The sequence below is a fragment of the Manganibacter manganicus genome (genome assembly GCF_002075885.1).
GTDB classification, from domain to species: domain Bacteria; phylum Pseudomonadota; class Alphaproteobacteria; order Rhizobiales; family Rhizobiaceae; genus Mesorhizobium; species Mesorhizobium manganicum.
In genome coordinates this window covers 115,343-173,013 of record NZ_MDET01000034.1, presented here as the reverse complement: position 1 = coordinate 173,013, position 57,671 = coordinate 115,343, and the positions used below count along the sequence as shown (strand labels likewise).

General features: G+C 61.1%; 49 protein-coding genes (2 of these 49 running past the window's edge). 18 read left to right on the top strand and 31 right to left on the bottom strand.

Going from position 1 to position 57,671, the window contains the following annotated elements:
* Positions 1 to 52 carry the end of an ABC transporter ATP-binding protein gene (locus BFN67_RS18155; RefSeq protein ID WP_080920927.1) on the top strand. It extends 1,022 nt beyond the left edge of the window, so the window shows 52 of its 1,074 coding nt (coding positions 1,023–1,074); the start codon falls outside the window, past its left edge; it ends in the stop codon at positions 50 to 52.
* Positions 53 to 281: 229 nt separating this feature from the next.
* Here the strand turns inward: BFN67_RS18155 and BFN67_RS18150 are convergent, their stop codons facing one another.
* Both BFN67_RS18150 and betI read right to left on the bottom strand, forming a co-directional pair.
* On the bottom strand, positions 282 to 1,364 hold the full coding sequence (locus BFN67_RS18150) for an ABC transporter substrate-binding protein (RefSeq protein WP_080920926.1): 1,083 nt from the start codon (positions 1,362 to 1,364) through the stop codon (positions 282 to 284).
* A gap of 25 nt (positions 1,365 to 1,389) precedes the next feature.
* Positions 1,390 to 2,061 carry a transcriptional regulator BetI gene (gene betI, locus BFN67_RS18145; protein ID WP_080920925.1) on the bottom strand — a complete coding sequence of 224 codons (672 nt, stop codon included), beginning with the start codon at positions 2,059 to 2,061 and terminating at the stop codon, positions 1,390 to 1,392.
* A gap of 325 nt (positions 2,062 to 2,386) precedes the next feature.
* On the opposite strand from betI, the gene BFN67_RS18140 reads away from it, so the two are divergent.
* The 6 genes from BFN67_RS18140 to BFN67_RS18115 all read left to right on the top strand — a co-directional run bounded on the left by BFN67_RS18140 (position 2,387) and on the right by BFN67_RS18115 (position 8,088).
* Positions 2,387 to 4,006, top strand: a complete 1,620-nt coding sequence (locus BFN67_RS18140; RefSeq protein WP_080920924.1) for a phytoene desaturase family protein — start codon at positions 2,387 to 2,389, stop codon at positions 4,004 to 4,006.
* Entirely contained in the window at positions 3,993 to 5,588 is a 1,596-nt protein-coding gene (locus tag BFN67_RS18135; protein WP_080920923.1) for a phytoene desaturase family protein, read from the top strand. The genes BFN67_RS18140 and BFN67_RS18135 overlap by 14 nt, the downstream gene beginning before the upstream one ends.
* Positions 5,585 to 6,823 (top strand): aminomethyl transferase family protein, encoded by a 1,239-nt coding sequence (locus tag BFN67_RS18130; RefSeq protein ID WP_080920922.1) that lies wholly within the window; start codon positions 5,585 to 5,587, stop codon positions 6,821 to 6,823. The genes BFN67_RS18135 and BFN67_RS18130 overlap by 4 nt, the downstream gene beginning before the upstream one ends.
* Positions 6,824 to 6,830: 7 nt before the next feature.
* Positions 6,831 to 7,076: a hypothetical protein gene (locus BFN67_RS18125; protein WP_139789245.1), complete on the top strand. Its 246-nt coding sequence runs from the start codon at positions 6,831 to 6,833 to the stop codon at positions 7,074 to 7,076.
* 155 nt (positions 7,077 to 7,231) lie between these two features.
* Positions 7,232 to 7,582, top strand: a complete 351-nt coding sequence (locus BFN67_RS18120; protein ID WP_080920920.1) for an MbcA/ParS/Xre antitoxin family protein — start codon at positions 7,232 to 7,234, stop codon at positions 7,580 to 7,582.
* An 8-nt stretch (positions 7,583 to 7,590) separates the two neighbouring features.
* The gene (locus BFN67_RS18115; RefSeq protein WP_080920919.1) at positions 7,591 to 8,088 is read left to right on the top strand and encodes an RES family NAD+ phosphorylase; all 498 of its coding nucleotides are present in this window, start codon (positions 7,591 to 7,593) and stop codon (positions 8,086 to 8,088) included.
* A 34-nt stretch (positions 8,089 to 8,122) separates the two neighbouring features.
* Here the strand turns inward: BFN67_RS18115 and BFN67_RS18110 are convergent, their stop codons facing one another.
* The 5 genes from BFN67_RS18110 to BFN67_RS18090 are packed head-to-tail and all read right to left on the bottom strand — an operon-like array spanning position 8,123 to position 13,360.
* Positions 8,123 to 8,872 carry an ABC transporter ATP-binding protein gene (locus tag BFN67_RS18110; RefSeq protein ID WP_080921007.1) on the bottom strand — a complete coding sequence of 250 codons (750 nt, stop codon included), beginning with the start codon at positions 8,870 to 8,872 and terminating at the stop codon, positions 8,123 to 8,125.
* Positions 8,869 to 9,714, bottom strand: a complete 846-nt coding sequence (locus tag BFN67_RS18105; protein ID WP_080920918.1) for an ABC transporter ATP-binding protein — start codon at positions 9,712 to 9,714, stop codon at positions 8,869 to 8,871. The genes BFN67_RS18110 and BFN67_RS18105 overlap by 4 nt, the downstream gene beginning before the upstream one ends.
* Positions 9,711 to 10,628 (bottom strand): nickel transporter permease, encoded by a 918-nt coding sequence (gene nikC / locus BFN67_RS18100; RefSeq protein WP_080920917.1) that lies wholly within the window; start codon positions 10,626 to 10,628, stop codon positions 9,711 to 9,713. The genes BFN67_RS18105 and nikC overlap by 4 nt, the downstream gene beginning before the upstream one ends.
* Positions 10,625 to 11,692: an ABC transporter permease gene (locus BFN67_RS18095; RefSeq protein WP_080920916.1), complete on the bottom strand. Its 1,068-nt coding sequence runs from the start codon at positions 11,690 to 11,692 to the stop codon at positions 10,625 to 10,627. Before BFN67_RS18095 ends, nikC begins: the two co-directional genes overlap by 4 nt.
* Positions 11,693 to 11,710: 18 nt before the next feature.
* On the bottom strand, positions 11,711 to 13,360 hold the full coding sequence (locus tag BFN67_RS18090; protein WP_080920915.1) for an ABC transporter substrate-binding protein: 1,650 nt from the start codon (positions 13,358 to 13,360) through the stop codon (positions 11,711 to 11,713).
* A 392-nt stretch (positions 13,361 to 13,752) separates the two neighbouring features.
* Between BFN67_RS18090 and BFN67_RS18085 the strand changes: the two genes are divergently transcribed.
* The 3 genes from BFN67_RS18085 to BFN67_RS18075 all read left to right on the top strand — a co-directional run bounded on the left by BFN67_RS18085 (position 13,753) and on the right by BFN67_RS18075 (position 18,243).
* A complete protein-coding gene (locus tag BFN67_RS18085) occupies positions 13,753 to 15,216 on the top strand; it encodes a GH39 family glycosyl hydrolase (protein WP_080920914.1) in 1,464 nt (487 codons plus the stop codon).
* A 3-nt stretch (positions 15,217 to 15,219) separates the two neighbouring features.
* Positions 15,220 to 16,527 carry a glucoamylase family protein gene (locus tag BFN67_RS18080; protein ID WP_080920913.1) on the top strand — a complete coding sequence of 436 codons (1,308 nt, stop codon included), beginning with the start codon at positions 15,220 to 15,222 and terminating at the stop codon, positions 16,525 to 16,527.
* Positions 16,528 to 17,298: 771 nt separating this feature from the next.
* Complete coding sequence (locus tag BFN67_RS18075) at positions 17,299 to 18,243, top strand: cation diffusion facilitator family transporter (RefSeq protein ID WP_080920912.1); 945 nt, start codon at positions 17,299 to 17,301, stop codon at positions 18,241 to 18,243.
* Between the two features lie 10 nt (positions 18,244 to 18,253).
* Here the strand turns inward: BFN67_RS18075 and BFN67_RS18070 are convergent, their stop codons facing one another.
* On the bottom strand, positions 18,254 to 19,192 hold the full coding sequence (locus BFN67_RS18070) for a LysR family transcriptional regulator (protein ID WP_080920911.1): 939 nt from the start codon (positions 19,190 to 19,192) through the stop codon (positions 18,254 to 18,256).
* 171 nt (positions 19,193 to 19,363) lie between these two features.
* On the opposite strand from BFN67_RS18070, the gene BFN67_RS18065 reads away from it, so the two are divergent.
* From BFN67_RS18065 to cydB, 4 genes are all read left to right on the top strand, one after another.
* Positions 19,364 to 20,236: a D-amino-acid transaminase gene (locus BFN67_RS18065; RefSeq protein WP_080920910.1), complete on the top strand. Its 873-nt coding sequence runs from the start codon at positions 19,364 to 19,366 to the stop codon at positions 20,234 to 20,236.
* Between the two features lie 163 nt (positions 20,237 to 20,399).
* Positions 20,400 to 21,446 carry a DmpA family aminopeptidase gene (locus BFN67_RS18060; RefSeq protein ID WP_080920909.1) on the top strand — a complete coding sequence of 349 codons (1,047 nt, stop codon included), beginning with the start codon at positions 20,400 to 20,402 and terminating at the stop codon, positions 21,444 to 21,446.
* 296 nt (positions 21,447 to 21,742) lie between these two features.
* Complete coding sequence (locus BFN67_RS18055; protein WP_080920908.1) at positions 21,743 to 23,140, top strand: cytochrome ubiquinol oxidase subunit I; 1,398 nt, start codon at positions 21,743 to 21,745, stop codon at positions 23,138 to 23,140.
* A complete protein-coding gene (gene cydB, locus BFN67_RS18050) occupies positions 23,140 to 24,153 on the top strand; it encodes a cytochrome d ubiquinol oxidase subunit II (protein WP_080920907.1) in 1,014 nt (337 codons plus the stop codon). The genes BFN67_RS18055 and cydB overlap by 1 nt, the downstream gene beginning before the upstream one ends.
* A gap of 20 nt (positions 24,154 to 24,173) precedes the next feature.
* Here cydB and BFN67_RS18045 read toward each other — a convergent pair whose 3' ends face one another.
* A complete protein-coding gene (locus BFN67_RS18045; RefSeq protein ID WP_080920906.1) occupies positions 24,174 to 24,380 on the bottom strand; it encodes a DUF6494 family protein in 207 nt (68 codons plus the stop codon).
* A 265-nt stretch (positions 24,381 to 24,645) separates the two neighbouring features.
* Complete coding sequence (locus BFN67_RS18040) at positions 24,646 to 26,145, bottom strand: catalase (protein WP_080920905.1); 1,500 nt, start codon at positions 26,143 to 26,145, stop codon at positions 24,646 to 24,648.
* A gap of 234 nt (positions 26,146 to 26,379) precedes the next feature.
* Here BFN67_RS18040 and BFN67_RS18035 point away from each other — a divergent pair, with 234 nt between their 5' ends.
* Both BFN67_RS18035 and BFN67_RS18030 read left to right on the top strand, forming a co-directional pair.
* Positions 26,380 to 27,300, top strand: a complete 921-nt coding sequence (locus BFN67_RS18035; RefSeq protein ID WP_080920904.1) for a LysR substrate-binding domain-containing protein — start codon at positions 26,380 to 26,382, stop codon at positions 27,298 to 27,300.
* Positions 27,301 to 27,404: 104 nt separating this feature from the next.
* Entirely contained in the window at positions 27,405 to 28,418 is a 1,014-nt protein-coding gene (locus tag BFN67_RS18030; protein WP_080920903.1) for an aldo/keto reductase, read from the top strand.
* 52 nt (positions 28,419 to 28,470) lie between these two features.
* Here the strand turns inward: BFN67_RS18030 and BFN67_RS18025 are convergent, their stop codons facing one another.
* The 15 genes from BFN67_RS18025 to BFN67_RS17955 all read right to left on the bottom strand — a co-directional run bounded on the left by BFN67_RS18025 (position 28,471) and on the right by BFN67_RS17955 (position 48,001).
* Complete coding sequence (locus tag BFN67_RS18025) at positions 28,471 to 30,270, bottom strand: ABC transporter ATP-binding protein (RefSeq protein WP_139789240.1); 1,800 nt, start codon at positions 30,268 to 30,270, stop codon at positions 28,471 to 28,473.
* Between the two features lie 14 nt (positions 30,271 to 30,284).
* Positions 30,285 to 31,229, bottom strand: a complete 945-nt coding sequence (locus tag BFN67_RS18020) for an acetamidase/formamidase family protein (RefSeq protein WP_080920901.1) — start codon at positions 31,227 to 31,229, stop codon at positions 30,285 to 30,287.
* Positions 31,219 to 32,862 (bottom strand): ABC transporter substrate-binding protein, encoded by a 1,644-nt coding sequence (locus tag BFN67_RS18015; protein WP_080921006.1) that lies wholly within the window; start codon positions 32,860 to 32,862, stop codon positions 31,219 to 31,221. The genes BFN67_RS18020 and BFN67_RS18015 overlap by 11 nt, the downstream gene beginning before the upstream one ends.
* Before the next feature lie 26 nt (positions 32,863 to 32,888).
* Complete coding sequence (locus BFN67_RS18010) at positions 32,889 to 33,809, bottom strand: ABC transporter permease (protein WP_080920900.1); 921 nt, start codon at positions 33,807 to 33,809, stop codon at positions 32,889 to 32,891.
* 13 nt (positions 33,810 to 33,822) lie between these two features.
* Positions 33,823 to 34,728, bottom strand: a complete 906-nt coding sequence (locus BFN67_RS18005; RefSeq protein WP_080920899.1) for an ABC transporter permease — start codon at positions 34,726 to 34,728, stop codon at positions 33,823 to 33,825.
* Entirely contained in the window at positions 34,706 to 35,311 is a 606-nt protein-coding gene (locus tag BFN67_RS18000; protein WP_080920898.1) for an ANTAR domain-containing response regulator, read from the bottom strand. The genes BFN67_RS18005 and BFN67_RS18000 overlap by 23 nt, the downstream gene beginning before the upstream one ends.
* Positions 35,308 to 36,432 carry a transporter substrate-binding protein gene (locus tag BFN67_RS17995; RefSeq protein ID WP_080920897.1) on the bottom strand — a complete coding sequence of 375 codons (1,125 nt, stop codon included), beginning with the start codon at positions 36,430 to 36,432 and terminating at the stop codon, positions 35,308 to 35,310. Before BFN67_RS17995 ends, BFN67_RS18000 begins: the two co-directional genes overlap by 4 nt.
* A 180-nt stretch (positions 36,433 to 36,612) precedes the next feature.
* Positions 36,613 to 38,394 (bottom strand): N-acetylglutaminylglutamine synthetase, encoded by a 1,782-nt coding sequence (gene ngg / locus BFN67_RS17990; RefSeq protein WP_080920896.1) that lies wholly within the window; start codon positions 38,392 to 38,394, stop codon positions 36,613 to 36,615.
* Between the two features lies 1 nt (position 38,395).
* Entirely contained in the window at positions 38,396 to 40,171 is a 1,776-nt protein-coding gene (locus BFN67_RS17985; RefSeq protein WP_080921005.1) for an N-acetylglutaminylglutamine amidotransferase, read from the bottom strand.
* A 255-nt stretch (positions 40,172 to 40,426) separates the two neighbouring features.
* Entirely contained in the window at positions 40,427 to 41,554 is a 1,128-nt protein-coding gene (locus tag BFN67_RS17980; protein ID WP_080920895.1) for an osmoprotectant NAGGN system M42 family peptidase, read from the bottom strand.
* A 31-nt stretch (positions 41,555 to 41,585) separates the two neighbouring features.
* Positions 41,586 to 42,311: a FadR/GntR family transcriptional regulator gene (locus tag BFN67_RS17975; protein ID WP_280951340.1), complete on the bottom strand. Its 726-nt coding sequence runs from the start codon at positions 42,309 to 42,311 to the stop codon at positions 41,586 to 41,588.
* Between the two features lie 253 nt (positions 42,312 to 42,564).
* On the bottom strand, positions 42,565 to 43,521 hold the full coding sequence (locus tag BFN67_RS17970; protein WP_192856869.1) for an ABC transporter ATP-binding protein: 957 nt from the start codon (positions 43,519 to 43,521) through the stop codon (positions 42,565 to 42,567).
* 16 nt (positions 43,522 to 43,537) lie between these two features.
* Complete coding sequence (locus BFN67_RS17965) at positions 43,538 to 45,484, bottom strand: dipeptide/oligopeptide/nickel ABC transporter permease/ATP-binding protein (protein WP_080920892.1); 1,947 nt, start codon at positions 45,482 to 45,484, stop codon at positions 43,538 to 43,540.
* Entirely contained in the window at positions 45,481 to 46,428 is a 948-nt protein-coding gene (locus BFN67_RS17960; RefSeq protein ID WP_080920891.1) for an ABC transporter permease, read from the bottom strand. Before BFN67_RS17960 ends, BFN67_RS17965 begins: the two co-directional genes overlap by 4 nt.
* Before the next feature lie 52 nt (positions 46,429 to 46,480).
* Entirely contained in the window at positions 46,481 to 48,001 is a 1,521-nt protein-coding gene (locus tag BFN67_RS17955) for an ABC transporter substrate-binding protein (RefSeq protein ID WP_245295327.1), read from the bottom strand.
* A 215-nt stretch (positions 48,002 to 48,216) separates the two neighbouring features.
* Here BFN67_RS17955 and BFN67_RS17950 point away from each other — a divergent pair, with 215 nt between their 5' ends.
* On the top strand, positions 48,217 to 49,476 hold the full coding sequence (locus tag BFN67_RS17950) for a Zn-dependent hydrolase (RefSeq protein ID WP_139789239.1): 1,260 nt from the start codon (positions 48,217 to 48,219) through the stop codon (positions 49,474 to 49,476).
* A gap of 48 nt (positions 49,477 to 49,524) precedes the next feature.
* On the opposite strand, the gene BFN67_RS17945 is transcribed toward BFN67_RS17950, so the two are convergent.
* Positions 49,525 to 50,646 carry an acyltransferase family protein gene (locus tag BFN67_RS17945; RefSeq protein ID WP_280951338.1) on the bottom strand — a complete coding sequence of 374 codons (1,122 nt, stop codon included), beginning with the start codon at positions 50,644 to 50,646 and terminating at the stop codon, positions 49,525 to 49,527.
* Between the two features lie 280 nt (positions 50,647 to 50,926).
* Here BFN67_RS17945 and BFN67_RS17940 point away from each other — a divergent pair, with 280 nt between their 5' ends.
* Positions 50,927 to 51,700 carry a metallophosphoesterase gene (locus BFN67_RS17940; RefSeq protein WP_139789238.1) on the top strand — a complete coding sequence of 258 codons (774 nt, stop codon included), beginning with the start codon at positions 50,927 to 50,929 and terminating at the stop codon, positions 51,698 to 51,700.
* Between the two features lie 15 nt (positions 51,701 to 51,715).
* On the opposite strand, the gene BFN67_RS17935 is transcribed toward BFN67_RS17940, so the two are convergent.
* The 5 genes from BFN67_RS17935 to BFN67_RS17915 all read right to left on the bottom strand — a co-directional run.
* Positions 51,716 to 54,040 (bottom strand): polysaccharide biosynthesis tyrosine autokinase, encoded by a 2,325-nt coding sequence (locus BFN67_RS17935; RefSeq protein WP_080921003.1) that lies wholly within the window; start codon positions 54,038 to 54,040, stop codon positions 51,716 to 51,718.
* A gap of 112 nt (positions 54,041 to 54,152) precedes the next feature.
* A complete protein-coding gene (locus tag BFN67_RS17930) occupies positions 54,153 to 55,049 on the bottom strand; it encodes a UTP--glucose-1-phosphate uridylyltransferase (RefSeq protein ID WP_080921002.1) in 897 nt (298 codons plus the stop codon).
* A 49-nt stretch (positions 55,050 to 55,098) separates the two neighbouring features.
* On the bottom strand, positions 55,099 to 56,061 hold the full coding sequence (locus BFN67_RS17925) for a glycosyltransferase family 2 protein (RefSeq protein ID WP_080920887.1): 963 nt from the start codon (positions 56,059 to 56,061) through the stop codon (positions 55,099 to 55,101).
* A complete protein-coding gene (locus BFN67_RS17920; protein ID WP_080920886.1) occupies positions 56,051 to 57,001 on the bottom strand; it encodes a glycosyltransferase family 2 protein in 951 nt (316 codons plus the stop codon). The genes BFN67_RS17925 and BFN67_RS17920 overlap by 11 nt, the downstream gene beginning before the upstream one ends.
* Positions 56,998 to 57,671, bottom strand: the 3' portion of a protein-coding gene (locus tag BFN67_RS17915) for a glycosyltransferase family 2 protein (RefSeq protein ID WP_080920885.1). The gene runs 361 nt beyond the window's last position; the window shows 674 of its 1,035 coding nt (coding positions 362–1,035); the start codon falls outside the window, past its right edge; it ends in the stop codon at positions 56,998 to 57,000. Before BFN67_RS17915 ends, BFN67_RS17920 begins: the two co-directional genes overlap by 4 nt.

Genomic DNA, 57,671 nt, shown 5'->3' with positions numbered 1-57,671 from the left:
AGCAATCCGCCTTGCCTACGATCCCGAGGCGCTGGTCGCGCTGGCGGATTAAGGGTCGGCGCTCGCCACAGGAACGAGCGACGCGCACTGAATTCGAGGCAGGAGGATCCCGGCTTTGACCGCGCTTCATCCTGATCCTTCCCTCAGGCGAAAGGGAAAATCACTGCGTCTCCTCTTGGTCAACCTCAAGAGATTTGCCGGACATAGCGCTGGATCCCTCCTCCTTGAGAAGGGGCAAATCACATGCAGCGCCTGACAGGAGGTCAGATCGGGCGAAGCTTTCAATATCCAGCCTTGATCTTCTCAAATTCAGCGATCATCTTTTGCTTGAGATTCGGCGGAACCGGCGACTGGAACAGCGTTTTGTCGACGAATTTGCCGATATCGTCATAGCCCTTGGCTTTCAAGACCGCCGGATCGACCCCCGCCATGCCTTTGGCATTGGCTTGGCCATAGCCCCAATCGCCAACCAGCACCTTCGCCACCTCCGGATCATTGACTGCATTCAGGTAGTCATAGGCTTTGTCTTTGCTGCCGGGTGCGTCCTTGAACATGACATAGCCGCAAACCCAGGTCGAAATTCCTTCCTTGGTGTCCTTCTTGCCCTTGATCGGGGCACCCGCAAGCGCCGACTGCACAGTGGCGTCATTCCAGGCCCAGGCGAGATCGACCTCACCGCCCGAAAGCGCCTGTACGATGTTGGTGGTATCGGTCCAGTAGAGGCGGACGTTCTTGTGCACCTGGCGCAGGAAATCGGACGCCTGCTTGAACTGATCGTCCGTCATCTGCGTCCAGTCCTTCAGTCCGATCGCCAGGCTCGCCAGCGCATAGGCGTCATCGACATTGTCGCCGATAGACACCCGACCCTTGAACTTCGGGTCGGCGAAAGCTTTCAGCGATTCTACGTCTTTTTCGTCCACCTTTTCCGAATTGTAGGTGAGTTGCGTATCGCCCCAATCCCAAGGCATGAACCAGGCCTTGCCGTCCGGCGTGGTGGCGAGGTCCTTCATAGCCATGATGCCAGGCAGGAGATCGTTCCAGCCAGCAATGCGGGACGTATCGAGCGGCTGCAAAAGCCCGGCTTCGCGCCACTTCACCACGCTTTGCGAGCACGGGTGGCCGAGATCGGCCTTGAAGCCGGAACGCAGTTTTTGAAACGCCTCGTCCTCGTCGCCGAAGAAGGTAAAGGTTGGTGCAGTCTCATGCGTCGCGGCATATTTCGGGTGGAAGCTTGGATCTTCATAGCCTGCCCAGTCGAAAATGGTCAGGTCACTATCCTGAGCAACCGCGATGGTGATTGCCGAAGCAGCCAGCGCACTGGTCAGCGCCAGCGTCAATGTCAGGTGGCGTATAAGTGTCTTCATTGTTCTCCTCCCTTTATGTTTGTTTTCAGCCCGTCCTGTCCGCCTCCTCCGGGCGGAAGTGCCGCGGGAAGACCGATGCCAGGAACGCATTCGCACCGTTCAGCGCACTCTCGCGCGTTACATCCTCGGCGCCCATCATCAGGCGCAACCACAGCCCTTCCAGCATGGCGCTGAGCGCCAGCGCCATCTCGACCGGCTCATAGGCGTAGCCGGCCTCGGCCTTGAGGCGCCCGCACAGCGTCACGATCGTTCCCTGATAGGCCCGGTCGCGCGCGCCCGACAGCGCCTGATAGGTCGGCCGCGACTTGGCCTCGCCCCAGAAGGCGCACCAGGCAGCAAGTTTGCGCTTGTTGCAGATCGAGCGGTCGAAATCGGCGGACACCAACGCTTGTAACTGGCGCGCCGCATCGTCTCCGGCCTTGTGCAGCGCGTTGCGCCAGTGCGCGGCATACTCGTCGTACATATGCTGCAAGGTAGCGACAAGCAGCTTGTCCTTGCTTTCGAAGTGGAAATTGACGATGCCGCGCGACAGGCCGGCGCCGTCGGCGACATCGGCCATGGTGGTGTCGGAATAGCCGCGCTTGGCAAGCGAATCGATCGTCGCCTCAATGAGCTGGAGTTGGCGCGTTTCCTTCGACGCCTTGCGGCCGCGCCTTTCGGGTACCGCTGTCTGCTCCTTGGGAACGGTCGTATTCATTGGCGTGCTTTCATCAATCGTTACGGGGCTTCGATCCGCAGATGAGTGGTGCCGTCCGGTTCCTGTCAAGCTCCCGGTTCGCCTTGCCTTATGCCGGGCCATTCTTCGCTCCAGCCGCAACCCGCATCACCCCAAGATGCGGACAACTGCCGCATCGCATTCCAACTTTGCGCCCAGGGGTCGGTCACGGTCGCCTGCTTCAGGGCAAAGCCTAGCGCATCAAGGGGAAAACGCAACATGATTTGTTGAACATTCATTCAGAATGTCTGGACAAGATTACCTCCGGCATGCCAATCTTACGTCCAACGACGGGAGGCATCGCATAGTGAAGACCTGGGATGTAATCGTCATCGGTGGCGGACATAACGGGCTGGTCAACGCCTGTTATTTGCAGCGCGCCGGCCTCGATGTCCTGGTCGTGGAAAAGAACGATTGGGTTGGCGGAGCCGCTTCCAGCCGCGAATTGACGCCGGGCTTTCTCTATTCGAATTGCTCCTATGTCTGCTCGCTGTTTCGGCCCGAGATCATGCGCGACCTCGAACTGCCGCGCTTCGGCCTGCAGGTCATCGCCTATGAAGGCGGCGCGGTACTGACACAGGACGGCGATTATCTCGGCAATTACCGCGACCATGACGCGCACCGACGCGAATTCGCGCGATTCTCGAAGCGCGATGCCGAAGCCTATGACCGCTATGCCCGCGACGTGACCCGGCAATGCCGTTTCATCCAGCCGCTCCTGATGCGCACCGCGCCCGATCCGACGAGCCTGAAGCCCCGCGATCTCGGCGAACTGCTCTACCTGGGCAAGAAATTCGCCGGGCTGACGGCAGAGGAAATGGCGCTGACGCTGCGCTTCTGGACCATATCGATTTCCGATTTCCTCGATGAATATTTCGAAACCGACGTCATCAAGGCGAATTTTTCCATCTCAGGCATCATCGGCACGGCGCTCGGACCGATGTCGCCCGGCACGGCCTATGTCCTGCTTCATCATTATATGGGCGAGGTTGACGGTTCGGTCGGCGCGTGGGGCTATGCACGCGGCGGTATGGGTGCGGTGACAAGGGCGCTCGCGGCGTCATTCCAGGCCTCCGGCGGCACCATCCGCACCGGGGCCGAGGTGGAGAAGGTTTGCGTCAAATCCGGCAAGGCGAAGGGTGTTGTGTTTGCTGGGGGAGAGGAGATTTACGGCAAGCTCATCGTCTCCAACGCCGACGTGAAGCGCACCTTCCTGAAGCTGGTCGAGGAAAAGGAATTGCCCGACATCTTCCTGCGCCGGGTAAAGAACTTCAAGATCCGCGGCTCCTCCGGCAAGGTCAATATCGCGCTGGATTCGATGCCGGAATTCCCCGCGCTGCCCAAGGATTCGCCATGTCTGCGTGGTGATTTGCATTTTACCGATACGGTCGAACGCATGGAACGTGCCTATGACGACTGGAAGGCCGGGCGCTGGTCGGTCGACCCCTTCCTCGACATGATGATCCCGACCACGATCGATCCCACGATGGCGGCGCCCGGCAAGCACTTCATGAGTTGCTTCGTGCAATATGCTCCTCCGAAAGTGGAGGGGCGCGACTGGACGGATGCCGACCGCGACGCCTTCGCCGAGACGGTTATCTCGCAGATCGCCGATTATTCGCCCGGCTTTCGTGATCGCATCGTGCATATGGAAGTGCGCACGCCGCGTGAACTGGAAGCCGAGGTCGGCCTGACAGAAGGCAACATCTTCCAGGGTGAACTGACGTTCGACCAGCTTCTGTTCAACCGGCCGGTGCCTGGCTTTGCACAATATCGCTCACCGGTGAACGGACTTTATATATGCGGCTCCTCGACCCATCCGGGCGGTGGTGTAATGGGTGCGCCCGGCCGCAACGCGGCCAAGGAAATCCTGCGCGATCTCGCTCGGTCTGATCATCACATGAGCCCGGCCCATGACGTCATCTGATCGCACCGTCTGGGATGCCATCGTCATTGGCGGCGGCCACAACGGCCTTATCTGCGCCACCCTGCTGGCGAAGGGCCGCCGCAACGTGCTGCTGCTGGAGGCGAATGCCGAGATGGGCGGCGCGGCGCGGACGGAAGAATTCTTCCCCGGCTTCCGCGACTCGACCGCGCATGTGCTGAACCGACTGCATCCCGAGGTGGTGAAGGCGCTCGATCTGGAAGAACTCGGGCTGGACCTGTTACGAGGTGCCTCCGGTTCAACATTCGCTCCGTCTGTTGTCTTGTCGAAAGACGGCGCCCCTCTCACCCTACATGGCGCCTATGGCGAGACGCTGACCGGCGCGAGCGCCGCCGAACAAGCCGCCTGGAAAGACCTTCGCGTGCAGCTTCTGCGTTATGCCGGTGTCCTGAAGCCGTTCCTGTCGCGAAGGCCGCCGGAGTTCGGCTCCCGTTCGCCCGGCGGCCTGGCCGCGCTCGGGCAGGCGGCGCTGGCCATGAAGCGGCTGGGCAGGGAAGACATGCGCGATTTCCTGCGCGTGCTCTTGATGAACGTCCACGACCTGCTCGACGAGCAGCTTTCGGACGACCGGCTGAAGGGCCTGCTCGCCTTCGACGCGGTGCTGGGGTCGCATCTCGGGCCGCGCTCGCCGACCTCGCTGCTCGGTCTCTACTACCGCCTGGCCGGCGAGATCGGCGGCGCGCCGGGCGCACAGGTCGTGCCGAAGGGCGGTATGGGCGCGGTGATCGCCACGATCCGCGCCGCTGCCGAACATGCCGGCGTGGCCCTATGCACCGGTGCCTCGGTCGCGAAGATCGTCGTGGAAAGCGGCCGCGCCGTCGGCTTGGCGCTGGCGAGCGGCGAAGAAATCCACGCTGATACAATCGTTTCGGCTGTCAATCCGACGACCACATTGCTCACCCTCGTCGGCGCGCCGTTGCTCGACACCGGCTTGGTTCGCAAGGTGAAGAATATTCGCATGAAGGGCGATGTCGCCAAGCTCAATCTGGCGCTTGACGGCGTGCCGGATTTTCCCGGCGTCGCGGCGCAAGACCTGCACGGCCGTCTTGTCATCGCTCCCTCGCCCGACCATGTCGAGCGCGCCTTCAACCCGGCGAAATACGGTGAATTCTCGCCTGAGCCTGTCATGGAGATCACCTTGCCGTCGCTGACTGATCCGTCGCTGGCGCCTCAAGACGGTTGCATCCTTTCGGCGAATGTACAGTATGCGCCCTACGCGTTGAAGGAAGGCTGGGAGACGGGCAAGCCGAAATTCCTCGCCGCGATCATGGCGCAACTGGAAGCCCACGCGCCGGGCATCGGCAGGCTGGCGCGGCACGCTGAACTACTTACGCCGGCCGACATCGAGGTGCGCTATCTTATGCCGGGCGGCCACTGGCACCATGGCGAATTGCAGGCCGATCAGATGCTGTTCTCCCGGCCCGTTTCCGGCTGGTCGGGCTACGACACGCCGATCGAAAGGCTTTATCTCGCCGGCGCCGGCTCGCATCCCGGCGGCGGCATTTCCGGTTTGCCGGGCCTGAATGCCGCGCGGCGGATCTTAGCGGCGAGGGCTGAGAGATGAATATTTCGACCCTAAAACCCTCTCCGACGCAGGTCTGGCAAATCGCCCAATCGCATTTTCGCACGCTGCGGGCGGACACGCCTTTCCAGCCGCGCATCGATGCCGCCGCCAAAACCAACGAGTGGTACAATTGGTCCGGCTACCGCGCGCCGCATTCGCTATGGGACGAGGAACTGGAATATTTCGCCATCCGTAGCCAGGCAGCGCTGTTCGACATCTCACCGATGACGAAATACCGCATCGAGGGGCCGGAGGCGGAAGCCTTCTGCAACAGGCTCACTTTGCGCGACGTGACCAGACTGAAGCCGGGCCGCGTCCACTACACCGCCTGGTGCGACGACCAAGGTTTTGTCCTTGACGACGGCACGCTGTTTCGTCTCTCGCCCGACCGTTTCCGCCTGTGCTGCCAGGGGCGGCACCTGCCCTGGCTGCTCGATTCCGCAATCGGCTTCACCGTCAGGATCGGGGAAGAAACCGAACAGGTGGCAGGCCTGGCGCTGCAAGGTCCGACTTCGTTTGCCGTGCTGCGCGACGCCGGCTTTGCCGGCATTGAGCGATTGAAGCCGTTCGACCTGGCCGACTTTGCGCATGAGAGCGGGGCCGTCACGATCTCGCGTACCGGCTTTACCGGGGATCTCGGCTATGAATTGTTCGTCGAACGCGAACTTGCACTGCCGCTATGGGACCGGCTGATGGTAGCGGGCCAATTGCATGGTATTCGCCCTATCGGCTATGCCGCGCTCGACCGTGCGCGGATCGAGGCGGGCCTGATCGTCGCCAACGCCGATTTCACCGCTGCTCAACAGGCCGTCCGTGCCGACCGCCAACGCTTGCCCTACGAGATCGGGCTGGGCTTCATGGTCGATGCGGACAAGGGGCATTTCAACGGCCGTCGGGCCATCCTGGACGCACGCGCCGGCAAGAAGCTGCGCTATGTCCTGGTGGGACTGGAAATCGAAGGCAATATTCCCGCCGAGCACGCCATCGTCTATCACAAGAAGAATCGGGAGGTCGGGCTGGTCAGCGCGGCCATCTGGGCCCCGACGGCCAAGAAGAGCGTCGCCATCGCGTCGCTGCGGCGGCCGTTCGGCGATCTGATCCTCGACGACCTCTGGGTCGAAATCTACGCCATGCGCGAATTGCGCTACGAACGGGTGATGAAGCGCGCAAGAATCGTGCCCCGACCGTTCATAAGGCTCGAACGCCGCAGCGCAACCCCGCCGGCGGACTTCTGACATGCCCATGGAAGACGATCCCGAACGCGCCGAACAGTGGGCGCTGGTCAATACGCCTCTTGGCGTGGAGTGGTCGGGCCGCACCCGCTATGCGGCGGCGATGTTCTTCTACCGGCGTGGCGAGATGGACGCCGGAACATTGGAGGTCTATCGCATCTGTGCCCGGCTCGATGCCGAGAACCCCCTGCCGATTGTCCATGAGCGCGGCATCGGCAAGGGCTGGTTGAGCCAGATGGGTTTCGATGGCCTGTGAATATACGATACCGCGTAGGCTCGACGGCAGGCAGAGACGGCAAAACAGCCCAACGAGGTTTTACTGGCCGGGAATCATGGGTTGGACTCAAAATCGTTGAAAGCCATTGGCCTTGACGCTATATTACGTCAGAGTAAGCGGCATGGAGCATTGTAATGGGCTTGGCACAATATTCGGACCACGGCATGTTCGCGCCTCGAAAGATCGCGGACGCCTTTCGCACGACCAGCGAAGAAGTCGCCCGTACGGTCGGACTGGGCAAGGATGCGATCCAGCGCAAGGAAAGGGTTCGCTCCGACAAGACCCAGCGGCGGCTGCGCGAAATGGTGGAAATCATCAATAAGGTCGAGCCTCGTTTCGGCTCTGCGCTGATGGCTTATGCCTGGTACCGCTCCGAGCCGTTGCCTGGCTTTTCCGGCATGACGGCGATGCAACTGGTCCGAGAGGGGCGGGCCGATGACGTGCTCGACTATATCGACGCGATCGATGCCGGCGTCCACGCCTAAGCCGGTCGATGCGTTTCCAGGGAGTTCTCTACCGGGCGCTGAATCCGATTTATGCGCGTGAACCATTGTCCGGCCGCGGCGCGGAGCTTTACGGTGGCCGCTTCAATGCAAAGGGAACACCGGCGCTTTATACATCGCTTTCGGTCATGACGGCGCTTAGGGAAGCCAATCAGATCGGCAATCTGCAGCCGACGACGCTCGTCTCCTATGGTGCCGACATCGAGCGCGTTTTCGACAGCCGAGACGATGCGGCCTTGAAGTCGGAAGGAATGAATGCTGCCGCGCTCGCTGATTCAACCTGGCGCGACCAGATAAAAGCGAGCGGAGAAGCAAGAACGCAGAGCTTCGCCCACAGGCTTTCAGCATCGGGCTACCACGGGTTGCTGGTCAGGAGCTTTGCACCCGGAACTACCGGCGACGATCTCAACCTCGTGCTATGGAAATGGAGCGACGCTCCGCCCTCGCGCCTCACCCTGATCGATGATGAGCACCGCCTGATGCGGTGACGGCAAGCTATCGCAATGGCCACGACAAAGGCAGTTACAGGCTACGGACGAAACCGTCGCTGGCCGTGAGCAGGCGGCGCGTGTAGTCCTGCGCGACCTTGCGCGAAACGAGATCGGCGGCCGCAAGCTGTTCTACCGCTTCTCCATCCTGCATGACCATCAGCCGGCCGCACATGTGGGTGATGACGGCGAGATCGTGGCTGACCATCAGGAAGGTCAGGCCGCGTGCGTTGCGCACCTCTTCGAGCAGGTTGAGCACCTCGGCTTGCACGGAGGCGTCCAGTGCCGAGGTCGGCTCGTCGAGCAACAGGATAGACGGTTCGAGGATCAGCGCGCGGGCGATGGCCACGCGCTGGCGCTGGCCACCGGAAAGCTGGTGCGGATAACGGAAGCGGAAGCCGGACCCGAGCCCCACCTCGTCAAGTGCCTGGGCAATGCGGCGTTCGCCGTCGCCGATGCCGTGAATGGCAAGCGGTTCCTGCAACAGCCGGTCCACCGTCTGGCGCGGATGCAGCGAGCCGTATGGGTCCTGAAAAACCATCTGGATCTGCCGGTAGAAAGCCTTGTCGCGGCGATGGCCAAGTTGCTTGCCGTTGATCGAGATCGTGCCCGCCGCTGCCGGCGCCAGGCCGGCGATGGCACGCAGCAGGGTGGACTTGCCGGAGCCGGATTCCCCGACGAGGCCGAAGGATTCGCCCGGCTGCACGGCAAGGTTCACGCCTTTCAGCGCGCGAAAGCGGTCGAAAACGACGTCCAGTCCCTGTACCGCGAGAGCCGCGCTCATGCCGCCCACTCCGCCTTGCGCTGCAACACCGGCAGCGGATGGCGGTCGCTGCCGATGCGCGGCATGCAGTCGAGCAGGCCGCGCGTATAGGGATGCTGCGCCTTGTGCAATTCCGAGGCCTTCAATTGCTCGACCACCTTGCCGGCATACATGACCACGACGCGGTCGCAAAAGGAGGAGACGAGGCGCAGATCGTGCGAGATGAAGATCAGGCCCATGCCGCGCTCGCTGACCAGCTCGTCGAGGATGGCGAGCACGTCGAGTTGCACGGTGACGTCGAGCGCCGAGGTGGGCTCGTCGGCGATCAGCAGTTCAGGGTCGGCGATCAGCATCATGGCGATCATGGCGCGCTGGCCCATGCCGCCCGAAACCTCGTGCGGATGCAGGTCGAAGACCCGGCCAGGGTCGCGGATCTGCACGGCGGCCAGCATGTCGAGCGCGCGTTCCCGCGCCTCGGCCTTCGATACCTTTTCATGAGTTCTCAGCGTTTCGACGATCTGGCGGCCAATGGTCATGACCGGATCGAGCGAATATTTCGGATCCTGCAGGATCATGGCGATGCGCCCGCCGCGCAGCGCGCGGCGCGTGGCCGGCGGCGCGGAAAGCAGGTCGATACCGTCGAAAGCGAGCCTTTTCGCCGAGACTTCCGCCTGCGGCGGCGTCAGGCCCATAATGGCGCGGCCGGTCTGCGATTTGCCCGAACCGGATTCGCCGACAACGCCCAGCCGCTCGCGGCCGAGCGAGAAACTCACGCCCCGCACCGCCTCGACCGCGCCGGTGCGCGTCGGGAAGGTGACGCGCAAATCCTCGACCTCAAGCAATGTGCTGGCCTTGTCGCTCATTGGTCACCGCTGCGAGGGTCGAGCGCATCGCGCAGGCCGTCGCCGAGAAGGTTGAAGCCGAGGCTGACGATCAGGATGGCGAAACCGGGAACGCCCGCCACCCACCACTGGTCGAGCACGAAACGGCGGCCGGACGCGATCATCGCGCCCCATTCGGGCAGCGGCGGCTGCGCGCCGAGGCCGAGGAAGCCGAGGCCGGCGGCCGTCAGGATGATGCCGGCCATGTCGAGCGTCACGCGCACGATCAGCGACGACAGGCACAGCGGCATGATGTGGCGCACCACGATGCGCAACGGCGAAGCGCCCATCAACTGTACCGCCTTGATGTAATCGGAATTGCGCACCGTCAGCGTCTCGGCGCGGGCAATGCGGGCATAGGGCGGCCAGGACGTTATGGCGATGGCGATGATGGCGTTCTCGATACCGGGGCCAAGGGCTGCGACGAAGGCAAGCGCCAGCACCAGCTTGGGAAAGGCGAGAAAGATGTCGGTGATGCGCATCAGCACCGCGTCGATCCAGCCGCCGGCATAACCCGCGACCGTCCCCACCGCGAGCCCGATCGGCGCGGCGATGATGGCGACCAGCACCACCACATAGAGCGTCCAGCGCGAGCCGTAGAGAATGCGCGAATAGATGTCGCGGCCAAGATCGTCGGTGCCCAGCCAGTGGTCCGGGCCGGGCGGCAGAAGCCGTGCGCCGGCAAGGTCGCCGATATAGGGCGAATGCGTCGCCAGCACGCCGGCAAGTGCGGCGATGAGCAAGAAGGCAAGGATGATGAAAAGGCCGATCAGCGCCAGCCGGTTGGCCGAAAAGCGCAGCCAGCCGATATAGGCGCGGCCGAGTCTCGCCTGCCGGCGCGTCGCCGGCCGCTCCGAGAGCAGCCATTCGCGGCGGGTCAGAGGCATTTCGCTCATTGTACCTTGGTCCTCGGGTCGAGCAGCCGATAGAGCAGGTCGGACAGGAGATTGATCCCGATGAACACCGAGCCGATGATGATGGTGCCGCCGAGCACGGCGTTCATGTCGGCGTTTTGCAGGGAATTGGTGATGTAAAGGCCGATGCCCGGCCAGGAAAACACCGTCTCCGTCAGCACCGAGCCTTCCAGCAGGTTGGCGTAAGACAGCGCGATGACCGTGACCATCGGCACGGCGGCGTTGCGCAGCGCATGCCCCCAGATGATGCGGCTTTCCGATAAGCCCTTGGCACGCGCGGCAACGATATATTCCTGCGCCAGTTCGTTCAGCATGAAGGAGCGCGTCATGCGGCTGATATAGGCGAGCGAGAAATAACCGAGCAGCGACGCGGGCAGGATGATGTGGCGGAACGCATCCCAGAACACGTCCCATTGCCCCTGCCACGCCGCATCCAGCAGATAGAACCCGGTGATCGGCGTGAAAGTATATTGATAGACGATGTCGAGTCGGCCGGGAAATGCCGCCCATTGCAGACGCGCATAAAACAGCACCAGGGCCAGCAGACCGAGCCAGAAAATCGGCACCGAATAACCGACCAGACCGATAACGCGGACAAACTGATCGGTGAGACTGCCGCGCTTGACGGCGGCGAGAACGCCAAGCGGCACACCGACCACCGAGCCGATCAGCGTGCCCAGCGTGGCCAGTTCCATGGTGGCGGGAAAGGCGCGGCGAATATCCTCCATCACCGGATTTGTGGTGAGGACGGAGCGGCCGAAATCGCCGCTCAGCGCATGCGTGATATAGATATAGAACTGCTCGATCAGCGGCAGGTCGAGCCCCATTTCGCGGCGCGTACGCGCCACCACGTCGGCCGGCGCGCGATCGCCCAGCACGGCCAGCGCCGGGTCGATCGGGATGACGCGGCCAATGAAGAACGTCACCGCCAGCAGGCCGAGATAGGTGATGATGGCGATGAAAACAAAACGCCCCACCGCCTTGGCGACGGCACCGGCGCGCGCGCCTGGTCGCGGTGCCGAAGCCTCGTTGTCAATCACACTCACGCGAGAAGCCCTGCCCGGTCAGTCCTTGGAGATCGGGGCGACGAAATTGGTGTCGAAGCTCGGCCCGAGCTTGAAGCCCTTGAGATTGTCGCGATAGGCCGCAACCTCGATCTGCTGGAAGATGATGGCGAAGGGGCTGGTTTCCAGAACCTTCTTCTGAAGGTCCTTGTAAAGATCGGCGCGCTTGGCCGAATCCTTTTCCAGAAGAGCAGCTTCCGTCTGCTTGGAAAGCTCCGGAATGTCCCACGCATTGCGCCAGGCAAGCGTCGCTACCGGGCCGTCGTCGGAATTGTCGGCATTGGAGGCGAAGGTCTGGGCGTTGGAGTTCGGATCGAAATAATCCTGCCCCCACTGGCCGATATAGATGTCGTGATTGCGGGCGCGGTATTTGGTCAGCGTCTGCTTGCCGTCGCCCGGAATGATTTCGATCTTGATGCCGGCCTGCCCGGCGGTCTGCTGGATCGATTCGGCAATACCGGTCACCGGTTGGCCGTTGCGCACGTCCATGGTGACGTTGAAGCCATCCTTCAGGCCGGCCTTTTCCAGAAGTTCCTTGGCCTTGGCCACGTCCAGCTTGAACGGGTTTTCGTCGAGCGCGCCGAGATCGCCCTTGGGCAGGAAGGTTTGGTGGATCTCGCCTATGCCCTTGATCAGCGTCTTGCCGATGGCGTCGTAGTTGATGAGATATTTGAACGCCTGGCGCACTTCGGGCTTGGCCAGTTTCTCGTTCTTCTGGTTGAGGCTGATGTAATAGAGCGTGCCCTTTGGCGCGCTGATCGTCTTGATGCCGCTCTTGTCGGCAATGGCATCGAGATCGTTGGGTTCGAGATTGCGCGCCACGTCGATATCGCCCGCCACCAGCGCAAGCCGCTGGGCCGAGCTTTCCTTCATGTGGCGGTAGATGACGCGGGCGAGCTTGCTCTTTTCGCCATTATAATTGTCGTTGCGATCCAGCACGACGGCCTGATTGGCCTGCCATTCACGCAGCGTGAAAGGGCCGGAACCTGCGGAATGCTTCTTCATCCAGTCATTGCCGAAATCATTGTCGTATTTGTAGTCGTCGGATGGCGTGACGGGCTTGAGGTGCTCCATCACCAGTTTCTTGTCGACGACGGCGCCGACCGTGGCCGACAGACAGTTCAGCACGAAGCTCGGCGCGTAGGGCTTGTCCACGGTGAAGACGAACGTGCCGTCATCCGCCGCCTTGGCCTTTTCGGTGACATTGTCCTTGGTGAGTCCGAACTGAGTGAGGATGAAGGCGGGACCTTTGTCCAGCTTGACGGCGCGCTCGAACGACCAGGCGACATCCGCCGCCGTGATCGGGTTCCCCGAAGCGAATTTGAGGCCCGGCTTCAGCTTGAACGTATAGGTCAGCCCGTCGTCGGAAACGGTCCAGCTTTCGGCGATGTCGCCCTTGACCTTGGACGTATCGTCGAGGTCGAGCCTGACCAGAAGCTCGTAGGTGTTGCCGATGATTTCCGCGGTCGATATCTCGAACGACTCGGCCGGATCCATGGTGATGATATCGTCGATCGCAAAGCCTTCGACCAGCGTGTCGGCGGGCGTGTCGGCATGAGCGGCCATAGGCGCGCCGGCGATAAGCAGCGCGGCCAGCGCGGCACCCGAAAGCCACATGCGCGGGCGCAGAGCAAAGTTTTCCATCATCATGGTTGTCGTCCCTGTCTTCGTTCCCTGTTTTCGTTATCCGGCTCCCGGCCGGTCAGCGGCCTTTCCGATGATGGAAAAGAAGATGCGAGGCCGCTCCGGGAGGACCTCGCATGTCCGCTTGGCCCCAACCATAGCGACGCACCTTGAGCACGGCAACGGGTTTTGCGATCCTCGTCTCCGATCCATGGGCTCGTCCCGCCACAGCGGCACCGACCATTGTCTATCCCTTGGCACAACCTGTGCGCGGCCCCTCCCTCAAAACAAGTTGATAGTCGCGGTTGAACCATCCTGGCTTGAAAGCCGTTGCTGTCACGAGCGCCCTGATGGAACATCGGATTAACCAAAGACTGGCTCCCTTTTTTTCGGCCTGAGGTTGGCCGGAGCAAACAACAATGAGCGACGCGGACTTCTCCTGTGACCTTTCCTCGGCGGCAACGCCTTTCCCACATTTTTGGGAGCGTGTGGTCGGGTCGGATCATGCCCCGATGGCGTTACGCGCTGACTGGCAGCAGCAATTGCGCCGATGCCATGAGGAGCTTGGCTTCCGCTATGTTCGCTTCCACGGCTTGCTGTGTGACGAGATGGGCACGCTCATCTGTCACAAGGACGAATTGCTCTATTCCTTCTTCAACATCGACCAGGCGTTCGACTACCTTGTCGATATCGGCATGAAGCCATTCGTTGAACTGAGCTTCATGCCGTGGACCTTCGCCTCCGGCGAGGCCACCGTCTTCCGCTATCAAGGCCGCGTGAGCCCGCCGAAGGACTATGGTGCATGGGCGACGCTCATTCGCAAACTGGCCGAACATTGGGTCGGTCGCTACGGTGTCGCGGAAGTAAGAAGCTGGTTTTTCGAGGTCTGGAACGAGCCGAACCTGCAAGCCTTCTGGAGCGGAACTCAAGACGACTATTTCAAGCTTTACCGCCATAGCGTCGAGGCCCTGAAGGGCGTGGACGGCGCGTTGCAGGTCGGCGGCCCGGCCAGTGCCAGGAACCAATGGGTCGGGGAACTGGTGGCATTTTGCGACAAGAACGGGCTGCCGCTCGATTTCGTCAGCACCCACCAATATCCGACCGACGTCGTCGAAGGCACGTCACTGGGAGACGAGGACGACGCGACCGAGGAACATCTGGCGAAGAGCCGGCGCGGCATCATGCGCGAATGGGCGGAAGATGTGCATCGCCTCGCCAAAGGTCGGCCGGTCTATTACACGGAGTGGAACACGTCATCTAATCCGCGTGATCCACTGCACGATCAACCCTATGCCGCTGCATTTGACGTCAAGACGGTGATGGAAGCCAGTGGTCTGGTCGAGGCCTACAGTTTCTGGACCTTCACTGACATCTTCGCCGAGAACTATTTCCCGTCAGTGCCTTTTCATGGCGGCTTCGGGTTGCTCAACCTGCATGGCATTGCCAAGCCGAGCTACCGCGCCTTCGAACTGCTCCATCACCTTGGAACCGAGCAACTGCCGGTCCGTGGCCGCCATGAGACCGTCGACGCGTGGGCAATCCGCGACGGCCGGCACCTGACTGTCCTGATGACAAACCATACCTTGCCTGGCAAGGCGATCACGGTGGAGCAGATGCGTATTCATCTGAAAAATACCGGCAAACCGCTTGCCGCCGCCATTCAGCGTATCGATGATGACCATGCCAATGCCAGAAAACTGTGGTGCGAGATGGGCGAACCGACCTACCCAACAGCGGCCGAACTGGAGCGGCTCGGCGAAGTCTCAAATCTGGTCACGGAACCACAGCCCTGGACAACGGAGGCAGGGGCAATCTCGATCAACGTCGAGTTACCTCCACACGCCGTCGCGGCAGTGACGATGGAATTCGCACCGGCGGACTGAGCGATGGGCCAGAGTACGACGATCAAGCCTCCGCTCAGCGACGACCTGCTTGCAGCGCTCCAGCGCAAAACCTTCGATTATTTCCTCTATGAGGCCAATCCGGCCAACGGGCTGGTCGCCGACAGGAGCAGGAACGATTCGCCGGCAAGCATAGCGGCGGTCGGGCTGGCGCTGACGGCCTATCCGGTCGGCGTCGCGCGCGGTTTCATGACACGCGACGACGCCTGCGCCCGCACGCTCGCCACCCTGCGCTTTTTCTGGAACAGCAACCAGGACACCGATCCGCAAGGCACCGGCTACAAGGGCTTTTACTATCATTTTCTCGATATGGAGACAGGCCGGCGCGTGTGGCAGTGCGAATTGTCCACGATCGACACAGCCCTTCTGATGGCCGGCATTCTGACGGCCGGGGCATATTTCCGCGAAGACAATGAGGACGAAGAGGAAATCCGAAAGCTTTCGGAAGAGCTTTACCGGCGCGTCGACTGGGACTGGGCCCGTAATGGCGGCGCCACCCTCACCCATGGCTGGAAGCCGGAAAGCGGCTTCATCGACTTTCGCTGGGAGGGCTATGACGAGGCACTGATCCTTTATGTGCTGGGCCTTGGCTCGCCGACCCATCCCCTGCCGCCGGAAAGTTATGCGGCGTGGCTCTCGACCTATCGATGGCGCAAGATCCATGGCCGGGAATTTCTTTACGCCGGCCCGCTCTTCATTCATCAGCTTTCACATCTATGGCTCGATTTTCGCGGCATAAAGGATGCGTTCATGCGCGAGCATGGCAGCGATTATTTCGAGAACAGCCGCCAGGCGACGTTCGTGCAGCGGGAATATGCGATCCGCAATCCGCTGGAATTCGCCGGTTATCATGAAAGCAGTTGGGGCATCACCGCCAGCGACGGGCCGGGACACGAAACCGTATTGATCAGCGGCGTCGAGCGAAAATTTTACGGTTATCTGGCGCGGGGCGCGCCTTACGGCCCGGACGATGGAACCCTGTCGCCTTGGGCCACCGTCGCATCGCTGCCATTTGCACCGGAAATCGTTCTGCCGGCCTTGCGCCATTTCCATGACATAGAGCTCAATCTCGACAACCCTTACGGTTTCAAGGCCAGCTTCAATCCAACGTTGGCGGACGGCGGCAGTCATCCCGCCGGCTGGGTGGCACCCGACCATCTTGGCCTCAATCAAGGCCCGATCGTGCTGATGATCGAAAATTACCGATCTGATTTCCTTTGGCGCCTGATGCGCAACTGTCCACACATTACACGCGGATTGCGCCGGGCAGGATTCGCCGGCAGATGGCTGTGAAATTTGCCATTGAGCTTTCATACGTCGGCCCGTCAGGAAGTTCCGGCGGTACATCCGGTGGGACTTCGGGCTCCCGACTCGGTTCAGGAACCGGTCTTGGCGAAGGCGGTGGTATTCCTGGAGGCTCATCTGGCTGGCGTTCCGGCGGTGTGGGTGGATGATCGGGAATACAGTGTGCCGGTACAGGTCCATTTGGCCGGATCATGATGTGTTCGTCCGCAATTTTACGATTTGTCGGTTTCCTCTCGAACAGCCGGGCCTGCGACAGGTTCCCTGACTTTCCGAAAATTTAAAAAGAATTCTCCCGGTGACTCTCCTTCACCTTTGCCGCGCGTCGCGAATTGGAACATCAAGCGCGCGCATGAGTTTCAGGAGCATCGGAAATAAAGGCTGGCGCGTGTGATATTCGCGTCGCGAAGGAGGAAGCAGTGGCTAAGACCGTTCCTGCAAAAAAGGCCCGTCAGGGGCGTCGGGGACTACATGTCCTGATAATTCTAATAGTCGGACTACTGCTCGCATTGATAGTTTGGTTCGGCGTCGAGTTCTTTGGTGAGGCCATTCAAAACACTTCGGCTATCCACCGCAATGCAGCAAACGTATAGTCGCTATCGTCGGAACCTGCTAGACCGGCGCCCTGCACGGGCTGGGACGGGCTCACGTTGAGCCGATAGGTTGCCGGCCCGTTCACGTCTTGGAACGCCGGTGGAAGTTTCTCCCGATATGCCGGATTATGAATCCGGTCCTCGTTGCTGAACGAACGTGATTGAACGGATGGCGTCCAAACACCAATCGAAGCGGGTCATTTATGCGGCGCTGGCAGGTAATTTTGCCATCGCCGTTGCAAAATTCATCGCGGCCGGCTTGACCGGAAGTTCGGCTATGCTGAGTGAAGGTGTCCACTCCCTGGTCGATACCGGCAACCAGTTTCTTCTCTTATACGGAATGCGCCGAGCGTCGCGGCCTCCCGACAAGGCACACCCGCTCGGCCATGGACGAGAGCTATATTTCTGGTCTTTCGTCGTCGCGTTGCTGATCTTCGCGCTCGGCGCCGGAATTTCGATCTATGAAGGTATCGTCCATATCCGCGATCCTGAGCCGATCGAGAACCCGGTCGTGCCGTATATCGTGCTTGGATTGTCGTTCCTGTTCGAAGGTGCGTCCTGGTACATCGCGTTGAAGGAGTTCAGAAAAAGCAAACCTCCCGGCAGCTATTTCGAAGCGATACGGCAGAGCAAGGACCCGACGACCTTTACGGTTCTGTTCGAGGACAGCGCCGCGTTGATCGGCCTTCTTATTGCTTTTGTCGGCATTGTTTCGGCACAATATACCGGAATTCCGGAACTTGATGGCGTAGCATCGGTCGGAATCGGCCTTGTTCTCGGCGCCGTCGCCATCATCCTTGCGCGCGAATGCAAAGGGCTTTTGATCGGCGAAGCGGCGGTTCCCGAGGTGCAGTCGGCGATCTTGCGCATTGTCAAAAAGGACTCGGCCGTCGAAAATGCAAATGGTGTCCTTACCGTGCACTTGGGGCCGGACCAGGTGGTGGTGAATCTCAGCATCGAATTTCACGATACTTTGCCGATACCCGAGATGGAGGCCGCCGTGGAGCGCATAGAAAGGGCCGTTAAGAAAACGTTCCCCCAAGTCACGGCCTTGTTCATCAAGCCCCAACGTGCACAAACCTTCGCGGATTGGCGATCGCGGCTCATCAACTGAGCGTTCGTCGCTATGTGATGGCGTCGGCGACCATGGCCCTCGCGTTCTCCCAGAAGATGTCCGTGGTCGGGCTGCGGTTTTCCACCGCCCGGTACAGTCGGATTTCAAGGTCGAGCGTCCAATGGTCCGCCTCGGCCGCCAACACCAGGACGCCGGCGCGAAGTTCGTGCTCGACGAGGCTTTCAGGCAACCAGCACAGGCCAGCGCCGGTCACGGCCAATGTCTTCAAGCCAGCGCTGATGGTGTTTTCATGCACCGTCAGGCGCCGGAAAGCCGGCCGTGCGGCAAAAAGCCGTTGCAGTGCCACGCCGAAGAACGAACTGAGGCCATAGCTCAGATAGGGAACCGTCAGCCGCTCTTCGACCGCCCGTTCAAGCAGGCCCGACCCGGCGACCCACTTACCCTGGACCTGAAGTTCGGGGGCGCTTACCGGGATCACCCGGTCATGGCCGATCGTCAGGAAATCGAAACGCTCGCGGTTGAGATGAAAAGGAACATCGCTATGCGCATAGGTCAGGAAGAAGTCAGCTTCGCCATCGGTCAGCGCCGTCAGGTTCGCCTCGATGCCGCCGCGGTCGGGGATGAGCGACGTTCTCAGACCCGGTATTGCCGTCGCCAGCGCCTGCAGCCAGGCCGGGAAAAAGGTGACCGTCAGCGTATGCAGCGCGGCAAGGCGGATCATGCCGTGTTCGGCCACCGGACGTAGCATCTCCCTCGATGCGTAAAAGGTTCGGATCACCTCCCGCGCCACCGGCAGGAAATTCTCGCCCGCCGGAGTCAGTTCGGCAGGGATCGTCGCGCGGCTGATCAGCACCGCTTCGAGCCAGGTTTCGAGTTGCCGGATCCGCCTGCTCAATGCCGGTTGCGTGACATGCCGGATCTCGGCGGCGCGCGAGAAACTGAACGTCTCGGCAATCGCAACGAAATCCTCGAGCCATTTCAGTTCCATTCAACAGCTTCCGATGACCGGTTGTGGTGACATTTTCCTCTTAATGCACTGATCCCAAATCATTATGCAAGAACGGAATATCTTTGTGTTGAAAATGAATTGGCCGCTGCGGTCCGCCGCGTTGCAGTGTGCACGCCTGTTCAGTCGATATGGTGAGAGGGGCGCGGCGCCGTGGGGAGAGTTGTTTACTGCAAAGGCGCGTTCGTGCCCGAAGGCGATGCGCATCTCAGCATCTTTGACCGAGGCTTCCTCTTTGGCGATGCCGTCTATGAGGTCACCGCCGTTCTCGGTGGGCAGATGATCGACAATGATGCACATCTCGACCGGTTCGAGCGTTCGCTTGCGGCTCTCGCGATCCCGCTGCCGGTACCGCGCGCCGAGATCGAACGCATACAGGCCGAACTGATCGTACAAAACAATCTCGCGGAGGGCACCGTCTATATGCAGGTGTCACGCGGCGAGGCGGATCGGGATTTTCTGTATCCTGAAGGGCTTTCGGCAAACCTCGTTGCCTTTACGCAGGCAAGGAAACTTGCCGATACGCCCTCCCAGAAAAATGGCATCGCGGTCGACTTGGCGGCGGATTTGCGTTGGCAAAGGCGTGATATCAAGACGGCGATGCTCCTGGGCCAGGTCCTTCTCAAGCATCAGGCGCGCGCCAATGGATTTGGCGATGTCTGGATGGTGGAAGACGGTCTGGTGACCGAAGGCTCGTCCTCGACTGCCTTCATCGTAACCGCTGACGGGCGCGTGGTGACGCGACCGAATTCGCACGTCGCCTTGCCCGGCTGCACGCGCAAGGCAGTGCTTCGGCTGTGCGACAGCCATGGCTTGCGCCTGGAGGAGCGTCCCTTTTCGCCGGCCGAGGCTCAAGGCGCCGCCGAGGCCTTTCTCACCAGTGCGTCATCCTTTGTCACTCCGGTTATCAGGATCGGAGATGTGACGATTGCCGATGGCAAGCCGGGGCCGATGACCCGGCAATTGCAAGCTTACTATCTCGAAGCCGCGCGCGGCCCTAGGCCGGCTTCGACCTGCCGAGCGTAGCGCGGCCTTGGCCTTGGCAAGCACTGCAGCCTTGGGCAATGGCCCCGTCTGGAAATACTGAACCGGCAGTGGCACCGTACCCAGTGAAGTTGCCGTCAGAATCTGTTTTCTTCAGGTAGGAAAAAGCCGCGCTGGATATGGTCCACTGAGAAAGGGTTTGGAAATGACATCGGCCCGAGATTTCGGCTTGTGTATCGGGCGTCTGCCGACCGGGCCGCTCAATGCCATCACCGACATCGCCGGCGTGACAGTCGGGCACCACACCGTCCGTGATGGCGGCGCGGCTACCGGTGTCACCGCCATTCTCCCACATTCGGGAAACCTGTTTCGGCGCAAGGTTCGCGCCGGCGTCGAAATCATCAATGGCTTCGGCAAGTCTGTCGGCCTGATGCAGGTTGCCGAGCTTGGAACCGTGGAAACGCCGATCCTGTTGACCAACACCTTTGGCGTGGGAAATTGCGCGAACGTTCTCATCCACCGCGCGATTACCGATAACCCGGAAATCGGGCGCAGAACCTCGACGGTCAATCCGCTGGTGTTCGAGTGCAATGACGGCGAGATCAACGACATTCAGGCCCTGCATGTGCGCGCCGAGCATGCGCTTGCCGCGTTGGGCGATGCCCATGGCGGACCGCTGGCGCAGGGGGCAATCGGGGCGGGAACGGGCATGACCGCGTTCGGCTTCAAGGCCGGGATCGGCACCGCGTCAAGGACCATGCAGATCGGCGGGCACGAGCATCTGCTCGGCGCGCTGGTTCTAGCCAATTTCGGCAACGCCGGCGATCTTGTCCTGCCGGACGGACGCCGGCCCGATCCACGCGGCATGGAGCAGGCCGAAAAGGGCTCGGTCATCGTCATCCTGGCAACGGACCTGCCTTTGGGCGACCGGCAATTGCGGCGCGTGGCGCGGCGCGCCGGGGCCGGCTTGGCGCGGCTCGGCGCCTTCTGGGGCAATGGCAGCGGCGATATCGCCCTGTGCTTCACGACCGCCGACATGGTCGAGCATGAACCGCCGACGCCGTTTCAGCCGATACGGCACCTGGCCGAAGGCCGGATCGACATTCCGTTTCGCGCCGCCGCCGAGGCGACACAGGAGGCGGTGCTGAATGCACTTTGCGCCGCCGCCCCTGCTGTCGGACGCTCCGGCCGGCATTTTCCCTCGCTCGCCGACTGGCTGAAGGAGAACCCCCTGCCACGAAGATCTTTCTGAGCGCCGATCATCGCGAGTTCCGCGCCTTGATGACGGCGGAAGTCGTGGCCGCCTGCGAGGGTGCGCGCGACTTCACGGCCCGCGTGCGGTTGCATTCTCGACCTCCGATTCCTTCGAAATCCAGCGCGCGCTCCGGTTCATCCTTTCCTGAACTCTCCAATCATCCAAGCTGCCCTGCCGGTCTGTCAATCGGACCGTCGTGAAGACCCGGTAATCGACTTGCCTCGATTTGCACGCGCGCTAGTTGTCCAATAAGCTGACTTGGCTCGGATGCCGACTCACGGGGATAGGAGCGTATGAGCCTCGATCCGCTTTTGTTATCAAGGCTACAGTTCGTCTGGGTTATCGCGTGGCATATCTTGCTCCCCGCGTTCACTGTGGGTTGCGCCTCCTATATCGCTGTGCTGGAAGGCATGCGTTTCTTTACTGGCCGCGACATCTATCTGCGGATCTCGAATTTCTGGATCAAGCTGTTTTCTGTGTCCTTCGGCATGGGCGTCGTCTCAGGCATCGTCATGCCGTTTCAATTCGGCACCAACTGGAGCCGTTTTTCCGACAGCACGGCTAATGTGCTGGCGCCACTGTTTGCCTATGAGGGGTTGACGGCATTTTTTCTGGAAGCAGCCTTTCTCGGCGTGCTGTTGTTCGGGCGCAAACTCGTTCCAGCCTGGGCGCATTTCGTTGCCGCGCTGATGGTCGCCTTTGGGACGTTGCTGTCCTCGTTCTGGATTCTTTCGGCCAATAGCTGGATGCAGACACCGGTCGGCTATGAACTGGTTGACGGCCGCTTTTATCCGAAGGATTGGATGGCGATCGTCTTCAATCCGTCTTTCCCCTACAGGCTCGGCCACACGGTGGTCGGTTTTTATGTCACGACCGCCTTCGTCGTGGTCGGTGTTGGCGCCTGGCTCTTGAGACGGGGGCGCTTCCAGGAGGAAGGCCGATTGATGGTATCGATGTCGTTGTGGCTTTTGACGGTATTGGTGCCTCTGCAGATATTCCTGGGCGATCTACATGGACTCAATACGCTGCATTATCAGCCGGCGAAGCTGGCGGCGATCGAGGCGCATTGGGACACCGGCAGCCGCGTGCCCCTAAATCTGTTCGCCATCCCCGACGAAAAGAACGAAACCAATCATTATGTCCTGGATGTGCCGGTATTGGGCAGTCTGATCCTCGCTCATGATGCAAACGGCACCATTCGCGGGCTCAAGGATTTTCCCCGCGCGGACCGGCCGCCGGTCGCGATTCCCTTCTTTGCATTCCGCATCATGGTCGGCCTTGGTTTGATCATGCTGGCGGTGGTGGCGATGAGTTGGTGGCTGCGCTACCGGGGCAAACTGTTCACCACGCCATGGTTCCTGCGCGTATGTCAGTGGTCGGCACCGATCGGTTTCGTGGCGATTCTGGCGGGTTGGACGACGACCGAAGTGGGCCGCCAACCTTGGACGGTCTATGGCCTTCTGCGTACCGCCGATTCGGTGTCTCCTTCTCTTACCGGCAGCGATGTGCTGATCTCACTCATCGGCTACATGGTTGCCTATCTCATAATGTTCCCGGCCGGTCTGATGATCATGGCCCATTTCGTGCGCAATGGGCCGCACAGCACGCTGCCCGAGCATGAGCGGATCGAGGCCGGCCGACCCGACCAGCCGGTACGCGCGCTACCCCACGACCCGGAGGGCAACCGCTGATGGCCGCGTTTCCTATCGATTTCGTTCCGTTATGGACCGTGATCCTCGGCGTCGGCGTTTGCTTCTATGTCGTACTCGACGGATTCGATCTTGGCGTCGGCATTCTGTTCGGCTTTGCACCGGACACCGAAAGCCGCAACACGATGATGAACTCCATCGCTCCGGTCTGGGACGGTAACGAGACCTGGCTGGTGCTTGGCGGGCTGGCGCTATTGGCTGCCTTTCCACTTGCGTTCGCAATCATCATCCCGGCCGTCTATTTTCCGATCCTCATCATGCTGCTGGCGTTGGTTTTCCGGGGTGTGGCCTTTGAATTCCGTTTCCGCGATGCCGAACACACGACATTTTGGGACCATGGTTTCTCCTGGGGGTCCGGTATCGCCACTTTCGCACAGGGGATGGTGCTCGGCACCTTCATCCACGGCTTCGAGGTTGACGGCCGACATTTTAACGGCTCTTCGTGGGATTTTATCAGCGCCTTTTCTATCCTTACAGGTATCGCGCTCGTATTCGGATATGGACTGCTCGGCGCCGGCTGGCTGATCATCAAGACTGAGGGTGAATTGCAGATGCGCGTCCGCCGTTATGGGCGCGTTTGCTTCATTGGTGTTTTCGCCGCGATTTGCATCGTCAGCATCTGGACACCGATCGAACATGGAGAAATTGCCCAGCGCTGGTTCGGTTGGCCTAACACGCTCCTGCTCGCGCCGGTGCCGCTGGTGACGGCAGCCCTTGGCTGGTTGGAATGGCGTGCACTTAACAACCGCTCGGAAGCGGCGCCCTTCATACTCGCCATTCTTCTTTTCCTGATCTCCTATCTCGGCATCGCCATCAGCCTGTGGCCCATGATCGTGCCTTACCGCTACACATTATGGGACGCGGCATCGGCGCCGAGCACACAGGCCTTCCTGGCGGTTGGTACCCTGTTCCTGCTGCCAGTCATCCTTATGTACACGGGCTGGTCGTATTGGGTCTTCCGCGGCAAGGTGCGTTCCGATGTCGGCTATCACTGATAACGGCACCGCCTTCTGGTTCAGCCGAGGTCGATTTCACCTTCCACCACATGATTGAGAGATGTGCCTTCCGCCGTGATCACAGCCTTGACGGTCAGCCGGCCCTTGCCTCTCAATCCTGCCTCCTCAACTGCTTTCTCGATTGATTGCTGCGATGTCACACCAACCTGTTTCAGGAATTTGCGCATCGAGACGTTGAACGGATCGGCATCCATATTCTTGGTCATACGACGAACTCCGATGTTTCGGGCGGTTCAACCGCCGCGTCGACGTTGCTTCCGGTTTTCGATCGCGTTTCCGCGAGCGAATTTAACGCATCTGCCGAACATAGAGCAAATTGCGACGCAATGCCCATACCGCCATGGCCGACGGCTGGCATCAAAGCATGCCTCCCGAAAGTAGGCATCGGTTTTCGGGAGACATGCGTAAGATCAAAGAACTAAAACGCGTGGAGCGAATCTGAAAGATCGCGGCGCTTTAATCCGTCAGCAATCAACCTTCGCCCATGCCTTCCACAGGTTCGGCAGCGCGCCCCTTGCGCACCTTCTCTTCGATGCGGCGGCCAACTTCGGCGTCGATGCTTTTCCAGTAGTCGAAGGCACGGCTCAAGACCGGTTCGCGCACGCCGCCCAGAAGGCTGCCGGCGACTTGATCCACGAGGCTGGCGCGCTGGTCGTCGTTGAGCACGTCGCGCACCAGTTTGCCCGGTTGGCCGAAATCGTCGTCCTCGGCATGCAGCGTATAGGCGCTGCGTGTCATATCGCCATCGGCCTCCCAGCCGTCAGCTACCGGGCCGGTATTGTCGGCCCAGTCGCGCCCACCGCTATTGGGCGCATGCACGGGCGCGTTGCCGCTATGATGGTACGCCATCTGGCCATCGAACATATAGGTATGGACCGGAACCTTCGGCTGGTTCACCGGCAACTGGTGGAAATTTGTGCCGATACGGTTGCGCTGCGCGTCGTTGTAGGCAAAGGCGCGGCCGAGCAGCATCTTGTCGGGTGACAGGCCGATACCGGGTACGGTGTTGCCCGGCGAGAACGCCGCCTGCTCGATCTGGGCGAAGAAGTTCTCCGGATTGCGGTTGAGCGTCATGGTGCCGACCTTGATCAGCGGGTAGTCGGCATGCGGCCACACCTTGGTCAGGTCGAACGGGTTGAACCGATAATCCTTCGCGTCGGCATAGGGCATGACCTGGACCGACAGCGTCCAGCGCGGATGCTCGCCGCGCGCGATCGCCTCGAACAGGTCGCGGCGGTGGAAGTCGGCATCGCTGCCTGCGACGTCCGCCGCCTCAGCATTGCTGAAAAACTCCATACCCTGGGCGGTGTGGAAATGATATTTCACCCAGAACTTCTCGCCCTTGGCGTTGATCCACATATAGGTGTGGGAGCCATAGCCGTTCATATGGCGCCATGTGCGGGGCAGGCCGCGCACGCCCATCACGTAAGTGACCTGATGTGCCGTCTCAGGATTGCTGGTCCAGAAATCCCACTGCATGTGGTTGTCGCGCAGGCCGGAATCGGGGAGGCGCTTCTGGCTGCGGATGAAATGCGGAAACTTCATCGGATCGCGCACGAAGAAGACAGGGGTGTTGTTGCCAACGAGGTCGTAATTGCCCTCGTCGGTATAGAATTTGAGCGAGAAACCGCGAACGTCGCGCCAGGTGTCGGGGCTGCCCATCTCGCCGGCCACCGTCGAGAAGCGCGCAAGCATGTCCGTCGATGCGCCTTTCTGAAACAGCGCAGCCTTGGTGTAGGCCGAGACGTCTTCGGTGGTCTCAAATGTACCAAACGCGCCGGCACCCTTGGCGTGCGGCTGGCGCTCGGGAACCTTCTCGCGGTTGAAATGCGCCATCTGCTCCAGGAAATGGACGTCGTGCAGCAGGATCGGGCCGTTCGCACCGATGGTCAGCGAGTTCCGGTCGCTTGGCGCCGGCGCGCCGCTACCCGTGGTGGAACCAGTACCCTTATTCTTGTCTTGGTCAGTCATATCGTCACTCCTTTCGGTGTCATTTCCAGCGCGTCTCAATCGATCCTCGCAGTCATGGACTCCGTGGCGTGCTCAGGAAAATCAGGCCGATAAAAACACGGACCACTTGGCATTCCACATTCATGCGAAGGTTGAATTGTCGGCTGCCAGGCAGCCCTGTCTCAGAGTAAGGAATCTAGACGATAAGGTCAAATTATATTAATCTCTGAATATGATAAGGAAAACTGATTGCCAATGCTTTCGCTGAAGCAACTCAAATATTTCGATGCCCTGGCGCGTTGCCGACATTTCGGCAAGGCCGCGGAGCAATGCGCCATTACCCAACCGGCACTCTCGATGCAAATTCAGGAGTTGGAGAAATATCTGCAAGTTCAGCTTTTTGAACGAGGCCGAGGACCTGTCATGCTGACGAACAGCGGCCGGAGCGTCGCGCTACGCGCCGCACGCATTCTTTCCGACGCGCGCGACATTGTCGATGTCGCGCGACAGGATGACAAATCGCTGGCCGGTCCCTTGGGACTGGGGGTTATTCCCTCGATTGCTCCCTATATTCTGCCCAGCCTGTTGCCTGCGATCCGCGACGCTTGCCCCGATCTCGCTCTGCGCCTTCGGGAAACCCAGACCCAATTCCTCCTGCGCGAACTCCTTGACGGGAGCCTCGATCTTCTTTTGCTTGCGCTGCCCGTCGAGACACCGGCGATTGAAACGCTGCGACTTTTCGACGACCGCTTCTTGCTGGCGATGGCGCAATCAAAACGGATATCAAATCATGTGCGGGCCACGCCCGATATGATCGAGAGCGACAAACTGCTGCTGCTGGAAGAAGGCCACTGCTTCCGGGACCAGGCGTTGATGTTTTGCGGGCTTCAGCAAATCGAAAATATCGCGACATTCGGCGTGTCCAGCCTGTCTACCCTTCTGGAAATGGTAACGAATGGTTTTGGGGTGACGTTAATTCCGGAAATCAGCGTGGAATTCGAAACCAAGCGAACGAACATTCATGTAATGAGGTTCGAGGATCCGGAACCCAAGCGAGTTATCGGACTGGCGTGGCGCAAGAGTTCTCCGCGCAAGCATGATTATATCAAACTGGGAGAAATCATCGTCGCCGTCACCGAGCGGTTGCGGAAACAGCCGGCGAAACGCGTGGAATAGGGTGAAGACACAGCCGCACACGACATGCCGGCGGCAGCGTTGACAGGTTCGGGCTTTGGCGTGCAACACATGGCCTCGCGTGAATTCAATTGTCGGAGGCTTTCATGAAAATCGCCGAACGCCGCTCTGTCACAAGAAGCGGCCTGGAACTCACGGCACTCGGTCTTGGCACCGCCTCTTTCGGCGGTCTTTATCAGCCGACAAGCACCGCCGAAGCCATGGGCGCATTGGAAACAGCCTGGAAGGCGGGCATCCGTTACTTCGATGCCGCTCCTATGTATGGCCTCGGTCGCGCCGAGCATCTTCTTGGGCAATTTGTTCGCGAGGAATTGCCGCAGGCGCCCCGACCTGTCCTCAGCACCAAGGTCGGGCGGCTGATGGCCAGGCAGCGCCCCGGACGCGACCTGCCGCAGGAAGCACCGAAGAACCCTCTCGATCCCGGCTGGCATAATGGCCTGAATTTCCGCGAGGTGTTCGATTACTCTTACGATGGCATCATGCGCAGCTTCGATGACAGCCAGCAACGGCTGGGCCTGCCTGAGATCGACCTGCTGTATGTCCATGATATCGGCCGCGTCACCCATGCTGACCGGCATGAGCATCACTGGAATGCGTTGACGAGCGGCGGTTTCAAGGCCTTGGGCGAATTGCGGGCCGCCGGGCTGATCGGGGGGTTTGGGCTCGGCGTCAACGAGGCCGAAGCCATTGAAGACGCAATGGGCGAAGCCGATCTGGATTGCTGCCTGCTGGCTGGCCGCTACACACTGCTCGATCATTCGGCACGGCCGTTGCTCGACAAGGCGCGAGCGCAAGGCGTGGCGATCGTCGCCGGTGGCGTGTTCAATTCCGGAATTCTTGCCTCCGGGAGCAACAGTCTACGCAAGTTCAATTATATGGATGCGCCGGACGACATTGTCGCCAAGGTGGAGAGACTCGCTGAAATCTGCGGCCGGTTCGGTGTTCCGCTGGGCGCGGCTGCGATGCAATTCCCATTGCGCAACCTAGCGGTGGCTTCGGTGCTGGTCGGCGCCAAGTCCCCTGAACAGGTCGCAACGAATGTGGCGTGGTTCGAGCACGAGATTCCAGCCGAACTGTGGGAGGCTCTTGAAGCAATCTGACGCGCGGTGGACGAGCCATTTCGGATGAGGCCAGTTTGCGGCCGCGAACTTCTCATCCAACCATGCCGGTGCCTGCCGCTACCAGATGGCCGTCGCCGACATCTTCCAACCGCAGCTTTTGCGGCTCGTCGCCGACCCGGCGGGTAACGCTCGGAATCTCGTGCACCAGTCGGGTGAAATTTCCACGCCGCCGCGCCGGATCGGGCACTGGAACGGCCTCGATCAGCCGCCGCGTGTAAAGATGACGGGGATCGCCAAAAATCTGGTCACGCGTGCCCGTCTCGACGATCTGGCCGAGATACATTACCGCGACGCGGTCGGAAATGTTCTCGACGACCGCCATGTCATGCGAGATGAACAGATAGGCGATGCCGAATTCCTCCTGCAATTCCTTCAGCAAATCCAGCACCTTTGCCTGCACCGAAACATCGAGTGCCGAAACGCTTTCGTCGGCGATGATGAGCTTCGGCCGCAGCGCCAAGGCACGCGCGATGCAGATGCGCTGGCGCTGGCCGCCGGAAAATTCGTGCGGGTAAAGCTCCATCTGGCCGGGCTCCAGCCCGACACGCTCGAACAGCGCGGCGACGCGCTCGCCGCGCTCGGCCTTCGAGCCGATGCCATGGATCAGCATGGGCTCGGCAACCAGATCGCCAACGCGCATGCGCGGATCGAGCGACGCATAGGGGTCCTGGAAGATCATCTGAACGTCGCGGCGCACCGCCTTGCGGGCATCGCCGGAGAGCCCGGCGAGATCACGGCCGTTGACGGCAATCGAACCGGTAAAGGGCACCAGGCCGGCGATCGCCTTGGCGGTGGTGGACTTGCCGCAACCCGATTCACCTACCAGCGCCAGCGTTTTACTGGCCGGTATATTAAAGCTCACGCCCTCAACGGCATGAACCCGGTGCGTGACGCGGCCAAGAAAGCCGCCTGTAATATCGAAGCGAACGTGCAGATCGTTCACCGCCGCAATTGCCGATATACTCCCGACCGGCTCAACATCGCCACGCGCGCTGCCATCGCCCATCTTCGGCACCGCAGCCAGAAGTTCACGCGTATAACGCTGCGCCGGGGCATGGAAGATTTCTTCAACCGTGCCCTCTTCAACCATGCGGCCATTGCGCATCACGATCACGCGGTCGGCCATTTCGGCGACAACGCCCATGTCGTGGGTGATCAGAATGATACTGGTGCCATGCTCGCGCTGAAGATCGCGCAGCAGTTCCAGCACCTCGCCCTGCACGGTCACGTCCAGCGCCGTTGTCGGCTCGTCGGCAATGAGAATATCGGGCGCCAAAGCAATCGCCATGGCAATCATGACGCGCTGGCGTTGGCCGCCGGAAAGCTCGTGCGGATATTGCTTGAGCCGGGCCTCGGCTTCGGGAATGCGCACGGCTTTCAACGCCTCGACGGCACGCTGGCGCGCGTCGCGACGGGAAAGGTCGGTATGGGTCTCGATGGCCTCGATCAGTTGCCGGCCAATGGACAGGACCGGGTTGAGCGAGGTCATCGGCTCCTGGAAGATCATGGCGATACGGTTGCCGCGGATCGCCTGCATCGAGCGCTCATCAAGCGTGGCAAGGTCCTTGCCGCCAAAGTGAACCGCACCGGCGGAAATGCGTGCGCCTGGCCTCGGCAGAAGCCGCATGATCGAAAGCGACGTCATCGACTTGCCGGAGCCGGACTCCCCCGCGATGCACAGCGTTTCGCCCCGCTCCAACTCGAAGGAAAGACCGGACACGACCTCGCGTTCGCCGTCGTCCGTACGCACGGAAACAGCGAGATTGGAAACGGCAAGTATGGGTCCGGCCGCAGCGGAAGCCGCCACGTCCGGGTTCGCCTTTACATCCATGCCTGCACTCACATTCATTCGAACACGCAGCGCGGGAAATAGAACGACACCACCCAGTTCGGCTGGTCCACGATCTCGCTGATGCGTAGATCGCCGCAGACCGAAACCAGCATATAGGCGTCAACCGGATCCATGGCGTAACGCGCCGAAAGCAGGTCGACCATCTGGGCGACGGCTTCCTTGGCGCCGCTCATCAGGTCCGGCCCGACGCCGGTGGTCACTTCATAGCCCTTGGCGTCGAGGTGGCGGGTGACCGGCCCCGGCGTTGTGAAACGCGGCATCTTCAGGTTGGCCTGCTTCACCAGATCGAGCGTCAGCACCACATTCATCGGACTTTCGATGGCCGTGCCGCAAACCTCACCGTCGCCCTGCGCGGCATGGGTGTCACCTACCGAGAACAGCGCGCCCGCCACTTCAACCGGCAGATAGAGCGTGGTGCCGGCTGCAAGATCGCGGATATCGAGGTTGCCGCCGACGCGCCGGGGCGGCACGACCGAATGCAACCCCTTTTCCGCCGGCGCGTTGCCGATGGTGCCGGCGAACGGCTTCAGCGGCACGCGGCCTTGTCTGCCGAACAGCGCCGGTTCCAGCGACGACGGATCGTATTTCCAGATCGTCAGCGCCGGCTCCTTGAAGTCGTCGGCAAGCAGGCCGAAACCGGGGATGTTCGCCGTCCAGCCGAAGCCGGACGGCTTGAACTGCTCGATCGTCACCTTGAGCGCGTCGCCCGGCTCCGCTCCGTCGACATAAATCGGTCCGGTAACGGGGTTGATCTTGCCGAAATCGAGGGCGGCGATGTCGGCCACCGTGCTTTCGGGCGTCAGTTGCCCGCCGGACGAATCCAAGCACTCGAAGTGGATGGTCGAGCCGGGTGCGACCTTCTCGGCCGGGGCAAGCGAATTGTCCCAGCCGAAATGATGGTGGCGTCCGTGGATGGTATAGTCGCAGTTACTGCACATCTTTTACATACACATGGTCATAGTTGATCGGAATGTGAACCGGATCGACATAAAGGTCGTCGGCGCCGCCCATGCGGGCGGATTTGAGCGTGAAGCGCTGCTCGTTGAACACCGGCGCCCATGGCGCGTCGGCCATCACCTTGTTGTAGATGTCGCTCCAGATCTTGTAGCGCTCCTCCGACTTGGCGGGATCGACAATGGCATCGGCCTTGTCGGCTTCGGCATCGAGAGCCTTGTTGCAATACCACGACCAGTTCCAGCCGCCCGGAACCGCGCCGGCACAGCCGAGGATAGGGCCATAGAAGTTGGAGGGGTCGGGGAAGTCGGCGATCCAGGCCATGCCGCCCGACCAGATCATCGGCGCGCCGTCCTTCTGCCCGCCGGCGGCGATCACATTGGCCTGCGCCAGCGCCTGGATCGAAGCCTTGATGCCGATCTCCGACAAATCCTGCTGGATCGCCTGCGCGATGCGCGGGTTGGGATCGGTATTCATGGCATAAAGCTCGGTCGAGAAGCCATCGGGGAAGCCGGCTTCGGCAAGCAACTCCTTGGCCTTGGCGGGGTCGTGCGGATAGCCTTCGAAATCCTTGTCATAGCCCGGCATCGAGGGTGGCAACGGCTGATTGGCGGGGATCGCGCGATTGTTGATCATCTGCACGATGCGTTTCTTGTTGATGGCCATGTTGACCGCCTGGCGCACCTTGAGCTGGTCGAAGGGCGGCATGGTCACGTTCATAGAAATGTAGCCGGTCTGCAATTGCCCGCCTTCGACCACACGGGCTTTCTGCGCCGGGTCGGACATCACTTCCTGGAACTTGGCCGGCGGAATGCCGTCGCCGGGAATGTCGATCTCGCCCTTCTGCAGCCGCAGCAACGCCACGATCGGCTCCTGGCCGAACTCGAAGGTGATCTTGTCGAGATAGGGCAGGCCCTTGTGCCAGTAGTCCGGGTTGCGCTCGAAGACGAGGCGCTGGCCGAGCGTCCACTCGGCCATCTTGAAGGCGCCCGTGCCAACCGGGTGCTTGCCGAAATCGGCGCCGTATTTCTCGATCGCTTCTTTCGGCACGACGAAGGAGAAATTGATCGCCATCACATGCAGGAACGTGGCGTCTGGGCGCGTCAACTCGATCTTGACCGTATAGGGATCGACGACGGTCACGCCGGTCAGGCTGTCGGCCTTGCCGGCGGCGACGTCGTCATAACCCTTGATGGTGGAGAAGAAGCCGGCGCCTGGGCTCTGCGTCTTGGGATTGGTGACGCGGTCCAGCGAATATTTGACGTCGTCGGCCGTCATCTCCCGGCCATTGTGAAATTTCACGCCATGACGGAGCTTGAAGGTGAAGGTCTTGCCGTCGGCAGAGATTTCATAACTCTCGGCCAGGTCCGGCGTAAGCTTGGTTGTGCCGGGCTCATAATCCATCAGGCCGTCGAACAGGCTCTTGATCATCGACCAGTTCTGCCAGTCATAGCCGATCGCCGGATCGAGCGTGGCAACGTCATCCTTGTAGGTTATGATGATATCGCCGCCCTGTTTGGCGTTGGGATCCGGGCTCGCCGCGGCGTAGGCGGCGCCGAGGCCCATCATCAGGGCCAGCGCCGATGCGGCCACCGTTGTCGTCAAGAACCGTTTCATAGTGTTCCCTTTCTCCGTTTTATTTTTCATCTGAGCTTGATGCGTGGATCGATGAACGGCGCGACAATGTCCGCCAGCAGATTTCCGAGCACGATGGCGAAGGCCGAAACCAGCGTGACGCCCATGATGATGGGAATGTCCACGCGCTGAATGGCCTGCCAGACGAGTTGGCCGATGCCCGGCCAGCCGAATACGCTTTCCACGACCACGATGCCGCCCATCAATATGCCGATGTCGATGCCGATCATCGCGATGATCGGCAATATGGCGTTGGGCAAGGCATGGCGGACAAGCACCGTGGCGCGGGCGAGGCCCTTGGCGCGGGCCGTGCGGATATAATCCTGCCGCAACACGTCGATCATCGACGAGCGCATCATGCGCGCATACCAGCCGGCGCTCATCACAGCGACAGTAAGCGAAGGCAGGACAAGGTGCGAGAAGCTGCCATAACCACCGATGGGAAACCAGCTCAGACGCACCGCGAAGATGTAGAGCAGGAGCAGCCCGACCACGAATTGTGGGGCCGAGACGCCAACGAAAGAGGCGACCATCAGCGACTGATCGGTTGCCGACCCGCGCCGCACCGCGGCGACGATCCCCATCGTCAATCCGATTATCAGTTCGCATACGATCGAGCCCAGCATGAGCAGCAGAGTGGCCGGCAGACGCGAAAGGATGAGCTCCGTTACCTGCGAGCGCTGGATGTAGGAGCGGCCGAGATCGCCCTGGACCAGATGGGTGAGGTAACGCCAATACTGAATGATGAAGGGCTGATCGAGACCGAGTTGGTGACGGATGTTTTCCACCGTTGCCGGCGTTGCGCTGCGCCCGGCGATCTGGCGCACCGGATCGGCTGGCAGAAGATAAAGCAGCGCGAAGGTGATCAGCGAAACGCCGAGCAGGATCATCGCCGATTGAACGAGGCGGCGGCCGAGATAGGCGATCATGTGCGGCCTCCCGTCACGACCTGCCCCTTTGCGTCGGGTCGAGAATGTCGCGTAGCGCGTCTCCCACCAGGTTGAAGGCCAGCGCCAGCGCCAGGATCGCGGCGCCTGGGAAGAAGACGAGCCATGGCGCGGCCTGGAAATAGGTCTGGTTCTCAAAAATAATGTTGCCCCAGGACGGCGTGGGTGGCTGCACGCCAACGCCGAGATAGGACAGCGTCGCTTCCAGAAGCACCGTGGTGGAAATGCCGAGCGTGCCCCACACGATGATGGTCGGCAGCAGATGCGGCAGGATATGACGCAGCAGGATGCGGGCGTTGCTGGCACCGAGAGTCCGCTCGGCGTCGATGAACTCGCGTTCCGTCAGTGAACTGGTCTGGGTGTAGATGACGCGCGCTGTCTGCACCCAGTTCACCATGGCGATGACCATGGCGACGATCCACAGGCTGGGCTCGAATATAGCGGCAAGGCAGATGGCCAGAAGCAGTGCCGGAAAAGCCATCATCAGATCGGTGAAGCGCATCAACAGGCTGCCGATCCAGCCGCGATAATAGCCGGCGATCACACCGATCAGCGTGCCGATCAACAGAGCGACGCCGTTGGCAACCACGCCGATCACCAGCGAAGTGCGGGCGCCATAAAGGATTCGGGTCAAAAGATCGCGGCCGAGCAGGTCGGTGCCCAGCCAGAACTGGCCATTGGGCGGCAGGGGCGCGCCTTGCAGGGTCAACCCGTCGAAGAGTTGCTCGTCAGGACCATAGGCGGTCAGCCACGGTGCCAGCCCGGCGCTGACGACAACGACGACAATGACGAACAGCCCGAGCAGTGCCAGCGGACGCTTGACCAGTCGCCCAAGCACGCCGGGACGTGACTTCACTGGCCGCCGGCCGGCCACAATGTCAGGCGCGCTGCGGCCGCTCATCCCCAAGCCCTTCCGATTTATGTGCCATCACCCGCCGTGCGGCTTCCTCCATGCTGACCTGCCAGCCCATCGCCAACGATCGCAATTGCCGATAGGCGCCCTCCTCGTCCGCGCCGTTGCCCCGCAATGCCAGGACGGCGCGCACGATCGTCTGTCTTTCGCCTATCCTTGCCTCCAGCGCGGCAACCTCCGCCGCGAGGCTTTTGCGCGCCTCGAAAGCCTGACGCGCAATAAGAAGCGCGCTGTAGATGCCCGAATTGCCGATGGGCTTGACCAGTTGAGCGTCGGCCTTGTGCGAAAGCAGCCATTCGATGCGGCCCGGCGCTTCTGAGCCGATCAGGGCGATCAGCGGCATGGGCGCCTCGCCCGGCCTCCACGGGAATTGGTCGTCGAAACCCATATCGACATCGAAGAAGACGAAGTCGCCGGCAAGCACATCCGGCGGCAGTTCCGGCCAGCAATCGTTTGCTTCAAGGCCAATGGCAGCAAGCTGGCGGCTGATCGCCTGCACGGTCGCATGCGGCCGGTGCAGCACGAAGGCGCGAGCGCCACCGAGGTTGGGAATACGCGCGCCGCGACTCATGACACCACTCGCAGGCCTGGACGGGGAAACACTGTTCTGCGGTCGTAGCGTGAAAGATAAGGGTCGGGCGCGACGCCGTTCGTCAGGCTGATCGTCCGGAAGGACGTGCCTTCTATGCGCCCGATTTCAACGGGAAGCGTCGCATGCTGTGTTTGCTGATCGATGCGAACATCGCCGAACGGGCCTTTGAAAGCACCGCTGGCGAAGACAGCCGGCAGATCGGCCCAGCCGGCGTCGGGATTGACGGCAAGCACCTGGGCAAGCGCATGCACGCAGGCCGAGGCTGACGCCTCGAAAGATGAGCCGGGCATGTTGGCGCTGACGGCGGCATCCCAGCCATGCGCTTCGGCGTCATGGAAATAGGGACCGACGGAGAGATGCCCGTCTGCGAAACCGGCAATCGCCGGCAACTCGCATTCCGTGAGGTTGCACGAGAGGATCGGGCAGGTTTCAGGCGTGAAATGCGGATCGCGCCGACCGAGTTCCGCGTAGGCTTCAAAGAAGGCGTAGGACGACGTGCCGATCAGATTGTTGAGAATGAAATTCGGCCTCGCCGCCTCGATCTCGGCGACAAGCCGCGAAACTCCGGCTTCACCCAGCGGCAAGTAGCGTTCGCCCCGCACCCGGCCACCGGCATCGGCTATCAGATCGCGCGCTACTCGATTCGTCTCCCAGCCCCAGATATAGTTGGAGCCCAGGAGGAAGCCGTCAGCACCAAAGCGCGGCACCACATAGCCCAGCAACGGAACGAGCTGTTGATTGGGGCATGCATGCATGTAAACGACATGATCGTTGGCCTCGAAGCCTTCGTAGGGGCAAGCATACCAGAGCGTGCCGTTGCTTCTTTCAAGCGTGGGAATAACCTCCTTGCGGCTCCACGAAGTGACACAGCCGATCACATGGCGCGCCGACGATTTCTCCAGTATCTCGGCGCAGCCCGCCGCATAGCGGTCGATATTGGCTTGCGGATCGTATTCCACGGGCGTGAACTCGACCGGCAGGCGAGGATCGGCATTTACGGCGGCGATGGCCTTCATCACACCGGTGCGGCAGGCATCGGAGATCAGCCGGTAATTGCCGGAATGCGAGTAAAGGACGCCGATCTCCACGCGCCGTTTCATTGCTGCCCCAAAAACGACAATGCCCCGCCGCCGTCACCATAGGGTGTAGCGTGCGAGGCATTCATGCCACCCGGCGAACTTGGCCGGTATTTTCATCTGTAGCGTAGCGCGACGGCCAAATCAGTCAAGACCGGCCGAGTGAAAATCTGCCTGACCCGGCCGTCCCGCCACTCGGAGACGTCATCTTGCCGGCGAAGTTCCCGGAAACAACAGATCGATAAAGTGCTCGGCGGTCGGCTGCGGTTCGTGATTGGCGAGTCCGGGGCGCTCATTGGCCTCGATGAACACGTAGTCTTCCATCTCGGGGCTGCGCACCATGAAGTCGATCCCGACAACGGGGATATCGATCGCTTCAGCGGCGCGGCAGGCAGCCTTTACCAGTTTCGGATGCACCCTGGCGGTAACGTCATGTATGGTGCCGCCGGTGTGCAGATTGGCGGCTTTGCGAACCACGACCTCGCGGCCGTCCTCCAGCATAGTATCGAGGTTCAATTCCTGTTCGGCAAGGCAGCGCCTGGTCTCGATATCCATCGGGATGCGACTTTCGCCGCCGGTCGCCACCGCCCTGCGCCGCGACTGCACTTCGATCAGCTTTCGTATCGTGCTTTTGCCATCGCCGACGACACGCGGCGGAAGCCGCAGCGCAGCGGCGGCCAGCTTGCGGTCTATCACCACGAGCCTGAGGTCCTGCCCCTCGAAATACGCCTCCAGCAGCACGCGCTCGCACACGGTGCGCGCCTGCCTGATCGCCGTTTTGAGAGCCTGCATCGTCTCGATGCCGACAGAAATGCCACGCCCCTGTTCGCCGCGTGCCGGCTTGACCACCAATTTGCCGTGGCGCGCGAGGAATGCTTTCATCTCCACCTCGCCGGCATCGGCTTCCATCTGCTCGGCGACGAGAAGCCCCGCATCCGAGACGAAGCGACGTGTCGTTGCCTTGTCGTCGCAAATCGACATGGCGACGCTGGAGGTGAGTTCGGACAGGCTCTCGCGGCAGTGGATCGACCGGCCCCCATGCGACAGGCGGAAAAAGCCGCCGGCCGCATCGGTGATTTCGACATGAATACCACGCCGCAGCGCCTCGTCGACGATCAACCTGGCATAAGGGTTGAGTTCCCCATAAAATTCGACCGGCTGCGCAAAGAATTTCTCGTTGATCGCGTTTTTACGCTTTACCACGAAGAGCGGCACCCGGCGAAATCCCAGCTTTTCATAGAGCTTGATTGCCTTGTCATTGTCGTGCACCACCGACAGGTCGATATAGCTCAGGCCGCGCGCCTGAAAATGCTCGGCCAGTTTGCGCACGAGCTTTTCACCTATGCCCGGCTGGCGTGCCTGAGGATGAACCGCCAGGCACCAGAGAGAGGCGCCGCGTTCAGGATCGTCGAAAAGGCGCTGGTGGTCTATCCCGGTTACGGTGCCGACGATCTGGCCGGTGGCGTCGTCCTGCGCGATAAAATAGGTTATCGCGCGGTTGTCCCTTTCGGCCGAGAAGAAATCCGGCCGTACCTGAACCATGCCGCACGCGCCATAGACGGCATTGATGCCTTCGACATCCGCCTCCGAGGCAAAACGGCGTATGGTGACGCCGCGCGTGCGCCGATTGACGCCTCGATAGGTGGAAAGATCCAGCCTGAATGTGTGCGAGGGATCGAGGAAGATTTCCTGAGGCGCCAGAGACAGCAGAACATGCGGGTCGCGCACGTAAAAGGCTATGTCGCGGCTGGCCGGCGCCTCCTTGCGGAGTTCTGCCAACAGCGCGTCGGTGCTCTCGAATGTCTGCGCGAAAAGCAACCTTCCCCAGCCGCAATCGAGCACGACATTGCGGTTCCGGGTCGCCGCGCCCGCCTTCTTGCGGCCGGCATCGTTGGAAGAGTTGCGCAAACGGTTCAACCGATGCGAGACGGCCTTCGTGCCCCGTGGCCTTGTATGCACGGCAACGGCACCCTCGTCCTTCTTCATCTCAAGCCTCCTGCGCCTGCAGCCACATTTCCAGGAGGCCGGCCTGCCACAGTTCAGAGCCGCGCAACGGGGTGATGTGTTCAGAAGGATTTGCGAACAGCCGCTCCAGATAGTCCTTGCGGAACAGGCCGCGCTCACGCGCAGCGCGTGAAGAAAGCGCATCGCGCAGCATGTCGAGATACGGACCGGCGATATATTTGAGCTGCGGGACCGGAAAGTAACCTTTCTTGCGGTCGATCACCGCGCTCGGCACGACCGTACGCGCAACGTCCTTCAGGATACCCTTGCCGCCGTCGCGAAGCTTTTCCTGCGGCGGCATGCGCGCAGCGAGTTCCACCACCTCGTGGTCGAGGAAAGGAACGCGGGCCTCCAGCCCCCAGGCCATGGTCATGTTATCGACGCGCTTCACCGGATCGTCCACCAGCATCACATTGCTGTCGAGCCGCAAAGCGCGGTCCACCGGCGTATCCGCGCCGTCGCGCAAAAGCTGTTCTTGCAAAAGATCGTCGCTATGGTCGCGTTCGGGCATCCATTGCGGCGCCAGTTGCGTGGCAAGGGTCTCGTGGGAGCGGTCACGAAATGCCTTGCTGTAGTCTTTCACCACGTCGTTGGAATCCGACAGCGGCGGATACCAGTGATAGCCGCCGAACACCTCATCGGCCCCCTGTCCGGATTGCACCACCTTGATATGCTTCGAAACTTCCTTGGACAGCAGGTAAAAGCCGACATTATCATAAGACACCATCGGCTCGGACATCGCCGCGATAGTGCCCGGCAAGGCGTCCATCAATTGATCGGAAGGCACGAATATCTTGTGATGGTCGGTACCGAAGTGATCCGCGATCAGATCGGAATAGACGAATTCGTCACCTTTCTCGCCATTCGCCTCTTCGAAGCCGACGGAAAAGCTCATAAGCCCTCTTTGCCCGGCTTCGGCCAGCAAGCCCACGATGAGGCTGGAATCGACGCCGCCTGAAAGCAGCACGCCGACAGGAACGTCGGCGATCATCCGGCGCTTGACGGCGAGGCGCAGGGCAGCGAGCAACTCCTCCTGCCATTCCTCCCGGCTGCGGGCGCCGTCGCCCGGACTGCGCTGGTAGGCCGGATCCCAATAGCGTTGATCCGCGAAATGGCCATCCGCCTCATAAACACGGACCGTGGCCGGCGGCAGCTTGCGCACGCCGGCAAAGATGGTGCGGGGCGGCGGCACGACGGCATGAAAACTCATGTAATTGTGCAAGGCGGTGCGGTCGATCGACGTGTCAACGCCTCCGGCCTTGACCAAAGCCGGCAGCGACGAAGCGAAGCGCAGCGCGCCATCCACTTCGCAAAGATAGAGCGGCTTGATGCCGAAGCGATCGCGCGCCAGCGCCACGCGGCCGCTGTCACGCTCATGGATGACAAAGGCGAACATCCCGTGAAACCGCGAGACGCAACTCTCGCCCCAGGCATGCCACGCCTTCAGGATCACCTCGGTGTCGCCATCGGAGAAGAAGTGATAACCCTTTTGCTGCAGTTCGGCGCGCAACTCCCGGAAATTATAAATACAGCCATTGAAGACGATCGACAGGCCGAGATCGGGGTCGATCATCGGTTGTTGCGATTTTTCGGAGAGGTCGAGAATTCTCAATCGCCGATGGCCGAAACCGACATTGCCACGGACCACGATGCCGGATGAATCCGGTCCGCGCCGGGCAAGGCTATCGGCCATGGCCGAGATTGCCGGAATCGACGGCGTCCCGCCGTCGAACCTGACTTCACCGCAAATTCCACACATGAATAGGTTCATACCCTCCATTGTTCAGAGCATTTTGCAACCAGACGGCTTCGTCCGGCGTCGCACAAATGCGGTTAGGGAACCAAACTGGAGCGGCGGGACTTCATTCCTCAGAATGCCCACTGCTCCAATGAATAAAAAAAGCGTCGATCCTGCTCGACGCCTTCATAGCTAACGGGAGAAGGCGCGGATGGTTCCGGCAAAATTTCCTGTCAGCCAGCCGGTCGGTTCGTGTTGGCGTGCCCGGCTCGGATCCTATTTTGCATCCGTCATTTTCTGACGGGTAAAACCCTTCAGACCTACCGTCACCTCTTCAGCGTCACGCTCGATCTGCACCTGGCTCGCAGCGTAATGCACCAGCAACCGCGCGATACACTCGAGCGCGTCGATATGGATGCGCTCATAACCGTGCGACGCATCGACACCGAAGGCAAGCAGCGCAGTGCGCACATCATGCCCTGCCTCAAGTGCCGAAGCGGCATCGGAGCGATAATAGCGGAAAACATCCTTCTGCACAGGAATTGCGTATTCCTGGCATAGTTCGAACAATTTCTTGCTCAGATGATAATCGAATGGGCCGGTCTGATCGGCCATCGCAAGCGTCACTCCGAATTCCGACGAATTCTGGCCGGGCGCCGTTGTCCCATTATCGACAGCGACCAGCGAAGCGATGTCGGCGACCAAAGCGGAAGAAGCGCCAACGCCAACTTCTTCGCCGATCGTAAAGACCCAGTATGTGTCGACCGGCGTCTCGACACCATGCCGGTTCATGGCTTCCAGCGCAGCCAGCATGACTGCTACGCCGGCCTTGTTATCCAGATGGCGCGAGACGATGAACCCGTTGTCCAGAAATTCCGGCGCAGGATCGATCGCGACGATGTCGCCGACATCGACGCCGAGTTCGGCGAGATCGGCCTGACTGGCCGCCACCGCGTCGACACGCATCTCTACATATGGCCAGCCGGTTGGCTGGGTATCGACCTCGTCATTGAAAGTATGGCCCGACGCTTTCAGCGGAAGAATGGAACCTCGGTAAATGCCCTTCGACGAAAAGATCGAAGCGCGGGCGCCCTCGGCGAAACGCGCCGACCAATGGCCGATGGGCACCAGTTCCAGCCTCCCGTTCGGCTTCAGCAGCTTGACCTGGGCACCCAGCGTATCGAGGTGAGAAACGATACCGCGGGCCGGCCGCTTCGAACTTCCCGGCCGCCGCGCGCGGATGGCGCCACGCCGCGTCAGCACGACCTCCAGGTCCAGCCGCTCCAGTTCGCGCGCCGTATGACGCACGGTTTCATCGGTGAAGCCGGTAGGGCTGGGAATGGACAGAAGAGCCTTAAGGCAGGCCACGAGGTAATCGGCATCGATCCGGATATCTGGTTCCATCAGGCAGTGATGGCAAAACCGTCCGGTCCAGTCAAATTATCGACGATTGGCCCGAAACCGTTCGGGGACGTACGGTTTCCGCGCGCTCCAGCATATATTGCTCGGCTTCGATCATGTGGCCGAGCATCAGCGCGCGTGCGCCATCGGCATCGTTGTTTCTCAGGAACCGAAGCAACGGAACCTGGAACCGAAGCCCAACTTCTCGCAATGCCGGGTTAGGCTTGTCGTAAATCGCGCGGCAAACGGCCAGTTCGTGCAGCAGCTTATGCAGGAAGATACAGATAAAGCCGAGAATGGCGTTTTCGGAATGCGCGGCGAGCAATGAGTGGAAGTCGAGTTCAGCTAGGCGCTGGGCAAACTCCTCCTCTGCCGTTGCCGGCTCATGATCGTAAAGGTGGATCATCGCCTGAAGGGCCGCATAGGCCGGCTCGTCAAGCTTGCCTGCAAGCCCCGCGGCCAGTTCCGGTTCAAGCAGCTTGCGCAGCGCGTAGATGTCGGCGATCGAAGGTTGGCGGAACAAGAAAAGATTGCTGACAAGCCTGATCGCCTGATCGCCCGACAGCGCCGACACGAAGGCACCCCCACCGGGGCCGGTGCGGCGGCGGATCAGGCCTTCCGTCTCCAACGCCTTCATCGCCTCGCGCATCGTACCCTTGGCGACGGTGCTTTCGAGTTTCCCGAGCCAGTCGGACGGCAGCCGGTCCCCCGGCTTGAGATCTCTGCTAATGATCAAATCTCGCATCTGGTCGGCAATCATGTCCGACCTTTTTCGTCGCCCCCCTACCGAAGCGAGCCCGCCGTCAAGCCTCATTGTGTGATCCCCATGCTCATGCCCTCACGCCATCTAGCGGAGCGAATTTGACATTTGCATCCCGGTTTGCATCGAGCGTCGTTTCAAATGTCAAATTCAAAGCTCCACTAGAATCATAGTTTTGCTAGTGGTTTTATGATTCAGACATTTTTGCCTGAGCGCCTTGCATAAGACGGATGCAAATGTCTGAATCAAACCACTAGCCGGGATGATAACAAGCCGCCAGATGTCCCGAACTGTCTGGCGCGGGCTGAAGCGGCGGCCGGGAGGCACGGCACATGTCGTCGGCCCGAGGGCACCGGGCAGCGAAGGCGCAGCCCTTTGGCGGATGGAAGGGATCGGGCAATTCCGTTTCCGCATCCTCGGCAAAGGTCGATCTGCGGCCGGGCGCAGGCGCCGAATTCAGCAGCAGCTTGGTATATTGATGCCGCGGATTGCGAAAGATGGATCCGGCGCTGCCGATCTCTGCAATACGGCCGAAATAGAGGACGACCACGCGGTCGCTGACACTTTCGATCACTGAAAGATCATGGCTGATAAACACATAGGTCAGTGAAAAACCGCGCTTCAGCTCATCGAGAATATTGAGCACTTGAGCCTGAACGGAAACGTCGAGCGCCGAGACCGGCTCATCCAGCACGATCAGTTCCGGATTGGCGGCAAGCGCCCTTGCGATGCCGATACGCTGGGCCTGCCCGCCGGAAAACTCATGCGGGTAGCGGTCGAGAAACTCGGGACGCAGATTGACGGAGTCCATCAGTTCGGTCAGCCGCTTGCGGCGCGCAGCTCGGTCCAGTCCGAGCAGATGAACAAGCGGTGCATTCAAGATGGCGCGGATTGTCTTGCGTGGATTGAGCGAAGATACCGGATCCTGAAAGACGAACTGGATCTTTTGCGCCAATGCCCGCGGTGCGCGGGCCGCAGTGGCGGCAACATCTTCTGTCTGGAAACGGATTGTCCCTCCCGTCGGCCGATCCAGCCCGACAAGGAGACGGGCAAGCGTCGATTTCCCGCAGCCGGATTCGCCGACAATTCCAAGCGTCTCGCCGCGCCTGATATCCAGCGTGACATCCGACAGCGCGTGCAGCTTCGGGCGCTCGCGTCGCGTCAGCGTTTTGCCGCCGCCGAAGAAGCGGTCGACATTGGTGACGGACATCAAAACCGATCCGGCATTATCCAACGACGGTCTCCTCGGTGGTTTGTGCAAGCGGATGGATGCAACGGACGGCACGACCGCCATTGGTTGCCGTGAGCGCGATATCGCCGTGCCGGCAATCGGCATCGGCATAAGGACAGCGCGGCGCGAAGGCGCAACCCCGCGGCAGGTCGTCAACGCTCGGCGGCAAGCCCTCTATCGCCTCGAGGCGACGTTCCGGCTCGCCAAGCACAGGAACGCAGTCGATCAGCTTGCGCGTGTATGGATGGGCCGGTGAGTTCAAAATATCTTCTGTCCTGCCCGTCTCGACGATTCGCCCGGCATACATCACCGCAACCCGGTCACAGATCGCCGAAACGACGCCGAAATCATGGGTAATGAACAGGATTGCCGCATTCTTCTCGCGGCGGAGATTGTCCATCAGCGCCAGCACCTGCGCCTGTACGGTGACGTCGAGCGCCGTCGTCGGCTCGTCGGCGATGATGATTTCGGTGTCATTGGCAAGCGCCATTGCGATGCAGACGCGCTGGCGCATGCCGCCGGAGAGTTCATGCGGATAGGCATTGAGCCGCTCATCCGGATTGGAGATGCGGACCTGCTTCAGCAGGTCTAGCGCGTGGTCGCGAGCCTCGGTCCTGCTCATCGGTTGGTGGGCCAGGATTGTCTCGATGAGTTGGTCGGCGATGGTGAAGAGCGGATGCAGCGTCGATAGCGGATCCTGGAATACATGGCTGACCGCACCGCCGCGCAGCACCCGGATGCGGCTGTCTTTGGCGGCAACCAGATCCTCTCCACGATAGAAGATCGAGCCTCCGGCAATCTCGCCCGGAGGGGTCGGCACCAACCCCATGATCGACATCGCCGTCACCGACTTGCCGGAACCGGATTCGCCCACCAACCCCAGACATTCGCCTGGCATGAGGTGCAGATCGACACCGCCGACAGCTTTTAGAACGGTTGATCCGATCCGGAATTCCGTCCTCAGGTTCTTCACGTCGAGAACCGTGGCCTCCATCAGCGGCCTTGTGTCCGGCTTGCGGCTGCGGGCGACAGCGGTGCGGGCCACCGGCCGGGCCAACGCACCCGACCGCAGCCTTGGATCGAGGATATCGCGGACGCCGTCGCCGATCAGATTGATGCTCATCACCAATGCAAAGATCATCACGCCGGGCACAAGCGAGACATGCGGATAGGTGAAGAGAATTTTTCGGCCCTCGCCGAGCATCGACCCCAGGTCGGCTTGCGGCGGCTGAGCGCCAAGCCCGAGAAAGGACAGGCCAGCGGTTTCGATGATCATCCAGCCGATCGTGGTGGACATGGTGATAACGATGACCGGAAGCACATTCGGCAGGATTTCGCTCAAGAGAATATGCGGGCGCGATTTACCGGAAAGACGCGCCGCATCGACGAACTCTCGCCGCGACAGGCCCAGCGTGATGCCGCGGATATTGCGGGCGAAAAACGGGATATTGACCACGGCGATGGCGTAAAGCGCATTGATGAGGCCAGGGCCGAGAACGGCGACAATCGACAGCGCAAGCAGGATGTATGGAAAAGCCATCACCATGTCGATGCCGCGCATCAGGACGGAATCGACGCGCTTGCTGCTGAAGCCGGCGATCAGCCCGATCAACGAACCGAAAAATGCCGCGATCAGCGTCGCGGAAACGCCGACAGCCAGGCTTACGCGCGTGCCCCATATCAGCCGCGAGAGAATGTCGCGACCGAGCATGTCGGTGCCGAACGGATGGTTCGGCGTGAACGGCAGATGCAGCCGATCGGCAGGTGCGGTCGCATTCGGGTCGGCAAGCGGCAGGATGGGCGCGGCGAGAGCCGTGATCACGAGAACGCCAAGGACCAGCAGGCCGCCGGCAGCGAGCCGATTGTTGACAAGCAGCGCAAACGCGCCGGGACGGTTTGTCCTGGTTTTCGGCGTCGGTGAGGCTTCAGTGTGATCTGTCATCGGCGCAGCCTCGGGTCGAGCATCGTCTGCACGGCGTCGGCGATCAGATTGAAGATGACATAGGAAGCCGCGACCACGAGAACGCCGCCCTGCACAAGCAGAAGGTCACGGGTGGAAATCGCCGTAACGAGCATCGAACCGATCCCCGGCCACTGGAACACCGTCTCGATATAGACTGCGCCCCCCAATACGAAACCGGCCTGAATGCCGATCACCGGAACGACGCTGACGAGCGCCGCCTTGAAGGCATGCTTCATGACCACCTTGCGTTCGGAAAGGCCTTTCGCACGCGCCGTGCGGATATAATCCTGACGCAGCACTTCCAGCATCGAGGTACGTGTCAGGCGGGCGATGACGCCGGTCGCCACAATGGCAAGCGTTATCGCGGGAAGCGTCAGATGATGGATGAGGTCGAGGATGCCGCCCCCGCCATAGATGGCATACATGCCGCTTGCCGGAAACAGCCTTGTCTTGACGGCGAAGAACAGGATCAGAAGAAGGCCCAGGAAAAAGGACGGCGTGGAAATGCCGATCAGGACGATGAATGTCAGGATCCTGTCCGCCCAACCGAACTGGCGCACCGCAGAGACAATACCTACAACCAGACCGAGGATCGAACACAGCACCAGCGCCGTTCCGGCAAGGATCAGCGTCGCCGAGAAACGGCCGAGCACCTCGTCGAGCACAGGCTTGTTGAGCGAATAGGAGCGGCCAAAATCGCCATGCAATATGTTGCCGAGCCAGATCACATATTGCTGCAGCATCGGCTTGTCGAGGCCGAGTTCGGCATTGATCCGCGCGACGTTTTCCGGCGTGGCGTATGAACCGAGAATGGCGGTCGCCGGATCGCCAGGGATCAGCTTCATGATGAAGAAGACGATCACCGTCAGCCCGAACAGGACGGGGATGGCGGCAAGCAGACGCCTGAAGATGTAGGCAGCCATCAAGCCACTCTTGCGAGGCGGCCGGCGGGGAAGGCCGCCGGCCTCGGATGCGCTATTGCTTCTGGACGTGTTGCAGCATCAGGAAGAAAGATGGCTGCAACGCGAAGCCTTCGACATTGGCGGACGTTACCGCGTTCTGTTTCCAATTGGCGATGAAGGCCCATGGCGCATCGTCATGGACGATCTGCTGCATCTGCTTGTAGAGTTCGGCGCGCTTTGCCTGATCGGTGCTCGTGCGAGCCTCTTCGAGCAGTTTGTCCACTTCCGGATTCGAGTAATAGCCCGAATTGAACCCGCCCTTCTTTGGCCATGCATCGGTGCGCAGCGTCAGGTAGGGCAACGTATCCGGATCATTGGTCATCCAGGCCATCTCCGCCATGTCCGCCTTGCTGTCGAGCCCGGCATTGACCTTGGAGAGGAAAGTGTTCCACTCATAGGTTTCGATCTTGACCTTCATGCCAACGGCAGCCAGATCGGCCTGGATCGCCGTCGCCATGGCCACCGGCTCCAGCATGCCCGATCCGCCCTCGGTGACATAGAAGGTGATCTCCTGGCCGTCGTAACCGGCCTCCTTCAGCAGTTCCTTGGCTTTTTCCGGATCATAGGGATAGGGCTTCAGCTTCTTGTCGTAGGCCCACCCGAAGGCGGGCGGCGTCGGCCCGGCAGCGACCGTGGCCGTGCCTTGAAGCACGTTGTTCACCAGCGTTTCCTTGTTGATGGCGTAGTTGACCGCCTGGCGGACCTTCTTATCCGCAAATGGCCCTTCCTTCATATTGAGGATGAGGAACCAGACATGCGGCCCGGCCTGCTCGTACACCTTGAAAGCCGGATTGTCGCGAAACTGCGAAAGGCTGTCCGGGGGCACTTCGACCATGACGTCGATTTCGCCCGAAAGCATCGCGGCGACGCGCGTATTGGCGTCGGTGATCGGCCTGAAGACAACGGCTTCCAGCGCCGGAGAGCCATCCCAGTAATCCGGATTCTTCGTCAACACGACCTTCTGGTTCGAAACCCATTCCTGGAACATATAAGCGCCGGTGCCGACCGGGTGGCGGCCGAAATCCTTGCCGTATTTCTTCACCGCCGCGGGTGAGACGATGAGACCGGTCGGATAGGCAAGATTGGACAGAAACGGCGCATAGGGCTCTTTCAGGTCAAACTCGACCGTCAGATCGTCGATGACCTTCACCTTGTCGACGGCGGAAAAGAAGGACGCCAGCGGGAACGGGCCGGTGTCGTAATACGGGCCGTTCTTGTCGAGCATGCGGTCGAAATTGAATTTGACCGCTTCGGCGTTGAACGGGGTTCCGTCCTGGAACTTGACGCTCTCGCGCAGCTTAAAGGTATAGACCTTGCCATCGGGCGAGATGGTCCAACTCGTCGCCAAACCGGGCTCCGGCTCCAGCGTGCCGTCCTTGTAGCGCACGAGCCCGTCATAGACATTCAACAGGATGCGGAAATCGTTGACGGCCGTATCGACTGCCGGGTCCAGCGACTTCGGTTCCGCGATCTGGCCGACGATCAGCACGTTCGGCGGCGTTTGGGCGCGCGCCGGCGTGATTGCGGCGGACATGACGACCGCCAGTGCAACTATTCCCGCTGCGAGCGCTCGCGACAAGACTGCACTCTTCATGAACACCTCCCTTTATCGATGCCGGCCTTTGAACAATGTCTGCGCTCGAATGACCGGCCACAGACGTCAGTCGGCCCTTGTCTCGACCAATTAATCATGATTATTTTGCAGAATGCAATATTTGATTATTATAAATTGACGACATGCATCGTGAAATGACGGACGCCTTACAATCCCCCCGGATCGACAGCGAGCGGCTGCGCCGCCTGCTCGACGGCGTCAATTCGTTCGGCCGCTCGATGGTAACGGGCGGTTTTAATCGTCCTGCCTTCTCCGAAGCCGACATGGCGGTACGGCGCTGGTTCGCCGATCAGATGACGGAATCGGGACTTGCCGTGCGCCGTGACGGCGCGGGGAATCTTTTCGGCCGCCTCGGCAGTAAAGCCGGGCCGGCGATCATGATCGGATCGCACCTCGATACGGTGCGCGATGGCGGCGCTTTCGACGGCGCGCTGGGCGTCTGCGTGGCGCTGGAAAGCGTGCGCGCCATCCACGAGGCCGGCCTGGAGCCTGGCATTCCCATCGAAGTGGTTGCGACAAGCGACGAGGAAGGCCGCTTCGGCGGCATGCTGGGTTCGCAAGCAATCGCCGGTCAGATCGACCATGCGTGGATCGACAAGGCCGCCGATGCCGACGGTTTGAAACTGTCGCAGGCAATGATCGCGCACGGCCTTGACCCGGCGCGGATCATTCAGGCCGCGAGGCCGCCCGGATCAATCAGGGCCTTCCTGGAACTGCATGTCGAGCAGGGTCCGATTCTTGAGGCGTCGGGAAAGTCGATCGGGATCGTCGAGTCGGTTTCCGGCATCTGCCATTGGCAGGTGACGCTGACCGGCAGAGCCAATCATTCCGGCACCACACCGATGGATATGCGTTCGGACGCCTTTGCAGGGCTGGCGGCGATCTCCGCCATGATCCCCACGATCATCCGTGACGCTGGCGGCGAACAATCACGCGTGACCATCGGCAAGGTCCACCTCGTCCCCGATCACCCGCATACGATCCCCGGCAAGGCCGTCTTCAACCTGATCGTTCGCGACGTCGACAATGAAATCATGCGGGCATTGACAATCCGCTTTCGTGATCTGATCGCCGAGACATCGAGAAAACATCGCCTTGAGGCGTCGATCGACGAGATGGGCTGGCTCGCTCCGGTCTCGTTGGATGCGGCAATTGCCTCCGATATAGAGACCGAGGCAAAACGGCTCGGCCTCGCCTATATGCGCATGCCTTCCGGCGCCGGGCACGATGCGCAGACGATGCAGGCTGTCTGTCCTTCCGCTCTGATCTTCGTGCCGAGCCGCGCCGGCATCAGCCATGCGCCGGAGGAATGGACCGATTGGGCCGACATTGAAAACGGCGCACGGCTTTATCTCGCGGCATTATGCCGGCTTGCCGGCATGGCTGGAGCGTAACGCCGGCCGCGCTCAGCAGAACGTATCGGCCAAGGCGCAGCGTTTCGTTCAAGCTGGATACTTGACACCGGACTTCGGCGCATCGCTTTTCGTTTGCGGCGATTTCTGCGGGGTTCTGGCGAAAGCCGGCGCATGATGGCCGGCATTGAACAAAAACAGCAGCATCGGCGATCGGCCGATGATCTGAAGCCCGGCAACCGCGCACACAACGGCAATGACCGGCAGCGTGAAGAAGGTGACGGGAAACAGATCCGATCCGTAATTGCCGAAAAGGCGGCGCATGATGATCGCGCCGAAATTGAACAGGATCGCGTGACTGCAAAAGAGGAAGAAGGCGTAGGGTTCCAGCCATTTGCACAATGCGGCAAGCCGGCTTCCAGTCATTGCTCCGATCAGCAGCCAGAAGCCGCCGGCCATGGTGATGCGCAGCAGCGTGTCGAGGCTCAGCCGCAGTGCTTCTTCCATATGTCCGAACAGGACGCGTTCGATGCGCAATGTAAGGAATATCCCAACCATGACGACGAGGCCGATTGCCAGCACCCGCGAAATCCCATCGAGGGTTTCGGGCTTCGTTGCCGCAATGCGCAGCCACATGCCGAGGGCGAAGAACAGGAGAAGCTGCGGGCGCTGCAAGACAAGCAGGTCTTCGCCGAACAGCGTATAGGCGACCAGCAGCAGGATAACCGCTATGGGAAACCGTTTCAGTCCGGCATAAACCAAAGGTGACAGCAGGCAACACACGAACAGATCGCGCAGGAACCATAGCGGTATGTCGAGCGGCCACCCGGTCAGGCCAAGCATCGCGTTTGCAAGACCGAGTGCGGAAAAGTCCGGCATGTCCTGCCATTTGTCGGTCAGGAGCCCATAGATCACGAGCAGGGCCAGCATGGCCAGGTTCCAGGAGACCAACGGAACGACAAGGGTGCGCAGCTTGGATATGGCCGTTTTCGCGAAACCGGATTTGGCCAGGGTCGCGACGACGAAATAGCCCGATACGACACTGAGAAGCGAAACCGAACTGAGCCCCAGAAGCCGCGAGAAGATGAAATAGACGATATCGAAAAAGCCTGCATCGCGGTCGTACACGTTTTCGGCTATGCCCGGAGGCACATGCACGAACATCATGAGGAAGATGCAAAGAAAGCGCGCAATCCTGACGCGCTCCGACACCTCCTGGGGAACGGGAGGGACGGCTGATGGACGGAAAATTCGGCTGGCGGTTTTCAGGGTTCGTCTCCTTGAAGGCTATGATCGCCCCCTACGGGCGGAGCGGCGATCAATGTGCGGTCTCTCAGGAGGCGCGGTACGGAGACACACAGGCAAAGCCGCGACAGCGGAAGCGGCTTTCGTTGCAACGCTAAGAAATCGACCACGGCATGACGATTCAAGAAATTCGACTCCGTTTAACATTCGCCCGCCGCGGCGCGCCAAGCCGGCGGGAATGGCGGCTATGAAGAGCGTCAAACGCCTGTTCGGACTGGACAAGCGCCGGGCGCCGCATCCGCGCCTGCAACTCGACCTGACGGAAACGGTCGTTTACGCGATCGGCGACGTGCATGGCTGCCTGGCGGAACTGCTCGCGCTCGAGCGCATCGTCGTTGAGGACGCCCGCACCCTGCCCGGCCGCAAGCTGATCGTGATGCTCGGCGACTATGTCGATCGCGGGCCGTCTTCCGCGCAGGTGCTGGACCATTTGATCGCGCCGGCGCCCGACGGCTTCGAGCGCATCTGCCTGACCGGCAATCACGAACTCGCCATGTGCGACTATCTCGAAGGCGGCATCGGCCTCAAAGCCTGGCTCGCAATGGGCGCGGGGCCGACCCTGCGGTCCTATGGACTGGACCTCGACCGGTTGGCCGAAATCTATCGCAGCGAGCAGGCCGTTGAAAAGGCGATCCGGGAAACGATCCCGGCGGCGCATCTCGACTTCCTCCGCGCTTTGCCTATCCTTGTCGAAAGCCGGAACTACATCTTCGTTCATGCCGGCGTGCGGCCCGGCATCGCCATGGACAAGCAGGTGGACGATGATCTGGTTCTGATCCGTTCGGCCTTTTTCGACAATGCCGATTTGCTGACGCGCTATGTCGTGCATGGTCATACTCCGGTTGACGAGGCAAGCCGCATCGGCATGCATGTCAGTCTGGACACCGGCGCCTATTTCAGCGGGCGCCTGACGGCGTTGCGCATCTGGCGGAACAAGGGCCGCTATCTGACCAATCGCTGAACCTGGCTCCTGCCATCATGCCGGCTCCATCTTGCGGGCCGATCGATCCGTGCCGATCTGTTCGACATAATAAGACCCGTAGCGGTCCAGATATTTTTCGGCGCCACCGAAAACGCCGTAACGAGCGAGGCTCTTCATATCCGTCTTGTTGAGCACGACGCCGAGCATCTTGCCCGCTATATGTCTTTCGACCTGGAGCACGGAACGCACCAGCGCGCGCGGTGTCGCGCCCCATTGCGTGACCATGACGAAACCGTCCGCCAACGGCGCGAAAGCCTTGGCATCGACAACCGGTCCGAGCGGCGGCAGGTCCACCACGATGTAGTCGAAAATATTGCGGGCTTCTTCAAGCAGATTGGCCATGCCCGGCCCTGAAATGAGTTCGCTGGTATGCGAAATCCGCTTGTTGCCGACGGCGGGCAGGATGGCCAGCCTGGTCTTGCGATCCGAAAGGCAGGCGCTTTGCCATGGCTGCTGGCCGACGATCACCTCGACAAGGCCCTTTTCGGGTAAAAGCGGCAGGCTGCGGCTCAGGCCCGGATTGCGCAAATCCGCGTCGATGAGCAGCGTGCGCGCGCCATTGGCAGCCAGCAAGCCGGCAAAATTCGCCGCCACCGTCGTCTTGCCTTCGCGCGGCAACACCGACGCGAAACCGATGACCTTGCATTTGGTGTGATGCAGGACGACGTCGCTTGCCAGCTTGGTATTTCGCAGCGTCTCGGCAAAGGCCGAGCTAGGCGCGTTGATGGCAACCCGCAGCATGCGCGGCGTCACCGTTTCGGGGCCGCTCTGGCCAGATTGGTTTCCCGTAGCAGTCGCCGGCGCCTTTCTGGTGGTCTCGACCAATCCCTGCTCCACCAAAGGCAGATGGCCAAGAAAATTCAGGCCAAGCGCATTGCGCACGTCCTCGCCGGTGCGGAAGAACCGTTCGCGGAATTCCTGCAGCGCGCCGGCACCGACGCCGGCGAACAGGCCGAGCACCAGCGACAGGCCCAGCACCATGGATTTGCGCGGGCTGGATGCCGAGGTCGGGTTGCCCGCCTGCGAGATCACACGTGCCTGGGGTATCGGGAAGGAGCTCTGCTGCGAGGCCTGCTCGTAGCGCGCCAGGAACGCCTGGTAGAGTGTGGCAAGCGACTGCGCCCGCTGCTCCAAATTGCGCAGTTCCACCTGATCCTTGCCCGTCTCGGAATTCTTGCCGGTGAGATTTTCGACATTACTGCGCAGCGAATCTTCGCGCGCCTTGGCGACCTCATATGCGTTGCGATAGCTTTCTGTCAGGCGTTGCAACTCGGCGAAGATCTGCTTGGTCAGATCGGCCTCCTCGCGCCGCAGCGCCACCGCCTGCGGATGATCCTCGCCGAACTGCTGCGAAATGTCCTGCTCGCGCTTGGCCATGCTCAGATAGCGGGCCTTCATATCGTTGATCAGCGCTGTGTTGTTGTTGCTGGATCCCTTCTCCGAGGGAATGGTAGCGTTCTTGACTGCGTTGTCCGGACCGCTGTCGACAATCGCCTTGAACTGGCTGTAGCGGGCAAACGCATTGGCCGTATCGGCCTGCGCCAGAATAACCTGGCTGTTGAGATCGGAAAGCTGCTGCTCCGACATGAGTTCGCCGCCGGCTTCGGTCAAACCGGCCTTGGCGCGGAACTGTGCCACCGCGAGCGCCGCTTTCTGCGAACTCTCGCGCAAATCGTCCAATCGCCCCTGCAGCCATACGGTCGCCCGCTGGGTCGCATCGAAATTGGCGTCGAGATGATCGGAAAGATAAGCCTTGGCATAGGCTCGCGTGATCGCGCCGGCAAGCTTGGGGTCGGTGTCCTGAAAGGAAACCGCGATGACGAGGCTGCGCCCCACGCGCTCGGCGCTGAGGCCCTGCTGCAACCGGGCGATTGCCTTGCCAATATTGCCGTTTTCGGCAGAGCCGTTCGATCTTTCCGGCTTGGAGACGAAAATGGCGAGCACCGATTTCACAGCCGACTTCAGCCGGGCCACGGGCGAACGCGGCGGGTTGAGAAAAGCCTCGTTATCCTGGAGGTTCTCGGCCTTGACCACAGCGCGGGCAAGGCGGCTCGATTTCAGGATCTCGACTTCACTCAGCACCGTGGATTCGGCCTCGGCATTGGCCGGCGGCGTCGATGCGTCCTGCGCGAACTTCGCAAGATTGTCGTCCAGCAGGATGTGTGTCGAGGCGGTATAGACGGGCGGCGTGAAGACGAGATAGGCGACACCGAGCGCCAGGCCCAGCAGGCCAAACAGCATCACAAGTCTGGCCTGCCGCCGCGCGGCGGCAAACAGCCTGTCAAGGTCGATGAACTCGTCCGGGCCGGCGGTTGGCATCATGCCTCGGTTCTTCAATGGGAAACGTCCGTCATTCATGAGTGTGCCGATCGGTGCGCTCTTTCAGATCCGGCCGCGGCAATCGGCTGCGGCCGGATCGATACCGTTATGGTCAGGCCGCTTCGGTGCGGCGAGACTGTGATGCGACCATTTCCGAGATCGGCCCCAGCACCGTGTCGCGGATGTCGTCGCGCGCCAGCGCGAAGGCGACATTGGCCTGGATGAAACCGTCCTTCGAGCCGCAGTCGAACATGCGGCCCTGAAATGGCGAGGCGAAGAATTTCATGCTGCGCGACAGGCGCAGCATCGCGTCGGTCAACTGGATCTCGTTGCCGGCGCCCCGCTCCTGGGTGGCCAGTATGTCGAAGATGTCGGGCTGCAGCACATAGCGGCCGTTGATGTAGAAATTTGACGGCGCGGCTTCCGGTGCCGGCTTTTCGACCATGCCGGTGATCGCAAATCCCGTGCCGACCGTCTCGCCCTTGCCGACAATGCCATAGCTGCCGGTGTCCATGGGGTCGCATTGCTCGACGGCGACCACATTACCGCCCGTCTGGCGATAAACGTCCACCACACCGGCAAGACAGCCGCGCGCGCCGAACGACACCATATCGGGCAATAGAAGCGCGAAAGGCTCGTCGCCGACAATGTCGCGCGCGCACCATACCGCATGGCCGAGGCCGAGCGGCGCCTGCTGGCGGGTGAAGCTGATTGTGCCCGGCTGCAATTGCAGGCGGTCGAGCGATTCCAGTTGCTCGGTTTTGCTCGATCGCTCCAGCGTGTCGAGCAATTCCGGCTGGATGTCGAAATAGTCTTCAATGACATGTTTGTTGCGGCCGGTGACGAAGACAATGTGCTCGATGCCGGCTTCCAGCGCCTCATCGACGGCATATTGCACGACCGGCCGGTCCACCACTGTCAGCATTTCCTTGGGCATGGACTTGGTTGCCGGCAAAAATCGCGTGCCCAGACCAGCGACCGGTATGACTGCTTTTCTGACTTTCTTCACCGCAAACTCCCTGTTTGAGATTGGTCCCCGCCAATTCGAATTCTTTTCATCACCGGCTTTGCGCGATTCCGCCGGCCGGCTGCAGCCATGCCGTGAGCCGCCGGAACCGCGCGGCAATCGGCATGGACAGATGCCGCAGCGCCGCAGGATCGCGCAAAGCCGTTCCCATCGCCTTGAGTGGCGCCCTCGCCTTCAAATGCTGCACCAGAAGCAGGAAGGACGCGGCTTGCCGCAGGCTTTGCGTGCGCCGTTCCTGTGCGGCCATGGCTTCGGGGCCGAGCGTGTATGTCCGCACGAAAGCCGCGTCGGCCTTCAGCATCGCCTCGACATGGCTGAGTTCGAGCACGCGCGATATCGAGTCGCCACGGACGCGGTAGAGATAGCCCACATACGGTTCGATCACGCAGCGCCCGCCGCTGGCAAGCGCCGAGGCCAGCAGGATGTAATCCTCGCCGATGCGCAGCGTCTCGTCGTAGCACAGACCGTGCCGCGCCATAAACGCGCGCTCGAACACCGGCTTCATGTAGCCAAACGAAAACGTCGCCTCGAACATGACACTGGCAGCAATGAAATCGGTGAGCTTAAGTTCCCGCAGGCGCTCCAGAATAGCGGTCGGAAACATCGGTTTGCGGCTCGCCGCCGCCTCGTCCGCGACTTCGAGATTGTCCACGGCGATCTCGGCACCCGCCTGCTCCGCGCGGTCGATCATGCGCCGCAGGCGATCCGGCCGCACGGCATCGTCGGAATCGAGTACGGCGATCCAGCGCCCTTTCGCCGCCTCCAGCCCGGCATTGCGGGCGCCGCCCGGACCGCGATTGCGATCGAGCGCGATCACGCTGACCCGCTCGGTGGGAAAGCGGCTCGCCACCTCCAGCGTGCGGTCGCTCGACCGGTCGTCGACGACGACGACTTCGACCGACACGTCACGTTGGGCAAGCGCGCTTTCAATCGCCTGGGCGATCGATGCTTCGGCATTGTAGGCGGCGATGATGAAGCTGACGTCAGGCTGCATGGGCCTGGCCTTTCGCCGGCTTGTCGCCGTAAAGATGCAGTTCGCGCATACCCGAAAGCCCGCTGACGACACCGGCATGCATGACGCCGCGCAGCGCCTGCCCATTGCGTCGGTGCGGCACCGCCGCAAGCAGGCCGGCGGCAACGAAACAGAAGACGGCCTTGGCGGCGGCGAGGCCGATCTGCGGCAGTGCGGCGCGCCGTGTCAAAAGCAGGCGGCCATGTGTCTGTCCGGAGCGGAAGCGCCGTTTCGCCAGCCAGGAAAACCGGGCGCGCTCATCGCTCACCGGCTCATGGACAATGGCATCCGGGGCATAGGCAATCCGGCCGCCGGACTGGTGGAGAAGAGAAAAATATTCGGTGTCTTCGCCACCGCTGCGGCCAAGCGCAAGATTGAAGCGCCGGCCCCTTACATGCGGCGATGCCCGGTCGAGCAGGACATTGCCACTGTAACCGGTCAGGATTTCACCGTTGACCAGCACGGGCCGGGTCGAATGGATGTCGCCGCGCCACATCCACGCCGGCGCCGATGGCCGATAGACCGCGTTGACCGGCCCCAAAACCGCATCCGCACCGGTTGCCCCTGCCCTCGCGACCAGCTTTTCCAGCCATTGCGGCGAAGCGGTGGAATCGTCGTCGATAAAGGCGAGATATCCGCCGGTCGCGGCGTCGAGGCAGGCGTTGCGGGCCAGCGAGATGTTGGCGGCCGGGCAATGGATATAGCGCACCTCGAACGGCAGTTCTGCGGCAAGACGCTCCACCAGTTCGCTTGCGCTGGGCAGCACGTCATTGTCGGCGACAATAATGTCGACCTTCCATTCACCGGGAATCTTCAGCGCCGCCAGCGAACGCAGCGTCTGTTCGAGATAGGGCCTGCGGAACGTGCACACGCAAATGTCGATCGACAGCGGGCGGCTGAAATCTTCGAGACGTTCGCTCATGATGCGGCCGCTCCTCGCTGCTTCCAGGATTTGACATATTCGAGCCAGAAGCCGGTGGACCATGCGAGATGCATGATCATCGCCGAGACGCCGGCCAGCGGCCCATAGAGGTCGCGCTGCCGGATCGCCAGCCATGCGCCGTAGCCGAGGCATGCCGCCACCCAGAGCCCAGCCGGAGCCAGGGCAGAAAGACTCAGGAAAGCCAGGGACGTTCCCACCACGCCGGGCAGCACAAGCAAGGGCAGGGCCTGTCGGAGCTTCAGCGGCGTACGGTGCTTGACGACATTTCTGGCGCGGCCTCGGCCATAGTTCAGATATTGCCGAAACAGCGCGCCGGCCGACGCCCGCGGATAATAGGTCATCACGGTCTTGTCGGTCATCCAGATGCGATAGCCGGCATCGGTCAGCCGCAGGTCGAGTTCGGCATCCTCGTTATGGCTGAAGCTTTCGTCATAACCACCGATTTTGCGGAACGCCTCGACACGCATCAGCGCGTGGTGGCCATGATCCGTCCAGTGACCGGGCATGCCTTCGCGATGAGGCGAACCGCCATTGCCGAGCTTGGAGTTCTGTGCCGTAGCGGCGGCCTTCTGGAACGCGCCGAAGCCCATCGTCGCCATGGAGACGACGACCGAATCGGCACCGGTCGCGACCGCCTCGTCCACAAGGC

What these genes read in the sequence shown, in the direction of transcription:
- BFN67_RS18045 (WP_080920906.1), bottom strand. Translation starts at nt 24,380, where the DNA reads ATGACCAAGAATATGGATGCCGATCCGTTCAACGTCTCGATGCGCAAA.
- BFN67_RS17955 (WP_245295327.1), bottom strand. Translation starts at nt 48,001, where the DNA reads ATGTCCGCCGCAATCACGCCGGCGCGCGCCCAAACGCCGCCGAACGTG.
- BFN67_RS17960 (WP_080920891.1), bottom strand. Translation starts at nt 46,428, where the DNA reads ATGGCTGCCTACATCTTCAGGCGTCTGCTTGCCGCCATCCCCGTCCTG.
- ngg (WP_080920896.1), bottom strand. Translation starts at nt 38,394, where the DNA reads ATGAAGAAGGACGAGGGTGCCGTTGCCGTGCATACAAGGCCACGGGGC.
- betI (WP_080920925.1), bottom strand. Translation starts at nt 2,061, where the DNA reads ATGAATACGACCGTTCCCAAGGAGCAGACAGCGGTACCCGAAAGGCGC.
- BFN67_RS17975 (WP_280951340.1), bottom strand. Translation starts at nt 42,311, where the DNA reads ATGATTGCCGACCAGATGCGAGATTTGATCATTAGCAGAGATCTCAAG.
- BFN67_RS18035 (WP_080920904.1), top strand. Translation starts at nt 26,380, where the DNA reads ATGCTTTCGCTGAAGCAACTCAAATATTTCGATGCCCTGGCGCGTTGC.
- BFN67_RS18080 (WP_080920913.1), top strand. Translation starts at nt 15,220, where the DNA reads ATGGGCCAGAGTACGACGATCAAGCCTCCGCTCAGCGACGACCTGCTT.
- BFN67_RS17950 (WP_139789239.1), top strand. Translation starts at nt 48,217, where the DNA reads ATGACGGACGCCTTACAATCCCCCCGGATCGACAGCGAGCGGCTGCGC.
- BFN67_RS18015 (WP_080921006.1), bottom strand. Translation starts at nt 32,862, where the DNA reads ATGAAACGGTTCTTGACGACAACGGTGGCCGCATCGGCGCTGGCCCTG.
- BFN67_RS17920 (WP_080920886.1), bottom strand. Translation starts at nt 57,001, where the DNA reads ATGAGCGAACGTCTCGAAGATTTCAGCCGCCCGCTGTCGATCGACATT.
- BFN67_RS17925 (WP_080920887.1), bottom strand. Translation starts at nt 56,061, where the DNA reads ATGCAGCCTGACGTCAGCTTCATCATCGCCGCCTACAATGCCGAAGCA.
- BFN67_RS18125 (WP_139789245.1), top strand. Translation starts at nt 6,831, where the DNA reads ATGGAAGACGATCCCGAACGCGCCGAACAGTGGGCGCTGGTCAATACG.
- BFN67_RS18075 (WP_080920912.1), top strand. Translation starts at nt 17,299, where the DNA reads ATGGCGTCCAAACACCAATCGAAGCGGGTCATTTATGCGGCGCTGGCA.
- BFN67_RS18010 (WP_080920900.1), bottom strand. Translation starts at nt 33,809, where the DNA reads ATGATCGCCTATCTCGGCCGCCGCCTCGTTCAATCGGCGATGATCCTG.
- BFN67_RS18115 (WP_080920919.1), top strand. Translation starts at nt 7,591, where the DNA reads ATGCGTTTCCAGGGAGTTCTCTACCGGGCGCTGAATCCGATTTATGCG.
- BFN67_RS18060 (WP_080920909.1), top strand. Translation starts at nt 20,400, where the DNA reads ATGACATCGGCCCGAGATTTCGGCTTGTGTATCGGGCGTCTGCCGACC.
- BFN67_RS18130 (WP_080920922.1), top strand. Translation starts at nt 5,585, where the DNA reads ATGAATATTTCGACCCTAAAACCCTCTCCGACGCAGGTCTGGCAAATC.
- BFN67_RS18150 (WP_080920926.1), bottom strand. Translation starts at nt 1,364, where the DNA reads ATGAAGACACTTATACGCCACCTGACATTGACGCTGGCGCTGACCAGT.
- BFN67_RS18070 (WP_080920911.1), bottom strand. Translation starts at nt 19,192, where the DNA reads ATGGAACTGAAATGGCTCGAGGATTTCGTTGCGATTGCCGAGACGTTC.
- BFN67_RS17985 (WP_080921005.1), bottom strand. Translation starts at nt 40,171, where the DNA reads ATGTGTGGAATTTGCGGTGAAGTCAGGTTCGACGGCGGGACGCCGTCG.
- BFN67_RS18055 (WP_080920908.1), top strand. Translation starts at nt 21,743, where the DNA reads ATGAGCCTCGATCCGCTTTTGTTATCAAGGCTACAGTTCGTCTGGGTT.
- BFN67_RS18085 (WP_080920914.1), top strand. Translation starts at nt 13,753, where the DNA reads ATGAGCGACGCGGACTTCTCCTGTGACCTTTCCTCGGCGGCAACGCCT.
- BFN67_RS18135 (WP_080920923.1), top strand. Translation starts at nt 3,993, where the DNA reads ATGACGTCATCTGATCGCACCGTCTGGGATGCCATCGTCATTGGCGGC.
- BFN67_RS18105 (WP_080920918.1), bottom strand. Translation starts at nt 9,714, where the DNA reads ATGAGCGACAAGGCCAGCACATTGCTTGAGGTCGAGGATTTGCGCGTC.
- nikC (WP_080920917.1), bottom strand. Translation starts at nt 10,628, where the DNA reads ATGAGCGAAATGCCTCTGACCCGCCGCGAATGGCTGCTCTCGGAGCGG.
- BFN67_RS18020 (WP_080920901.1), bottom strand. Translation starts at nt 31,229, where the DNA reads ATGTGCAGTAACTGCGACTATACCATCCACGGACGCCACCATCATTTC.
- BFN67_RS18000 (WP_080920898.1), bottom strand. Translation starts at nt 35,311, where the DNA reads ATGAGTCGCGGCGCGCGTATTCCCAACCTCGGTGGCGCTCGCGCCTTC.
- BFN67_RS18025 (WP_139789240.1), bottom strand. Translation starts at nt 30,270, where the DNA reads ATGGATGTAAAGGCGAACCCGGACGTGGCGGCTTCCGCTGCGGCCGGA.
- BFN67_RS18030 (WP_080920903.1), top strand. Translation starts at nt 27,405, where the DNA reads ATGAAAATCGCCGAACGCCGCTCTGTCACAAGAAGCGGCCTGGAACTC.
- BFN67_RS18005 (WP_080920899.1), bottom strand. Translation starts at nt 34,728, where the DNA reads ATGAGCGGCCGCAGCGCGCCTGACATTGTGGCCGGCCGGCGGCCAGTG.
- BFN67_RS17965 (WP_080920892.1), bottom strand. Translation starts at nt 45,484, where the DNA reads ATGACAGATCACACTGAAGCCTCACCGACGCCGAAAACCAGGACAAAC.
- BFN67_RS18120 (WP_080920920.1), top strand. Translation starts at nt 7,232, where the DNA reads ATGGGCTTGGCACAATATTCGGACCACGGCATGTTCGCGCCTCGAAAG.
- BFN67_RS17970 (WP_192856869.1), bottom strand. Translation starts at nt 43,521, where the DNA reads ATGTCCGTCACCAATGTCGACCGCTTCTTCGGCGGCGGCAAAACGCTG.
- cydB (WP_080920907.1), top strand. Translation starts at nt 23,140, where the DNA reads ATGGCCGCGTTTCCTATCGATTTCGTTCCGTTATGGACCGTGATCCTC.
- BFN67_RS17940 (WP_139789238.1), top strand. Translation starts at nt 50,927, where the DNA reads ATGAAGAGCGTCAAACGCCTGTTCGGACTGGACAAGCGCCGGGCGCCG.
- BFN67_RS17980 (WP_080920895.1), bottom strand. Translation starts at nt 41,554, where the DNA reads ATGGAACCAGATATCCGGATCGATGCCGATTACCTCGTGGCCTGCCTT.
- BFN67_RS18090 (WP_080920915.1), bottom strand. Translation starts at nt 13,360, where the DNA reads ATGATGATGGAAAACTTTGCTCTGCGCCCGCGCATGTGGCTTTCGGGT.
- BFN67_RS17995 (WP_080920897.1), bottom strand. Translation starts at nt 36,432, where the DNA reads ATGAAACGGCGCGTGGAGATCGGCGTCCTTTACTCGCATTCCGGCAAT.
- BFN67_RS18110 (WP_080921007.1), bottom strand. Translation starts at nt 8,872, where the DNA reads ATGAGCGCGGCTCTCGCGGTACAGGGACTGGACGTCGTTTTCGACCGC.
- BFN67_RS17935 (WP_080921003.1), bottom strand. Translation starts at nt 54,040, where the DNA reads ATGCCAACCGCCGGCCCGGACGAGTTCATCGACCTTGACAGGCTGTTT.
- BFN67_RS18040 (WP_080920905.1), bottom strand. Translation starts at nt 26,145, where the DNA reads ATGACTGACCAAGACAAGAATAAGGGTACTGGTTCCACCACGGGTAGC.